This is a genomic window from Mycobacterium neumannii (assembly GCF_048452905.1).
In the GTDB taxonomy this organism is placed as follows: domain Bacteria; phylum Actinomycetota; class Actinomycetes; order Mycobacteriales; family Mycobacteriaceae; genus Mycobacterium; species Mycobacterium neumannii_B.
Map to the genome: position 1 here is coordinate 142746 of NZ_JBCGVF010000007.1, position 57069 is coordinate 199814.

Below are 57069 nucleotides of genomic sequence, written 5' to 3' on the forward strand. Positions count from 1 at the left end.
TCAGCCCTATCCTGTTCTCATCCACGCTCCCAAACACGAGACGTTCGACCTCGTCGCCCGCACCAACACCGACCCGAAGGGCATCGTGCGGGCGGTCGACGTCTACACGGTCCAGCCCTGGGGCCTCTACATGGCCCGTCCGACCCCGGGCCGGGCGCAGTTTCACTATCTGGAGTCCTGGCTGCTGCCCTCGCTGCGGCTGCGCGCGACGGTGTTCCACTTCAATGCGGGTCACGAGCTCGACCAGGACTATTACTTGGACGTGGGCCGCTACGCACCGGGCTCGGAGGTCTGGCACGCCGAAGACCATTACCTCGACCTGGCGGTTCGCACCGGCCGGGGCGTTGAACTGCACGACGTCGACGAACTGCTCACCGCGGTCCGGCACAACCTGCTGGCGCCCGAGACGGGAGAACAGGCCGTGCAGACCGCAGCCGCCGCAATCGACGGGCTGGCCAGGCACGACTACGACCTCAACCGGTGGCTTGGCGGTCTGGGCATGCCGCTCACCTGGCGCGACGAGTAGCCATGCCCGAACTACCCGACGTCGAGGGCTTCCGCAGGGAGCTGGCGCGAGAGCTCCCTGGGCGTCGCATCCGCCGCGTCGACGTGCGTGACGCGGGAGTGCTGCGCAACACCACCGCACGCTCGCTGGCCCGAAACCTGGCCGGCCGCAGCTTCGAACAGCCTCGTCGGCACGGTAAATGGCTGATCCTGCCGACCGATGGCCCCGCGCTGCTGGTGCACAGCGGTATGACCGGCAGGCCGTTCTACACGCTCGGCGACGACGACACCAGGCACGTCCGGCTGGTCATCGAGCTCGACCGCGGCGAGTTCCGGTACGCGGACCTGCGCAAGCTGCGCGGCGTGTGGCTCCTTGCCTCCGACGAGGAGATCGGCGAGGTGACCGGCAAGCAGGGGCCTGACGCCCTGTCCCTCGACCTGCGCTCGTTTCGCGAGGTCCTGCGGGGTCGGCGCGGACAGCTGAAACCGACGCTGATGGATCAGGCGGTGGTCGCGGGGCTGGGAAACCTGCTTGTCGACGAGATTCTCTGGCGCACGCGCCTGTCGCCGTCACTGCCCGTGCCGAGCCTGACCGCCGACGAAGTCAAAAGCCTCCACGAGGCGATGCGACGTGTGCTGGACACCGCGGTGCGCCACGGGCGGGTGCCCGACCTGCCGCGGTGGCTGACCGGCAACCGGGACGGGCCCGACCCGACGTGTCCCCGCTGCGGCACCCGGTTCGCGCGTGGCCGCATCGCGGGGAGGACATCGGTGTGGTGCCCGCGCTGCCAGCCGGCCCCCGGGTAACGAACCACCTGCACTGACCGATCTTGATTCTGATGGCTACCGCTACGAATTTGTCTGCCCAGGTACGGCCGGTATTCTCTCGTCGCATGTCCCCCACAACCCGCATCCGGACCGCTGGCGCAACGGCCGCGGCGATGCTCGTGGGCTCGGTTCTGTTCCCGGGTGGCGCCGCTGCCCAACCGAGCGCCGAGACCGAGGCGCAGCCTGCGCCGCCGGCGCCTGAAGTTCTGCACAACGTCATCTACCGAGCGCGTGCGGACGGCACCTCCCGCGGCGCGGTCGTCGCGTACAAGATGGACGACCAGAACGTCAACAGCGCGCAGCCCACGCTGCTACCCGGTCAGACGTTCGAGGTGAATGCGGTGCTGGCCGATCCCCAACTGGCCGGCATGGAAATCTCCATCGAATGGCCCTACGGCTCCAACCTGCACTGCGAGATCATCGTCGACGACCAGGTCGTGGCCAAGGCCGACCAGTTCATCGCGCCGCGCCTGCTGCGGCCCAAGGATGACCCGATGTACGGGGTGCTGCAATGCGGTGCCCCGCTGAACCTGCCGATCGACGGGGCCGCCACCGCACCGACGCCGGACGTCGGCGCACCGCCGTCTCCCGAGGCTTGACGCCTCACGGCCGCCACCCGGTGGTGTCGGCCCACTCCCACGCGCGCCGGTAGGCGTCGAGGAACCACGGTTCCTTCGCGTCGGCATAGGCGCCCGTGTGCAGGTGCCCCTCCTCGGCGACGCGCCGCTTCAACGCGAGGTAGTCGGCCTGGACGCCGGGGTTGGCACGCATCCAGTCCACGAACAGCAACGCGAACTGCTGGCCCGGCCATCCGTCGACGCGGATGTGAACGTTGGTCGGGCGCCCGGGGTCGGCCGAACAGTGAATGCGCTTGTGCCACAACGCGTCAACGTTCGAGTGGTCGAACTCGGGGACCGTGCTGCGGGCGTCCGGCTTGGCGACGTCCGCGGTGGCCTGTCCGCGCACGTAACCCGCGCCGGTCAGCGCATCGCCCAGCTCGTCGGCATCCGCGAGCGAGGCGACCGTCACCTGCACGTCGACCACATCCTTGGCGTCCATCCTCGGCACCGCCGTGGACCCGACGTGGTCGACGCGGACGGCGCGGTGCCCACATGCGGTGTTGAGCCGAGCCACGATGCGCCGCGCCTGATCTGGCCACGTCGGGTCGAATGGCACCAGGACCGGCTTGGAGTGTGCGGGCTGCTTTTCGTGCAGGTTGTGCGCGAACGGCAGGATTCGCTCGTGCCAGAGCGCGCGGGCCTGCTCGACCAGTTCACCCGCCGTGCCCGAGTTGTCGAGCCAGACGTCGGCGACGGCGCGGCGCTGCTCCTCGGTGGCCTGCGCGGCGATCCGCGCCCGGGCATCCTCTTCGGTGAAGCCGCGGTACTCGAGCAGGCGCTTCACCCGCACTTCCTCGTCGGCGTGGACGATGACCACCAAGGGAAACATCGGAGCCATACCGGATTCGACGAGCAGCGGGATGTCCTCGATGATCACGGCGTCGTCGGCTGCGGCCGCGATGAGCTCGGACCGGCGGTGAGCCACCAGCGGGTGCACGATCCCGTTGAGGGTTTGACGCTTCTGTTCGTCGCTGAACGCGATCGCTGCCAGCGCGGGGCGGTTCAAGGCGCCGTCGTCGTGCAGGATCTCCCTGCCGAACGCGTCGACGAGCTTGGCCAATCCTTCCGTCCCCGGTTCGACGACCTCGCGGGCTATCACGTCGCCGTCGACGACGATCCCTCCCAGATCACTGAACGTCGAAGATACGGTCGATTTTCCGGCGCCGATACCGCCGGACAGCCCAATGCGCAGCACCGCACCAGTCTGTCAGGGCCGCTCGACGACGAAGGCCCCGGCTCGGTGAGCCGGGGCCTTCGGTCGTTACGAGTTAGGCGTTGCCTGCGAGCTTCTCACGCAGCGCCGCGAGCTGGGCGTCGCTGGCCAGCGAGCCGCCTGCCGACTGCTCCTCGCCGCGTGAAGCGCCGTTGGACCTGGAACCGGACGCCTCGACAGCTTCTGCTTCAGCAGCGGCGAACTTCTCCATCTGCGCGGTGTGCATCTTGTGCCGGCGCTCGGCCTCGGCGTAGCGGGACTCCCACTCCTCACGCTGCTTCTCGAAACCCTCGAGCCATTCGTTGGTCTCGGAGTCGAAGCCCTCCGGGAAGATGTAGTTGCCCTGCTCGTCGTAGCTGTCGGCCATGCCGTACTTGCTCGGGTCGAACTCCTCGGTGTAATCCTCGTTGGCCTGCTTGAGGCTCAGCGAGATACGGCGACGCTCCAGGTCGATGTCGATGACCTTGACCATCGCGTCGTCGCCGACCTGCACCACCTGATCCGGGACCTCGACGTGGCGCTCGGACAACTCGGAGATGTGCACCAGGCCCTCGATGCCCTCCTCGACGCGGACGAACGCGCCGAACGGAACCAGCTTGGTGACCTTGCCCGGCACGATCTGGCCGATCGCATGGGTGCGGGCGAAGTGGCGCCACGGGTCTTCCTGAGTCGCCTTGAGCGACAACGAAACCCGCTCGCGGTCCATGTCGACGTCGAGCACCTCGACGGTGACCTCGTCGCCCACCTGAACCACCTCGGACGGGTGGTCGATGTGCTTCCAGGACAGCTCGGAAACGTGCACCAGGCCGTCGACGCCGCCGAGATCGACGAACGCACCGAAGTTGACGATGCTGCTGACGACGCCCTTGCGGATCGCGCCCTTCTGCAGCTGGTTGAGGAACTCGCTGCGGACCTCGGACTGGGTCTGCTCCAGCCACGCGCGGCGGCTCAGCACGACATTGTTGCGGTTCTTGTCGAGCTCGATGATCTTGGCCTCGATCTCCTTGCCGATGTACGGCTGCAGATCGCGGACGCGACGCATCTCGACCAGCGACGCGGGCAGGAAGCCACGGAGGCCGATGTCGAGGATCAGGCCGCCCTTGACGACCTCGATGACGGTGCCCTTGACGGCCTCGTCCTTCTCTTTGAGCTCTTCGATGGTGCCCCAGGCCCGCTCGTACTGAGCGCGCTTCTTGGACAGGATCAGACGGCCTTCTTTGTCCTCCTTGGTGAGGACCAGGGCTTCGACCTCATCGCCTACGGAAACGACCTCGTTCGGGTCGACGTCGTGCTTGATGGAAAGTTCTCGGGACGGGATGACGCCTTCGGTCTTGTAACCGATGTCGAGCAGGACTTCGTCCCGGTCAACCTTGACGATGGTTCCCTCGACGATGTCGCCATCGTTGAAGTACTTGATGGTCTTGTCGATGGCGGCGAGAAAGTCCTCGCTCGAGCCGATGTCGTTGACGGCTACTTGCGGCGAGGTGACGGAGGGACTTGGCATGTGGTGGGTTGCTCCGGACAGGTTTGATCGTAGGGACAGTTGTTATTGGTGTTACCCGCCGCAGAAGATGACGAAAACCACAGACAGGTACCCGTAGAGGTTACTCGACTGGGCACATGCTGGACAAACTCGGTCCCCACCGGCCGCTAGTCTGCTCTGGTGTCACATCCCGGCGCCCCGCATCAACCCTGGCTGCCTGCGCCACCGTTCCAACGCAAGGTCCGCAAGGTCGGTGCGCCGCTCGCGGTGCTCATTCTCCTCGCCACCGTGGTCGGGCTCATCATCATCGGGCTGACGGCGCTGAATCCCGTCGGGGCCGGGATCGGGCTGGTGCTGTCGAGCCTGGCCATGGTGGTCGTGGTCCTGGCCTATGTGTGGCTCGACCGCTTCGAGCCCGAACCGCCGCGGTTGTTGGCCTTCGCGTTCCTGTGGGGTGCCTCTGTCGCGGTGGTGTTGTCGGTGATCCTGGGCCTCTACCTCGAGTCGTTGATCGTGACGGGTGACTCCGACGGAGTCAGCGCGGTCTCGGTGGTGGTCATCGCCCCGGTCATCGAGGAAGCGGCCAAGGGCGCGTTCCTGTTGGTCATGATGACCGGCCGCCGCCGCCGCGAGCTGAACTCCCTGACCGACTGTCTGGTGTACGCGGGGTTGGTCGGCGCGGGATTCGCCTGGTTAGAGGACATCCTCTACATCGCCAGCGGCGAATCGCTCGGCGAATCGCTGCTGACAGCCGCGCTGCGACTGGTCATGGCACCGTTCGCGCATTCGCTGTTCACCACGTTCTTCGGGATCGGCGTCTACTTCGCCCTGCACCGCCGCGACGCCTCCGCTAAGGCCGGCGCCGTTCTGCTGGGTTACCTGGCGGCGGTATTCACCCACGCACTGTGGAACGGTTCGTCGCTGCTGGGCGTCGAGTGGTATCTCGGGGTTTACCTGTACTGGATGATGCCGCTGTTCGCGCTGGCGATCGTCCTGGGCGTGCAGAGTCGGCGTCGCGAGCAGGCGATCGTCGCCAGCAAGCTGCCGGGCATGGTGCAGGCCGGCCTGGTCACGCCGGCCGAGGCCAGCTGGCTGGGCTCGCTACGGCACCGCAAGCTGGCGCTCGCCCAGGCCGCCCGGCAGGGAGGGCGCCCCGCTCGCAACGCGGTCAAACGGTTCGCCGGCCAGGTCGTCGAGTTGGCGTTCGTGCGCGACCGCATCGACCGCGGGTTCAGCGATCCGCGCGTGCAGGCGATGCTGGTCGAGGAGACCTACGCGCTCTACGCCGCCCGCGCGGCTGCGCCGGTGCTGCAGCAGTTGGCGCCTTACGCCCGCTAGTGGGCTGCGGCGTCCCAGCTACGCCCGTAACCGACGCTGACCTCCAGCGGCACGTCAAGCGGGTAGGCGTTGCCCATCTGCTCGCGGACCAGCGCCTCGACCGCGTCGCGTTCACCGTCGGCGACCTCGAACAGCAGCTCGTCGTGCACCTGGAGCAGCATCCGCGATGTCAGCCCCGCCTCTTTGAGCGCCGTGTCGACATTGATCATCGCGACCTTGATGATGTCGGCGGCGCTGCCCTGGATCGGCGCGTTGAGCGCGGCACGCTCGGCGGCCTCGCGCACGTTGCGGTTGCTGCTGTCCAATTCCGGCAGATAGCGCCGCCTGCCGAACACCGTCGACGTGTAGCCGTCCTTGCGCGCCTGGTCCACCACGTTGCGCAGGTAGTCGCGCACCCCGCCGAAGCGGTCGAAGTACTGCTCCATCTGAACCTTGGCTTCTTCGGTGGAGATCTTGAGCTGGGCGGCCAGCCCGTAGGCGCTCAGCCCGTAGGCAAGCCCGTACGACATCGCCTTGACCCGGCGCCGCAGTTCGGCGGTGACCTCGTCGATCGGCACCGAGAACGCCCGTGATGCGACGAAGGAGTGGAGGTCCTCGCCGGTGTTGAAAGCTTCGATCAGGCCCTCGTCCTTGGACAGGTGGGCCATGATGCGCATCTCGATCTGGCTGTAGTCCGCGGTCATCAGCTCCGCATAACCCTTGCCCACCACGAAGGCGTCGCGGATTCGGCGGCCGGCGTCGGTGCGGATCGGGATGTTCTGCAGATTCGGCTCGGTCGACGACAACCGCCCGGTGGCCGCGATGGTTTGGTTGAAGGTGGTGTGAATACGGCCGTCAGACGCCACCGAATTGAGCAGCCCGTCGACGGTGACCTTCAACCGCGTCGCATCGCGGTGGGTCAGCAGATGTTGCAGGAACGGGTGGCCGGTCTTGTCGAACAGGGATTGCAGGGCGTCGGCGTCGGTGGTGTACCCGGTCTTCGTGCGCTTGGTCTTGGGCATCTCCAGCTCGTCGAACAACACCACCTGCAGCTGCTTCGGCGAGCCGAGGTTGATCTGCTTGCCGATCACCGCGTACGCCGCCTCGGCCGCGTCGCGGATGTGGTCGGCGAATTCGCTCTGCAGCTGCCCAAGTTGCTCGAGGTCCACCGCGATGCCCGCGGTCTCCATTTCGGCCAGCACCCGCTGCACCGGCAACTCCATGTTGTTGAGCAGCGCCAGCGAGTCGATGCGGGCGAGTTCCTCGTCGAGCGCGTCGGCCAGGTCCATCACCGCGCTGGCCCGCAGGATCACGGTCTGCACGGCCTGGTCATCGACGCCGTCATTGTCGTCGAGCAACGAAAGTTGTTGCTGTTCCGGGTTTTCGGCGCGCAGCTCGCGCTTCAGGTAACGCAGCGAGAGGTCGTCGAGCGTGAAACTGCGCTGCCCTGGCCGCACGAGGTACGCGGCGAGCGCGGTGTCCGACGTGACGCCCGCGAGCTTCCACCCGCGGCCCTCGATGTCGTGCATCGCCAGCTTGGCCTCGTGAAGCGCTTTCGGCGGGCCGGGGTCGGCGAGCCAGGAGGCAAGGGCAGCCTCGTCGTCCTCGGTCAGCGTGGCGGTGTCGATGTAGCGCCCGTCGCCGTCGGCGGCAACGATGCCCAACGCCGTCGCGTCCGCGTCGAACGCGAGATGCGTGCCGACGACGGCCAGGCCGAACCGCTTGCCCGAGCTGTGCTCGGCCAGCCACGCGGCCAGCTCTCCCGGTTCCAGCGCCCCGCCGCGGACGTCGAAGCCCTGGTCGACCTCGGGATCCGCCGAGGCCAGCGTGTCGAACAGCCGATCGCGCAGGACGCGGAACTCCAGGTCGTCGAACAGCCGGTGGATCTGGTCGCGGTCCCAGGGCTGCATGCGCAGGGTGTCAGGGGTCTGCGGCAGCGGGACGTCCCTGACCAGATCGGTCAGTTCCCGATTGAGCACGACGCTGGACAGGTTGGCCCGCAACGCGTCGCCGACCTTGCCTTTGACGGTGTCGACGTTGTCGACCAACGCCTGCAGTGAGCCGAACTCCGCGATCCACTTGGTCGCCGTCTTCTCACCGACGCCGGGGATGCCGGGCAGGTTGTCGCTGGGGTCGCCGCGCAGCGCCGCGAAGTCGGGGTACTGCTGGGGAGTCAAGCCGTACTTGTCCAGCACCGCCTCCGGCGTGAACCGGGTGAGCTCGCTGACGCCCTTGCGGGGGTACAGCACCGTGACGTCATCGCTGACCAACTGCAGCGAGTCGCGGTCGCCGGAGACCACCAGGACCCGATAACCGCCCTGCTCGGCCTGCGTGGCCAGTGTGGCGATGATGTCGTCGGCCTCGAAGCCCGGTTCGGCGAGCACGGTGATGCCCAGCGCGCCGAGCACCTCCTTGGTGATGTCGATCTGGCCGCGGAACTCATCGGGCGTCGACGAGCGGCCGGCCTTGTACTCGGGGTACTTGTCCACGCGAAACGTCTGGCGCGACACGTCGAACGCGGCGGCGATGTGGCTGGGCTGCTCGTCGCGCAGCAGGTTGATCAACATGGCGGTGAAGCCGTACACCGCGTTGGTGGTGAGCCCGCCCTGTGTCTTGAAGTTCTCGGCGGGCAGTGCGTAGAACGCCCGGTATGCCAGCGAATTGCCGTCGAGCAACATCAATGTCGGCTTCTGGTCCGTCGGCTGGGACGCCGTCTTCTTCTTGCCGGTGGCGGTGGTGGCAGGGCTCACGGCCCTAACTCTAGGCACCGCCGCCGACATCGAGGCCACCGCCGCGGCGACCGACGTGGCCCGTGGATGTGCGGTTTCATCCGCGACTCGCCGGCGCGGTCGGATGAATTGGCACGCTCACGGCGGACAGACCCCACGTCCCACTGAACTGGAACACGTTTCAGTTCTGCCGCTCCACTCGGTACTCTGAGCGGGTGTCAGCTTCCACTCAGCCCGCGATCGACGGTTGGTTCGCCACCGACGGGTCCGGAGAGCCCTATCTGATCGGCGGCAAGTGCCACAAATGCGGCACGTATGTGTTCCCGCCCCGCGCCAACAACTGTCCCAACCCCGCGTGCGACGGTGACGAACTGGCGCAGGTGCCGCTGTCTCGGCGCGGAACTCTGTGGAGCTACACCGAGAACCGTTACGCTCCCCCACCGCCGTACCCGGCGCCGGATCCCTTCGAGCCCTTCGCCGTTGCCGCAGTGCAGCTCGCCGACGAGGGCCTGATCGTGCTGGGCAAGGTCGTCGAGGGTACCTTGGCCGCCGACCTGAAGGTCGGTATGGAGATGGAGCTGACCACGATGCCGTTGTTCGTCGACGACGAAGGTGTCGAACGTGTCGTCTACGCATGGAGGCCTGCGTCATGAGTCCCGAACCGCTGTACATCCTCGGCGCAGGCATGCACCCGTGGGGCAAATGGGGGCGCGACTTCACCGAGTATGGCGTCGTCGCCGCGCGGGCCGCGCTGGCCGAGGCGGGCCTGGACTGGCGGCAGATTCAGCTCGTCGCGGGAGCGGACACGATCCGCAACGGCTACCCCGGATTCGTGGCCGGCTCGACGTTCGCGCAGAAGCTGGGCTGGAACGGTGTGCCCGTGTCGTCGAGTTACGCCGCGTGCGCCAGCGGTTCTCAGGCGCTGCAGAGTGCCCGCGCCCACATCCTCGCCGGATTCTGCGATGTGGCGCTCGTGATCGGCGCCGACACCACCCCGAAGGGCTTCTTCGCCCCGGTCGGCGGTGAGCGCAAGAACGACCCCGACTGGCAGCGCTTCCACCTGATCGGCGCCACCAACACCGTCTACTTCGCCCTGCTGGCGCGCCGGCGCATGGACCTCTACGGAGCCACGCTGGAGGATTTCGCCGCGGTGAAGGTGAAGAACGCCAAGCACGGGTTGGACAACCCGAACGCGCGCTACCGCAAGGAAGCCACGATCGACGATGTGCTCGCCAGCCCGGTGGTCTCCGATCCCCTACGGCTGCTTGACATCTGCGCGACATCGGACGGCGCAGCCGCGCTGGTGGTGTCGAGCAAGTCGTTCGCCGAAAAGCATCTGGGCTCCGTCGACGGGGTTCCGTCGGTGCGAGCCGTCAGCACGGTGACACCGCAGTACCCGCAGCATCTGCCCGAATTGCCGGACATCGCAACGGATTCCACGGCAGTGGTGGATGCGCCCGAGCGGGTGTTCAAGGACCAGATCCTCGACGCCGCCTACGCCGAAGCCGGCATCGGGCCGGAGGACTTGAGCCTCGCCGAGGTGTATGACCTGTCCACCGCGCTCGAACTCGACTGGTACGAGCACCTGGGCCTGTGCCCGAGGGGCGAGGCCGAGCAGTTGCTGCGCAGCGGTGCGACGGCGATCGGCGGGAAGATCCCGGTCAACCCATCCGGCGGCCTGGCGTGCTTCGGCGAAGCCATTCCGGCACAGGCCATTGCGCAGGTGTGCGAGTTGACCTGGCAACTGAAGGGGCAGGCGACCGGCCGCCAGGTCGAAGGCGCGACGGTCGGCGTCACCGCCAACCAGGGCCTGTTCGGACACGGCTCGTCCGTGATTGTTGCTCGCTAGGCAGTTCGAACCGTACGGCCCCTCCTACTGGGGCGCCATGGCCGTGTTCGTGGTCGGCGCCGTCGGGCTGGTGTGGGCTGGTCGCCGGCAGACGGACGCCCAGGCGCAGCGGTGGGGCCGTACGCTCGGCGGGCTGACCGCGCTGATCTACGGTGCGATCCTGATCTACAACTTGGTGCCTCCGACCCTCGCGGGTTCGGTGCCGCTTCAGCTCACCGACCTGGCGACCGTCGTCGCGGCCTACGCGCTGTGGTCCCAGCGGCAGTGGGCGTATGCCTTCACCTACTACTGGGGTCTGGTGCTGAGCGTGCAGGCGTTGATCTCACCGGTGTTGCGGGGCCCGGACTTTCCGCACTACCGCTTCCTCGCGTTCTATGCGATCCACCTGCTCGTGGTGTGGGCGGCGATCTATCTGACGTGGGGCCGCGGCATGCGGCCCGACTGGCGCGACTACCGGCTGGCGGTGGCGGTCACCAGCGGGTGGGCGGTGGTGACCGTCGTGTTCAACAGGATCGCCGACACCAATTACGGCTTCACGAACTACAAACCGGAGACCGCTTCGGTGTTGGACGTCCTCGGGCCGTGGCCGGTCTACATCGTGAGCACCGCGGCGCTGGTCTTCGCCGTGTGGGCGTTGATGACATGGCCCTGGGTGCGGCGGCGATGATCGTCGTCGTCCGGGTCAAGCCCGGCAGCGCGAAAGGCCCGCTGGTGGAGGTCGGCGACGCCGGCGAGCTGACGGTCTACGTGCGGGAGCGAGCCGTCGAGGGCAAGGCCACCAAGGCCGTCACCAAACTGCTCGCCGAGCACCTGGGCGTCGCGCCAAGCCGGCTCAAGCTGGTATCGGGCGCCGCGTCGCGGATCAAGCGCTTCGAGGTCAGCTGATCAGGCGACACCGAGGTAGGCGGCGCGAATGCTGTCGTCGTTCAACAGCTCCCGGGCATCCCCGGTGCGCGTGACCTCACCGGTCTCGAGGATGTAGGCGCGGTCGGACCGGCTCAGCGCCTGCTGCGCGTTCTGCTCCACCAGCAGCACCGTGGTGCCCTGTGCGTTGATATCCGCGATGATCCTGAAGATCTGCGAGATCACCATCGGCGCCAGGCCCATGGACGGCTCGTCGAGCAGCAACACCCGCGGCCTGGCCATCAGCGCGCGGCCGATCGCGAGCATCTGCTGCTCGCCACCCGACAGCGTGCCGCCGACCTGGCTGCGGCGTTCCGCCAACCGAGGGAACGTCTCCAGGATCCAGTCCAGCCGTTGCCTGTGCTCGGAGCGGGAGGAGAATTTACGGCCGTAACAACCCATTTCGAGGTTTTCCACGACCGTCATCCCCGGGAACACCCCACGCCCCTCTGGCGCCTGCACCAACCCCTGGATCACGCGTTGATGGGCCTTGACCTTGCTGATGTCCTGACCCTCGAACCATATCGAACCCGACGTCACGGGCAGCAGCCCCGAGATCGCACGCATGGTGGTCGTCTTACCGGCGCCGTTTGAGCCGAGCAGCGTGACGAGCTCACCCTCGTGGACCCTCAGCGAAATACCGTGCAGTGCACGGATTCTGCCGTACTGCACGACGATGTCGCGTAACTCGAGGATGACGGGCCGTTCGGAGGCCTGCTCACTCGGCCCTTCATTCAAGGCTGTCATCGGGCACCCCCAGATAGGCTGCGATGACCTTCGGGTCCTCGCGGATGTCGGAAGGCAGGCCGTCGGCGATCTTGCGCCCGAACTCCAGCACCACGATGCGATCGGTCACGCCCATCACCAGCCTCATATCGTGTTCGATCAGCAGCACCGTGTAGCCGTCGTCGCGGATCTTCTGGATCAGTTCGATCAAGGCGGCCTTCTCGCGCGGGTTGAACCCTGCGGCCGGTTCGTCCAGACACAGCAGTTTCGGTTCGGTGGCCAGCGCCCGCGCGATCTCCAGCCGGCGCTGATCGCCGTACGACAGGTTCTTCGCCTTCTCCTCGCCGCGGTGCGCGATCCCGACGAAATGCAGCAGCGCCGCGGACCTCTCGATGGCCGACCGCTCCTCGCGGCGGTGGCGCGGGGAGCGGACCAGCGCGCCCGGCACCGAGGTGAAGTGCCTGGCGTCGGTGCCGACCATGACGTTCTCCAGAGCCGTCATCTCGCCCCACAACCGGATGTTCTGGAAGGTGCGGGCGATACCGCGGCGGGTGATCTGGTGGCGTTTGATCCGGCCCAGCGGCGCGCCGTCGAACGTGACGGTGCCCGACGTGGGTCGGTACACGCCCGTGATCGCGTTGAAGCACGTGGTCTTGCCTGCGCCGTTCGGCCCGATCATGCCGAGAATCTCACCGCGGCGGATGTCGAACGACACCGAGTCCAGGGCCGTCAGCCCGCCGAACTTCATCGTGAGATCGGTTGTCCGCAAAAGGACTTCACCCTCGGCGGCCTCGATCTCGCGGTGCACACCCGCCAGCTCTTCGATGGTCATCGCGCAGATTCCTTCTCCGGCGAGCGAAGCAGGTCGCGGGCGGCCTTGCCGTAGGCCAGCAACTGCGCTCGCGCGGGGAACAGCCCCTGTGGACGGAAGATCATCAACACCACCAGCGCCAGCCCGAAGAACAGATACTTCAGGTCACCGAGGTTGATGCCGAGGAGCTCCACCCCCAGCAGTCGGTTCGGCAGGTAGACGATGATGAACGCGCCGACCACCACGCCGAGCTTGTTGCCCTGCCCGCCGAGTACCACGGCGCACAGGAACAGCATCGAGTTGATGATGTTGAACGTCGGCGGGGCCACGAACTGCACCTGACCGGCGTACAGCGCGCCCGACAGCCCGCCGATCGCCGCGCCGATGACGAAGGCCCACAGCTTGAACCGGAACGTGTTGACGCCCATCACTTCCGCGGCGTCCTCGTCCTCGCGGACCGCGATCCAGGCGCGTCCCACGCGGCTGCGTTCGAGGTTGCCCACCAGCATCAGGATGCCGATCATCAGCACGATGCCCAGCCAGAACCACCAGGTCCCGTAGTTGGCGTCGCCCGCGGAGTTGCCGCTCGAGAAGACGCCGTCGGGCACGCGTTCGCTCGCCCCCACCCGCGGATAGGCGACCTCGTTCAGGCCGCGCGGCCCGTTGGTCACCTCCGAGAGGTTGTCGGCCATCAGGCGAATGATCTCGCCGAAGCCCAGCGTGACGATCGCCAAATAGTCGCCGCGCAACCTCAGCGTCGGCGTCCCCAGGATCAGACCCGTCAGCGCGGTGATCGCCATCGCCAGCGGTACACACGCGAGCCACGCCCAGTCCTCGTTGAACCATCCCGTGGCGCCCATCTTGTTCCACGGACTGTTCGGACTGGTCAGCAGCGCAACGGTATACGCGCCCACGGCGTAGAACCCGACGTAGCCGAGGTCGAGCAGACCGGCCTGGCCGACGACGACGTTGAGGCCGATCGCGATGATCGCGACCATCGCGAACTGCGCCATGGTGCCGCCGAAGCTGATGTTCGGCGTGTTCAGGAACGGTGGCGGAAACAGCGGCAGCAGCGCGAGCAGGCCGAAGGCGATCAGCCCGAAGCCCCACTTCTGCGCGCGGGAAAGGCCGTCCCACCAACGACGCAGTGCGTCGCCGGGTGCCAAGACCTTCTCGCTGGCCCTCATGCTCGCGCCTTCCCGAGGCTTTCGCCGAGTATTCCCGTCGGCCTGAAGAACAGAACGAGAACCAGCAGCACGAAGGCGACGACGTCACGCCACTGGGTCCCGAACACGGCCTGCCCGTAGTTCTCCATGATGCCGAGCAGCAGGCCGCCCAGCAGGGCGCCGCGCAGGTTGCCGATGCCGCCCAGGACCGCGGCCGAGAACGCCTTGATGCCGAGTAGGAAGCCGCCGGAGTAGATGATGCCCTGCGGCACCTTCAGCGTGTACAGCAGCGCGGCCGCCCCGGCCAGCAGGCCGCCGATCAGGAACGTCGTCATGATGATGCGTTCGCGCGAGACGCCCATCAGGGTCGCGGTATCCGGGTCCTGGGCCACCGCCCGAATCCCGCGGCCGAACCTGGTTCGGTTGATGGTCAGATCGGTCATCAGGGCGAGAATCAGCGCCGCACCGACGATGATCAGCGTGATGTTGGAGACCGCCGAACCGAACACCGTGAACTGGGTTTCGGGTGCGACGAGCCGGATCGGTTGTTGCGCATTGGATCCGCCGTACCCGTCGATGATCTTGGGCAGGATGAAGTGTACGAATTCCTGTAGCACGAACGACATGCCGATCGCGGTGATGAGAAACGACAGTCGGTCGGCCTTGCGTCGTCGCAGCGGTCGGTAGGCCACCGCCTCCAGGCCGACCGCGGTGGCGCCGGACACCGCCATCGCGAACAGCATGGCGATACCGAGATATAGCACCGTCAGGGCGATACCCCTGTTGTAGGTGTTACCGCTCGGTGTGAAACCCAGGATCATGTCGAGGCAGAAGTACGCGCCGAACATGCCGAACATGAACACTTCCGAATGCGCGAAGTTGATCAGCTTCAGCACGCCGTAGACCAACGTGTAGCCGACGGCCACCAGCGCGTAGATGGCCCCCCACGACAGTCCGTCGATCGTCAACTGCCAGAAGCCGTCTCGCAACCCGTCGAGGTTGAAGCTGATGTTGGCGGCCAAGCAGGTGTACTGGTCGACGCACTCGGGTGGGATCCCGGTCATCCGGTGGCGGCTCCTCGCGGGAACGGGCCTCTAGCGAAAACGCGTCCGAGCCTTTCGGTCTCGGACGCGTTCGCCTCAGCGGCTATTGAACTTTGTAAATCCAGATCAAGCTGGTGGTCAGCTCGCCGTTCGGAGTCCACTGGTACTGCCGGGCCACACCGCGACCGTCGTAATTGCGGACGAAGTCGAGCAGCGCGGGCCGGGTGACGGCACCCGAGTCGATGCCCTTCAGCAGGATGGTGCCCAGGTCGTAGCCCTCGCTGCTGTAGGTGCCCGGTTCCTGGTTGAACTTCTTGTTGTACTCGTCGGCGAAGCCGCCGGTGGCCGGGCCGCACGGGCAGGACAGCACGGCGTCCTTGGCCGCGTCGCCGGCCTGCTTGACGAACTCGGGATCCTTGGTGCCGTCGGCGCTGGCGAACGTTCCCTCGTACCCGCCGTCCCGCAGCTGCTGCACGAACGGCGCCGCTTCGGCGTAGTAACCGCTGAAGAACACCGAGTCCGGGGTGGCGCCCTTGATCTGGGTCACGGCCGCCGAGAAGTCCTTGTCGCCCTTCTTGACCGAGATGTTGCAGGACGAGTCGGCCACCGAGCCGAGCGTCTCGCGAACGGTCTGCGCCAGGCCCAGGCCGTAGTCCGTGCTGTCGTCGACGACGCAGACCTTCTTGTGGCCGAGGGTGTTCTTCAGATAGTTGGCGACCGACGGACCCTGCACGCCGTCGTTGCCCAGACCGCGGAAGAAGGTCCGCCAGCCCTTGTCGGACAGCGTCACGTTGGTGGCCGAGGCCGTGGCGGCCACGAGGCCGGCCTGATTGAAGACGTCGCCGGTGGCCATGGTCTCACCGGAGAACGCGGGACCGATCAGACCGATGGTGGAGGCGTCGTTGATGATCTGCGGTGCGATCTGGGTGGCCTTCTGCGGATCGCCCTCGGTGTCGAAGGTCTTCAACTGGACCTGGCAGCCCGGGTTCGCGGCGTTGTGCTTATCCACGGCCAGCTGGATGCCGTTCTTGATGTTGATGCCCAGTGCCGCGTCGGGACCGTTGAGCGCCCCGGCCATCGCCAGCGACACCGGCGGGCACTGCGCGTTGCCGTCACCAGCGGGGTCGGCAGGCGCGGCGCTCTCATCGGCCTTGACCTCGGCGCCGTTCTCATCGATCTGTACCTGTTCGACGATCTTCAGATCGGTCTGTGCCTCACCACCCTCGGTCGGCTCGGCCTGTTGGCAGCCGGCTATGCCGAGCACGACCAGACCAGCGCTGCTGATAGCAAATGCTTTCCGTGCCATGCGACCGCGCACGCTTCACCTCCGGGTCGTTGTGTTAGTCAGCTCCAGCGCCTCAGCCCGGCGGGCGGGGGCGGCGACGTTCCGGGAAGACCATAGCCAACGCTCGGCGCTGGTGCTTGGTGTTGAACGACGCGTCGCGGCCGTCGCTGTCAAACCGCGCCATCGGAAACGCAGTTTTTACGGGGTGGCGGAGTCGGGGGTTAGCTCGGCTCCGACGCGTCGCTCGACGTGTCGAGGGTTTCGAGGACCACTTCGGCGACGCGTTTCATGGTGGTGCGCCGGTCCATCGCGGCGCGTTGAATCCACTTGAACGCCTCGGGCTCGGTCATCCCCTGTTTGGCCTGCAGCAAACCTTTGGCCCGTTCGACGAGCTTGCGCGTCTCCAGCCGGTCGGACAGCGTGGCCACTTCCTGCTCCAGCGCGGCGATCTCGCCGAAGCGGCTCACCGCGACCTCGATGGCCGGGATGAGGTCGGTGACGGTGAAGGGTTTGACCAGGTAGGCCATGGCACCGGCATCCCTGGCGCGTTCGACCAGTTCTCGTTGGCTGAACGCGGTCAGGATGACGATCGGCGCAATGCGCTTGCTGGCGATCTCGGCCGCCGCGTCGATGCCGTCGCGGCGGGGCATCTTGACGTCCATGATCACGAGGTCGGGCTTGAGGCTCTCGGCGAGATCGACGGCCTCCTGGCCGTCGCCGGCCTCGCCGACGATCTCGTAGCCCTCTTCGCGGAGCATCTCGGCCAAGTCCATCCGGATGAGCGCTTCGTCCTCGGCGACGAGCACACGGCGGGCCTTCACGGCCTCAGGTGGTGCCCCAGCAGCGGTTGCCATGGAAGCCATTGTGGCGGTAGCAGTGCCGTTCAGCGAGTTCGGGGCATCATCTAAGGTGGTAAGCCGCGCAACAGAGCCGTACAACGACTACAGCCCTCGTAGCCCAATTGGCAGAGGCACACGACTCAAAATCGTGACAGTGTGAGTTCGAGTCTCACCGAGGGCACCGAGAATCAGCAGGTCGATCCCGTTCGGCGTTACGCTCTAGTCGTGGAGATGAGGCTGCGGCCGGTCTGCGTGCCCGACGTGGCGCTGGAGAACCGGACGCCCGCCCGGGTTCGGCACCAAGCGGAAAGGTCCGTGCGACGCCGCCGGGTGCTCGACGTCACCGCAATGATCAGTGCGGCGATCAGCGCCTTCTTCGGTTTCCAGGGTCTGCTCGTCGGTGTCGAGGTGTGGTGGATCCCGGTCCTCAGCCTCGTCAGTGCCGTGGCGTTCGCGACGATTCCGCTGCTGTGCCGGTTCGGCGAACTCGTCGCACCGCTGGTGTTCTTCACAGTCGCGTACGTGACCATCGCGATCCAGTGCATACAGCTGGGCACGGGGTCGGGGCTGCAGTTCTACTTCGTCGCCGCGGCCGCGATCGTGGTGGTCATTCTCGGGATCGACCACATCGTGCTGGCTTCCGTACTGGCGGCGTTGGGCGCGGTGACGGTGGTGGCGCTGGAGTACCTCGTCCCCGAAAACACCGGCATTCAACCGGATTGGGCCCGCACGACCTCGTTCATCCTTACCGTGGCCACCGCGTGGATCCTCGTGGTCGCCACCCTGTGGTTCGCGCTGCGGGAGCTCCGCCGGGCGCGGTTGGCGATGGAGGCCGAATACGAACGCTCCGAACGTCTGCTGGCCAACATCCTGCCCGCGACCATCGCCGAGCGGCTCAAGGACCCGACCCGCACGGTCATCGCCGACAGGTACGACGACGCGTCGATCCTGTTCGCCGACATCGCCGGGTACACCGAGCGGGCCAGCGACACCAATCCCTGTGATCTGGTGCGCTTCCTTGACCGGCTCTACACGGATCTGGACGCACTCGTCGACCGTCACGGGTTGGAGAAGGTCAAAACCAGCGGCGACTCGTACATGGTGGTCAGCGGTGTGCCGCATCCCCGGCCGGATCACCTCGAAGCACTGGCGTGCCTGGCGCTCGACATGGCCGACGCCGTCGCCGACCTGCGTGACCCGCGCGGACGCAAGGTGCCGTTGCGGATCGGCCTGGCCGCGGGACCGGTCGTAGCCGGGGTCGTCGGGGCCCGCAAGTTCTTCTACGACGTGTGGGGCGACGCGGTCAACGTCGCATCCCGGATGGAGACCACCGACGTCGAGGGGCGCATCCAGGTGCCCCAGGACGTCTACGAACGCCTGCGCAGCACCTTCGTGCTGGAGCCTCGTGGCGAAGTCGAGGTCAAAGGCAAGGGCGTCATGACGACGTGGTACCTCGTCGGACGCCGCGACGACGCGGCCGTGCGCGACGCGGTCGAACTCGAACCGCTCAGTCGTCGACCTCAGTCGGTTTGAGCCGCTCGGCCAGCGAGGCCAGCCGCCACAAAGTCTCCCGGTTACGGGGGAAGACGGCAATGTCGGACAGCTTGCTCGGCATAACCGCTGCGAGTCCGCTCACCGGGACCTCCGTCATCTCCACCCGGCATCCGTCGGGAATGTCGTGCAGCCGCAGAGTGATTCGTGCGCCTCCAAAAGGCCGGCCCTTGGCGTGCAGCACCAACTCCTCGGGCGGCGCGCTCTTCTCCACCACGGTGACGTCGTTGAGCAACAACGGCCAGACGCCTATCGAATGGCGAATCTCGGATCCGGGTGCCGGCCAGTTCGGGTCGACAGCGCGCATCCGGCTGTTGCCGACCACCCATTGTGAGTACGTCCATCCGTCGGCCATGACGTCCCAGACCTGCTGACGGGAAGCGTGAATATCGCGAGTCACAGTCACGGCGGGAGATATACCCCGTTCGCTGCGAATCGACTCACCCCCGCGACTGTGCCGTTGCATACGCAAAACGCCGCGACCGGCGTAGTAAAACGCACGGTCGCGGCGTGGTTGGTCGCGGCGTCGGCAGTCCCTCTAGACCTTGCGGTTCTCGGACTTGATCAGCCAGGCCAGCTTCTCGAGACCCTCGATCAGCTGATGGAGGATGTCGGCGGAGGTCGGGTCCTCGGCGTCCACCGCGTCGTGAACCTGACGCATGGTGTCGACCGCGGCGTATACCCGACCCGTGATCAAGTCGACCGCGTCCTGCGTGCTTACCGCGTAGGCGGGGAACTGTGGCAGCGAGGTGCTGGCGGTGACCGTATCCGACCGGCCATCGGGCCAGGCCTCCATCGCACGCATCCGCTCGGCGATGGTGTCGCTGCCCTCACGGGCGAAGTCGACGAGTTCGTCGAGTTGTAGATGGAGGTCGCGGAAGTTGGTGCCGACGATGTTCCAGTGCGCCTGCTTGCCCTGAAGATTCAGCTCGATCAGATCGACCAGAACCCGCTGCAGGCTGTCGCTGAGTTCCGGCGAGGCCTCGAATGCCTGGATGTCTGCTTCTGAACGACGTGTTGTTGTGGTCATGATCGGTACAACGCCTCCTTTTCTAGACTGATTCCAGTTTAACACAAGTCCTGGTCAGAGGCCATTTTGTTGGTCCTGCTTGTCCAGGAGACGGGCATATCCGGCGCCCATGCCCAACAGCACCAGACCGACGACGATGAACACCACGACCCGGAAGATGCCGTCGAGGGTGCCCAGGTCGAACAGGAACAGCTTCGCCACCGCCGCGGCCACCAGCGCCAGTCCCCCCGCAATCGGAACCGGGCGGTCGGTTCGGGTCAACCGCGCCGCGTAGCCGAACAACGCGGCGGCCAGACCGATCCAGCAGATGGTCGCCGCCATGTGACCGGCGTAGAAGCCGCTGTCGGTGCCGCCGACCAACACGCCGGCCGTGACGGCGAACGTGGTGACCGCATATCCGGCTACCGCGGCCGCGACCGCCCACAAGGCCGAGTTCCTGCGGTCGAACGCCCATACGATCGTCACCGACCACGCGATCAGCAGGACGCTCGCGATCAGCGTCGACGCCGCCACCCCGCCGCTGGTCGACGTCCCCCGCATCAGAGTGTCCGGCGGAGCCCAGTTCACGTAGTAGACGGCACCCACGACCGCGAAGCCGATCGAGATCGCCTTGGCCATGACGTGTTGGCGCCCTGCCGTCGCGACCACCAGCGCCATCGCCAACAGGACCGGCCCCGCGATCGGGCCGTCGAACGCGACGACCACCGCGATCAGCGCCGACAGTGCGGAGAGCACCGTCCAGATGCGTCGCACCGCGCCGTCCACACCCGGCAGCCGGTCGCTGATGAGCACGATGGCAAGCAGTGCGGCCGCCAGTGCGGCCGCCATCAGCGCCGCGACGATGCGGTCGACGGCCAGCGCGACCGACAGCACAGGCAGCAAACCCGCCCCCGTCAGCACAGCCATCGCCGACTTGTTGGCCGTACCCGGCAGCAGGATCAGCGCGCCGGCGATCGCGAGCAGCGCCCCGATGCCGCACGCACCGACCAGCCACGGATCGCGGCCGTCGTCGAAATACACGCCGATGAGCGCCGCCAGCAGCGGCAGCGTGCCCGCCGCGATGCGGGCGGCGTGCAGCCAGAGCCAATCCTTGCCGATCTGCACGGGCAGCGAGGCCGCGGACAGCGCGAGCATGAACGCCACGAGCAGCAGCGTCACACCACCGACCACGATCGGCGCCAGCACCAACAACGGCACCAGTACGAGCAGCCCCAGCTGCTCGGAGTTCCAGCGCCGGGCCAGCGTGAGCCCGCCGCCGCCGATCAACGCGGCGAGTACCAGTCCGGCGGGCGGGGCCACCCAGTCATAGATCGTTGTCAACGCGATGACGTCCATGTACGCCGCGGCGATACCGGTCGCCGCCAAGGCGACGGCACCGGTGCGGCCGCCGGGCCTGCGATACAGCCACCAGCCTGCGCCCACAAGTCCACCGGCCAGCACCGCCCCGGCCGCGACGCGGATCTCCGGCCTCAACAGGCCCGCCTGCGCGGCCAGCACGAGGAGAAACACCACCCCGATCAGTGTCACCGCGACACCTGCGACCGCCAGCAGCTTGCCGATCCAGCCTTCGTCCCGGGACGAAGGCGCAGCCGCAGGCGTCGGTGATGGCGCAGCCGGCTGAGGGGAAGACGCTCTGGGCGCAGCGTGATACGTCGGATAATCCGGCGGCGCCGTGTAGGCATGCGGCTGGTGTTGCCGCTCGTGTTGCGGTGACGACGTCAGCTGCCGGTCGAGCTCGGTCAAGTCCGACGACACCCTCGCCAGGTACGCGGAGATCGCGGCGACATCAGCGGACAGGCGGGCGACGACGGCACGCTGTGGTTCGGTCATGCAGCCATCGTCACAGCGCGACGGCCTCCCCGGATGAGTAGGACTACTCGTCCAACCCGTGTTCGATCGCATATCTCGCCAACTCGACGCGATTGGCGACCTGCAGCTTGCGGAACGTGGCCTGCACGTGGTTCTCGACGGTGCGGTGGCTCAGCGACAACCGCGCCGCGATCTGTTTGGCGGTCAACCCTTTGGCGACGTAGCGAAGGATCTCGGTCTCCCGCTCGGTCAAGCTCGGCGTCTCCGGCCCGCCGCGATTCTGGGCGATCCGCCGATACTCGCCGAGCACCAGGCCTGCCAGGCCGGGGGTGAAGACGGCCCTGCCCTCGGCGGTCGCGCGCACCGCATCCCCGAGTTCCTGCTTCGACGCGCTCTTCACCAGATACCCGGTCGCCCCGGCCTTCACCGCCTCGAGCACGTCCTCACGTTCGTCGGATGCCGACAGCACAAGGATTTTCGACGACGGCGATACGGCGAGCACTTCCGCGGTCGCCTGCGCGCCGTCACCGTCGGCGAGCCGCATGTCCATCACCACGACATCGGGCTGGACCGCCGCGGCGCGGCGCCGCGCAGCGCCGACGCCGTCGGCCGTGGCGACCACGGTGAAACCGTCCTCTTCGAGGTCGCGGGCCACCGCGTCGCGCCAGATGGGATGGTCGTCGACGACCATCACCGTCGGGGTAGCGTCAGTTCCCATTCCGTCCCGCTCTCCGGCGCTGTGGTCAGCTTGGCGCTGCCACCGAGCCAGTCCATCCGTCCGACAATCGATTTCGCGACACCGATGCGGCCCTCGCGCATCGCCTCCTCGAGCCGCCCTTCGGGAATCCCGGTGCCGTCGTCACGGATACTCACCGTGATCGTGTCGCCGAGGTCTTCGAGCAGCACATAGGCATGAGCGTCCGGCCCGGCGTGCGCGACCACATTGTCGAGCGCGTTGACAACCGCGGCGGACAACTCGGTGGCCACGACGGCGTCGAGCAGTACGGGTTCGGCGGGCAGGCTGACCGATACGCGGTCGGACGCTCGCTGCCGCAACAACGCGCCGACGTCTCTCATCGTCCCGACGCGCGGTTCGGCGTCAGCGGAGCTGACCAACCGCCTCAGCGCGCGCTCCTGCTCGCCCGCGAGTTCAGCGAGTTCGGCTGTGGCTCCCCCGATTTCGCGGCCGCGACGCGAGACCAGCGCGAGCACCTGGATGGCACCGTCGTGCACCTCCCGCGACAACCTCTCGCGCTCCTGGTGGGCCGCGGCCAGCCGGGTCGCCTGCTCCAGCTCGGAATGGGCCCGTCGGGCAGTCTGCGCGGCCATCCCCACCGCCAGGCCGACGGCGAGTTCGATCACGATCGTCGCGTTGCGGCCGAGGTCGTAGTTGATGAAGCCCTTGACGACGGTGCTGGCCACCATCACGAGCACGCCGGTGAACATGCCCGCGATCGGCCCCGCGACGATCGCTGCCGAGATGGTCGCGTTGGTCGCCCACAACGTCGTCGGCCACGACTGGTTGTCGAACGCCCACTGCGACGAGGCGACCACCTCGGTCGACAGGATCAACGCCACGACCACCACGACCTCGACCAGCACGAACGCCGGGCGTCGGCCGAACCCCTGCAGATAGGCGACGGCGCACAGCGCACTGAACCCCAGCAACACCGCGAACAACGCCCACGCCACGCCCGGGCGGTCCAGGTCAGGGTTCACCGACACCTGGAATCCGAGCGCGTAGAGGCAACTCAGCAATCGGAACACCTGGGCCGCCCGCCACAGCGGGGTGGCCGGATCCGGGGCGTTGGCCGACATCTGTCTACAGCACCTTGGACAGAAACGCCTTCGTGCGTTCGTGCTTCGGGTTGGCCAGCACGTCGCGCGGCGGTCCGCCCTCCACAACCACGCCGCCGTCCATGAACACCAGATGGTTGGCTACCTCGCGGGCGAACCCCATTTCGTGTGTCACTACCACCATCGTCATACCCTCGGCGGCAAGCTTTTTCATCACTTCGAGCACCTCACCCACAAGCTCGGGGTCCAGCGCCGACGTGGGCTCGTCGAACAGCATCAGCTTGGGGCTCATCGCCAGAGCGCGGGCGATCGCGACGCGTTGCTGCTGTCCTCCTGACAGCTGGGCGGGATAGGCGTCGGTCTTGGCGGTCAGCCCCACCTGGTCGAGCAGGTCTCGGGCGCGCGCCACCGCCTCGTCCTTCTTGACGCGCTTGACGTGAATGGGCGCCTCGATGATGTTCTCCAGCACGGTGCGGTGGGGAAACAGGTTGAAGTGCTGGAAGACCATGCCGATGTCACGGCGCTGCCGGGCCGCTTCGCGCGGGGGCATCTCGTGAATCTTGTTACCCCGCTGCCGGTATCCGATGAGCTCTCCGTCCACGTACAGGCGCCCGGCGTTGACCTGTTCGAGGTGGTTGATGCACCGCAGGAACGTGGACTTGCCCGAACCGGACGGCCCCACCATGCACAGCACTTCGCCGCGCCCGATCTCGAGTGTGACGCCTTTGAGAACCTGCAACGCACCGAAGTTCTTACAGACGGCCTCGGCTTTGACCATCGGTGTCACGGGTGCGCCTCCCCCAAGGTCTGCGCCTCGGCCAGCGCCTCGAGTTGTTTGGTGGTCAGCTTGCGCGACGCACCACGCGAGTAGTAGCGCTCCAGGTAGTACTGGCCGACCATCAGCACGCTGGTGATCGCCAAGTACCACGTCGCGGCGACCAGCAGCAGCGGAACGGGTTCGAAGATGCGCGCGGCGATCTCCCGCGATGTGATGCCGTACAGGTCCAGCGTGAACGGGACCGCGGTCACCAGCGACGTGGTCTTCAGCATGCTGATCACCTCGTTGCCGGTCGGTGGGATGATCACCCGCATCGCCTGCGGGAGCACGGTGCGCCGCATCGTCATCCCCCACGACATGCCCAGCGCCGTCGAGGCCTCGGTCTGACCTTCGGGCACGGAACTGATTCCGGCGCGGATGATCTCGGCCATGTACGCGGCCTCGTTCAGTGCCAGTCCGAGGATCGCCAGCAGGAAGGGGATCGACAGCGACTGCAGGTCCACCTCAAGCAGCGACGGCCCGAACGGCACCCCGAGCCGAAGGTTCTGGTAGATCGTGGGCAGCAACCCCCAGAACACCAGCTGCACATACACGGGGGTCCCGCGGAAGATCCACAGGTACACCCACGCAACGGCTTTCAGCACCGGGTTCGGTGAAAGGCGCATCACCGCGAGCAACACGCCCAACACGATCGCGAGCACCATCGAATAGACGGTCAGCTGCAACGTGTTGAGCACCCCGACCGTCAGCACCCGTTCGTTGAACAGGTACTTCCAGTACGTCGACCAGCGGTAGGAATCGTTGGTCGCCGCGCCGTAGAGGAACAGGGCGACGAGTATGACGATGACGCCCGCCGCCACCCACCGCCACGGATGGCGCAGCGGAACCGCATCGATGGCGGCAGGGGCCTCGGGTGACGACGTGTCGACATCGCTCATGGATACGTCCTTACGAGACGGCGCCGTTGATGACCGGCTTGTCGATCATCCCGTTCTCGACGCCCCAATTGGCGGCGATCTCCTTGTAGGTGCCGGTTTCGATCAGATGCTCGAGCGCCTTCTGCAACGACTGCGCGAGGGCCGATCCCTTCTGCACGGGCCAGCCGTACGGTGCCGAATCGAAGATCTCACCGGCGGCCTCGAGCTTGCCGTTGGTCTCCTTGATCGCATACGAGGTCACCGGTGAGTCGGCCGACATCGCGTCGGTCTGGCCGAGCACCACCGCGTTGGTGGCGGCGTCCTGCCCGTCGAACCTGACGATCTCGATCGGCGGCTGGCCCGCGTCGGTGCACGCCCTGCTCTTCGCAGGCAGCTCGTCGGTGTCCTGATAGGTGGTGGCCTGCACCGCCACCTTCTTGCCGCACGCATTGTTGGGGTCGATCGGCGCCTCCGGTCGCTGAGCCCACAGAGTCCCGGCGTTGAAGTAAGTGACGAAGTCGACTGACTCCTCGCGTTCCTTGGTGTCGGTAAACGACGACATCCCGACGTCGAAGGTGCCTCCCTGGATCGACGGGATGATCCTGGCGAAGTCCGCCTCGCGGTATTCGGGCGTCAATCCGAGCGTGGCCGCGATCGCGTTCATCAGGTCGACGTCGAAGCCCACGATCTTGCCGCTGGGATCCTTGAACTCGTTGGGTTTATAGGGGATGTTGACACCGACGATCAGCTCTCCGCTCGACTTGATGTCCTCTGGAACGGTATTGGCGATCTCGTCGACCTTCGCTGCGGGCGCCGTCGGGGATGCAGTGGTGGCATCCCCACCGCCGCCTCCCTCGCCACTGGCGCATCCGGACATCGCCAGGGCGCCGGCCGCGGCGAATACGACTGCGAAATGCCAGAATCCACCTCGACGGTTGTGACACTCACCTAACACGGATGCCCTACTTTCTGCGTCGTGGGATGGGTGCGCAGCACCGGTAACGGAACAGTAGTGGAGACGCCACGCTGCGGCAGGGGAACCCAACGGCGCATACGAGAGACCCCACCACTGACAGTCGAACTGATATCGAAATGCGACGATCATTGACGTTTCGCTGTGCCACACTGCGGCCATGACTAGCACCGCGCCGCCCGACCTGCTGCGGCATCTGTGGAAAACGACCCTGGTCTCCGGACTTCTCGCGCTGATCCTCGGCGTCCTCATCTGGGCGTGGCCGGGCAAGACGATCGTGGTCGCGGCGATCTTCTTCGGGGTGTACCTGCTGATCGCCGGTATCGCCCAAGTGATCTTCGCGTTCAGCCTGCACGTCTCCGCCGGGAGCAGGGTGTTGCTGTTCATCTCCGGCGCCGCGGCGCTGATCCTTGCGGTTTTGTGCTTCCGTAGCCTGCAGGAGTCGATTCTGCTGCTGGCGATATGGATCGGCATCGGCTTCATCTTCCGCGGTGTCGCGACCGCGGTCTCGGCGATCAGCGACCCGACGCTTCCCGGGCGGGCCTGGGAGATCTTCGTCGGCGTGATCAGCCTGATCGCGGGCGTGGTGATGCTCGCTCTGCCGTTCGAGTCGCTCGCGATTCTGACGGTCGTGGCCGGCATCTCGCTGGTCGTGATCGGCATCTTCGAGATCGTGGCCGCGTTCGGGATCCGCAAGGCATCCAAGGACCACAACAACGCCGGATCGGCCGCTCCACCTGCGTCGGAAGAGTCGGTGAGCTAACCCACACTGACGTCTACTACACCCTGTCGTAGGCTGGTGCCACAGCCACGGAAGAGGGTGAGATGGACGCACTCGATGTGTCGCGGTGGCAGTTCGGCATCACGACCGTCTACCACTTCATCTTCGTCCCGCTGACCATCGGGCTGGCGCCGCTGATCGCTGCCATGCAGACCGCGTGGCTGGTCACCGGGGACTCGTCCTGGTACCGCCTCACCCGCTTCTTCGGCAAGCTGTTCCTGATCAACTTCGCGCTAGGCGTGGCCACCGGCATCGTCCAGGAATTTCAGTTCGGCATGAACTGGAGCGAGTACTCACGGTTCGTTGGCGACGTTTTCGGCGCACCACTGGCGATGGAGGGGCTGGCCGCCTTCTTCTTCGAGTCGACGTTCCTCGGCCTGTGGATCTTCGGGTGGACCCGGCTCCCCCGCCTCGTGCACCTCGCGTGTATCTGGGTGGTGGCCATCGCGGTGAACCTGTCGGCGTTCTTCATCATCGCCGCCAACTCATGGATGCAGCATCCCGTCGGCGCCCGGCTGAACCCGGACACCGGTCGCGCGGAGTTGACCAGCATCGTCGCGCTGTTCACCAACAACACCGCGATCGCCGCGTTCGCGCATGCGGTGTTCGGGGCGTTTCTGACCGCCGGGATGTTCGTCGCAGGCGTGTGCGTGTGGTGGATGATCCGCGCGCGAGACGACAAGCGTTCCGAAACGCTGACGATGTACCGGCCGGCGGCGATCATGGGCTGCCTGGTCGTCCTGGCGTCGACGCTCGGCCTCGTCGTCACCGGCGATGTCCAGGGCAAGCTGATGTTCGAACAACAGCCGATGAAGATGGCGTCGGCAGAATCTTTGTGCCACACCGCAACCGATCCCGACTTCTCCATCCTGACCGTCGGCACCCACAACAACTGTGACAGCGTCACGCATCTCATCGAGGTGCCGTACGTGCTGTCGTTTCTAGCCAAAGGCGAATTCGAGGGCGTTCACCTCGAGGGTGTCAAGGATCTTCAGGACCAGTACGTCGAGAAGTTCGGACCGGGCGACTACCGGCCTAACCTGTTCGTCACGTACTGGTCGTTTCGCGCCATGATCGGATTCCTTGCCGTCCCAGTGCTGTTCGCTTTGACCGTGCTGTGGCTGACGCGTCGCCGCCGGATTCCGCAGTCGCACCGGCTGTCCCGCTTCGCCCTCGTAGCGCTTCCCGCGCCGTTCCTGGCCAACAGTGCCGGATGGATCTTCACCGAGATGGGCCGGCAACCGTGGGTGGTCGTGCCCAATCCGACCGGGGATCCGATGATTCGGTTGACGGTCGCCGACGGGGTCTCCGGGCATCCGGTCGGCATGGTGGTCCTCTCCCTGGTGGCCTTCACGCTGGTGTATGCGGCGCTGGCGGTCATCTGGTTCTGGCTCATCCGCCGCTACACGATCGAAGGTCCGCTGGAACACGACTCCGAGCCCGCCGCGCCGCTGCCGCCCGGTAGCGACGAGGTAGCGCCGTTGTCGTTCGCGTACTGAGAGGAGTGGTGGCAATGGCGCTTGCCGAACTGTGGTTCGTGGTGATGGCCGGTCTGTTCCTCGGCTTCTTCGTCCTGGAAGGCTTCGATTTCGGCGTCGGCATGCTGATGGGCATGCTCGGCCGCAAGGGCGGCGGTGACCCCGAGCGGTCACGTCGCGCTGTGCTCAACACCATCGGACCCGTCTGGGACGGCAACGAGGTCTGGCTGATCACCGCCGGCGGCGCGATGTTCGCCGCCTTCCCCGACTGGTACGCGACGATGTTCTCAGGTCTGTACCTACCGCTGCTGGCGATTCTTCTGTCGATGATCCTGCGCGTCGTGGCGATCGAATGGCGCGGCAAGATCGACGATAACGACTGGCGACGGTGGGCCGACATCGGGATCGCCGTCGGATCGTGGGTGCCGGCCGTGCTGTGGGGTGTCGCCTTCGCGGCGCTGGTACGCGGGCTTCCCGTCGACGCCGACAAGCAGCTACGCACCTCGATCGGCGACCTGATCAACGGCTACACGCTGCTCGGCGGCCTGGCCACCGCCGGACTGTTCCTGTTCCACGGCGCGGTGTTCGTGGCGTTGAAAACCGAGGGCGCCGTGCGCGAGGACGCATTGCGATTCGCCGGCCGGCTGGCACTGCCCGTGACCGCGGTACTGGTGTCGTTCGGGCTGTGGACGCAGCTGGAGTACGGCAGGAACTGGACAAGGCTCGTGCTTCTCGTCGCGGTTATGGCACAGCTGGCGGCGACCGTTCGCGTGTGGCGCGGTGTGGGCGAAGGCTGGGCTTTCGCGTACACGACCCTGACCGTCGCAGCGGTCGTGGTTCTGCTGTTCGGCGTGCTCTACCCGAACCTGATGCCGTCGACGATCGATCCCGCCTACAGCCTGACGATCGACAACGCCGCCTCCAGCCCGTACACGTTGACGATCATGAGCTGGGCGGCGCTGATCTTCGCACCGCTGGTGCTGGTGTATCAGGGATGGACGTATTGGGTTTTCCGCCAACGTATCTCGGCTGATCGGATCCCCGATCCCGCAGGTTTGACGCGGCGGCGGACATGAACCTGTGGCGGACCTCGCCTGCAATGCGTCGCTACCTGGTCGCATCGGTGCTGTGCGGGGTGCTCATCACCGGCGCGACCATTGGCGCGGCGGTCGTGCTCGCCGATGTCGTGGCAGGTGTGATCTCCGACCCCACCACGCGCCACCTCCGCCACTGGGCCGGCCCCCTCGCACTTCTGGTGGGGCTGTGGGTGATCCGCACCGTCGCACACTGGCTCCAGAGCAGGCTGGCGTCGACGGGCGCGACGCAGGTGATCGCCGATCTGTCCGCTCAGGTGCTCCGCGCGGTCACCGCGCTGCCACCGCGACTTCTCGCCGCCGAACGCGACACGGCAGCCGCGTTGATCACTCGCGGCCTCGACGGTCTACGACCGTTCCTCACGGCATATCTGCCGGCGGTATTCCTCGCGGGCATCCTCACCCCGGCTGCGGTGCTGGTGATCGCCGCGGTCGACTGGCGCTCGGCGCTCATCGTCCTGATTGCGCTGCCGCTCATCCCGATGTTCATGGTGTTGATCGGGCTGCTGACCAAGGAACGCTCGGAGGCCGCCTTGTCGGCGATGAGCACATTGCAGTCACGGATGCTCGACCTGGTGGCGGGAATACCGACGTTGCGGGCGTTGGGGCGACTCGAAGGCTCTGTCGGGCGCATCACCGAACTGGCTGCGGCGCATCGCCGTTCGACGATGTCCACCCTGCGGATGGCGTTTCTGTCGGCGTTGGTCCTCGAACTGCTGGCCACGTTGGGCGTCGCGCTCGTCGCCGTCGGCATCGGGTTGCGGCTGGTGTTCGGCGAGATGACACTGACCGCGGGCCTCACCGCGCTGCTGCTGGCACCGGAGGTGTTCTGGCCGCTTCGGCGCGTCGGCGTGGAGTTTCACGCCGCCCAGGACGGCAAGACGGCGGCCGATGCGGCACTCCGGCTCCTCGACAAGCTGCCCAGCCCACCGGCGGGAACCCGCACGGTCCCGGCGGACGGGGCCACCATCCACCTCGGAGCCCTCGACGAGGATGTAGAGCCGGGCCGGGTGACGGTGCTGACCGGTCCCAACGGTGTCGGTAAGTCGACGCTGCTTCACACGATCCTCGGCCTGCATCCTGGCGAGGTTTCGATCGGCGGGATCGATGTCGACGACCTCGACCTGCCGTCATGGTGGCACCAGGTCTCCTGGTTACCGCATCGTCCGGTGCTGGTGCCCGGCAGCGTCCGCGACAACCTCGAGCTGTTCGGACCGATCGCGGACCTCGAAGCAGCTTGCCGCTCAGCAGGTTTCGACGAAGTTCTCGCAACGCTCCCCCAGGGCCTGGAGACCGTGCTCGGTCGCGACGGTACGGGCCTGTCGCTCGGCCAGCGCCAGCGGCTGGGGCTGGCCCGGGCGCTGGGCTCGACCGCGCCGGTGCTGTTGCTCGACGAGCCGACGTCGCATCTCGATGCGGCGATGGAAGCCCGTGCGCTCGACGCGATCGTCGCGCGGGCCCGCGCCGGCGCCACGGTGCTGGTCGTCGGTCACCGGGATCCGGTGCGCGCGATCGGCGACCGGGTGCTCGTCATGAGGGAGTTCGTCGATGCGTGAACTGTTGAGAGCTCGGCGGGGGCGACTGTCGCTCGCGGTGGTGCTCGGTGTCCTGTCGCTGGGAAGCGCGCTGGCGCTGGCCGCGATTTCGGCTTGGTTGATCACGAGGGCGTGGCAGATGCCGCCGGTGCTGCACCTGACGGTCGCGGTCGTCGCGGTACGCGCGCTCGGCATCTCTCGCGGTGTGCTGGGGTACTGCCAGCGGCTGGCGTCACACGACACCGCGCTGCGCTGCGCGGCGGACACCCGCGAGGCCCTGTACCGCCGCCTGGCCGAAGCGCCTGCCGACACCGCGATGCGAATGCCCAGCGGTGAACTGGTTTCCCGGATCGGCGCGTCGGTCGACGATCTGGCCGACGTCGTGGTGCGGGCGGTGCTACCGATTGCGGTGGCCGCCGTACTCGGGCTGGCCGCCGTCGTCGGCATCGGCCTCATCTCCCTCGAGGCGGCCGTCCTCCTGGCGCTGTGTCTGCTGATCGCGGGCGTCGTCGCGCCCGTGATGGCCGCCCGCGCCGCCGAGGCGACGGAAGATGCGGCCACGCAACATCATTCGGGACGTGATGTGGCGGTGATGCACGCCCTCGACCATGCTCCGGAGCTTCGGGTCTGCGGACGCCTCGACGCGGTCCTCGCCGAAGCCGAGCGTCATCACCGCGACTGGGGGCAAGCCACGGACATGGCGGCGGCACCCGCCGCGGTGGCGACCGCGGCTTCGACCGCGGCGATCGGCGCCAGCGTGTTCGGCGCCGTGATCGCCGCGATCGCGATCGCCGACTCGGTCGCACCGACGACACTCGCGATCCTGATGCTGTTACCGCTGTCGGCGTTCGAGGCGAGCGCCGCATTGCCCGCGGCCGGGGTGCAGTTGACCAGATGGCGTATCGCGGCGCGCCGCCTCGCCGAGATCACCGAGCCGATCGACTCGCCGCGCGAGCGGCCGACCGTTCCCGCGGTCTCTGTGGGGCCCGGCGACCGCCTCGCGATCGTGGGCCCGAGCGGATCGGGCAAGACCACGCTGTTGCTGTCCATGGCCGACAGCGACCCGACCGCAGTCTTTCTCGCCGAAGACGCCCACCTGTTCGCCACCACAGTGCGCGACAACATGTTGGTGACGCGCGGTGATGCCAGCGACGACGAGATTCGAGCCGCGTTACAGCGAGTGGGTCTGCGCGACTGGCTCGACGCGTTGCCGGACGGGCTGTCCACGGTGCTGACCGGCGGGGCGGCCGCCGTATCTGCCGGGCAGCGTCGGCGGCTGTTATTGGCGCGCGCTCTTCTCACCACGGCCGCGACGGTGTTGCTCGACGAACCCACCGAGCATCTCGACGCCGCCGATGCCAACCGGATTCTGATCGACCTGCTCACGCCGGGTGCGCTGTTCGCTGCCGACCGCGCGGTCGTCGTGGCCACACATCATCTGCCCGAGCACCTTGAGTGTCCTACCGTCATCCTCGCTGGTCGCGGAGTAACCTCCTCGGCATGAGCGAGCCGGAAAACCCCGAGACGCCACCGCAAACGCCACCCCAAACACCACCGCCCCCATCGCAGTCGCCGCCACCGCAGCCTCCGTCACAGCCGCAGTACGGCGCCTATCCGGGCGGTTATCCCCCGCCTCCGCCGCAGGGTTACGCCTATCCACCGCCGGCGAGCGCACCCAAGAACGGCATCGGCATCGCGGCCCTGGTGGTCGCGATCATCGCGCTGCTGTCGGTCTTCGGCGGCGTCGTCCTCGGTGTCGTCGCCGTGATTCTCGGCTTCATCGGCTGGGGCAGGGCCAAGCGCGGTGAGGCCACCAACGGCGGTATCGCAATCGCCGGCATCGTGCTCGGGTTCTTGAGCATCATCGAAGCCATCGTCGTCATCTGGCTGGCCGTCTGGGGTTTCAACGAGGTGGGCGGCAGCGACTACATCGACTGCATATCTCGCGCGGGCAACGACCAGGACGCTGTGCAGCAGTGCGCTGAGGAGTTCCAACACCGTGTCGAGGACCAGTTCGACGTGACGATCACGCCGACGCCGTAGTCAGCGCGGCGGGAAATACTTGACGATCCCCTCCTGCACCACGGTGGCGACCGGCTGACCGGACCGATCGAAGAAATGGCCGGTTCCCAGACCGCGGGAGTCGGCGGCCACGGGTGAGGCCGTCGAGTACAGCAACCATTGGTCGAAGTGCACGGGCCGGTGAAACCACACCGAGTGGTTGGTGGTGACCGCGAAGATCCGGTCGTAACCCCATGACAAGCCGTGCGTGGTGATAATCGAGTCGAGCACGGTGGTGTCCGACGAATAGACGAGCGCGGCGGCGTGCAGCACCGGGTCGTCGGGCATCTGGCCGAGCGCCCTCATCCACACGCGGTTGTGCGCCAGCTTCTCGCCTTTGTGGCGCATCACCCAGCTCGGATCGTTGGTGTAGCGCCAGTCGATGGGGCGCAACGCATTGACGAAATGCGGGACGACTTCCTCGTAGCCGCGCAGCAGGTCGTCCACCGGCGGCACAGACTCCGGATCGGGCAGGTCAGGTGGCGCGATCGCGTGCTCCAGGCTGCGACCGCCGGCCAGGAAGGACACCATCGCCGTAGTCAGCAGTTGGCCGTCTTGCACGACGTCGACGCGGCGGTTGGCGAACCTGCGTTCGTCACGGAGCCGCACCACGTGGAACTCGAGATCCTTCTCCGGATCCCCGCCCGCGATGAAGTGGGCCGACAACGCACTGGGCGGTGTGGGGTACTTCAAGCTGCGGCCGGCGGCCACAAACGACTGGGCCATCATCTGCCCGCCGAAGGTCCGCACGGGGTTCTTGCTGGGATGCGAGCCGACGTAGATGTCGTCGGCGATCTGGTGGAGGTGAAGTACCGCGAGCAGTTCGTCGAAATCCGCCACCGACACTCACGGCCTCCTTGATCGTCGCTGCCTAGACGTCGTCCTCCCCGATCCGGTGCACGTGGATCAGATTGGTGGAGCCTACTGTGCCGGGCGGAATGCCGGCGATGACGACCACCAGGTCCCCTCGCTTGTAGCGACCGAGCTCGAGCAGCGACTTGTCGACCTGGCGGATCATTCCGTCGGTGGTCTGGATGTGCGGGACGATGAACGTCTCGGTGCCCCAACTCAGCGCGAGCTGGCTGCGCACCTCCGGCAGCGACGTGAACGCCAGCAGCGGCAGCGGCGTGTGCAGCCGCGCGAGCCTGCGCACCGTGTCACCCGACTGGGTGTAGGCGACCAGCGCCTTCGCATCGAGGCGCTCGCCGATGTCGCGGGCGGCATAGGAGATGACACCGCGCTTGGTCCGGGGCACGTGCGTGAGCGGCGGTGCGGCCACCGAATTCTCCTCGACCGCCTTGATGATGCGCGCCATCGTCCTGACCGTTTCGAGCGGGTACTTGCCGACGGAGGTCTCACCGGAGAGCATCACCGCGTCGGTGCCGTCGAGGATCGCGTTGGCGACATCGGACGCTTCGGCCCGGGTGGGCCGCGAGTTCTCGATCATCGACTCCAGCATCTGGGTCGCGACGATGACCGGTTTCGCGTTCTCCCTTGCCATTTGGATCGCACGCTTCTGCACCAGCGGGACTTCCTCGAGCGGCAACTCCACGCCGAGGTCACCGCGGGCGACCATGATCGCGTCGAATGCCAGTACCACTGCCTCGAGATTGTCGATGGCTTCGGGCTTCTCGAGCTTGGCGATGACGGGCACTCGGCGACCCACCCGATCCATCACCTCGTGCACGAGTTCGATGTCGGCCGGCGACCGGACGAACGACAGCGCGACGAAGTCCACGCCGAGGCGCAGAGCGAATTCGAGGTCGTCGATGTCCTTTTCCGACAGCGCCGGTGCCGAGACGTTCATCCCGGGTAGCGACATGCCCTTGTTGTTGCTGACCGGACCGCCCTCGGTGACGGTGCAGACGAGGTCGTTGCCCTCGATGCTCTCGACGACGAGGCCGACGTTGCCGTCGTCGACCAGGACCCGGTCACCCGGTGTGGCGTCCTCGGCCAGGCGCTTGTAGGTGGTCGACACGCGATCGGACGTTCCCTCGACGTCGTCGACGGTGATGCGCACCGTCTCACCGGCGGCCCAGAAGGTGGGGCCGTCCTTGAAGCGGCCGAGCCGGATCTTGGGGCCCTGCAGGTCGGCGAGAATGCCGACCGCGCGGCCGGTGGCGTCCGACGCGGACCGGACCCGCTTGTAGTTGGCTTCGTGATCGGGATAGTCGCCGTGGCTGAAGTTGAGTCGCGCAACATCCATTCCCGCTGTGACCAGCGCACGGACGGCGTCATCGGTCGCGGTGGCCGGACCGAGGGTGCAGACGATCTTTCCGCGTCTATTCACGACACTCGAGCATAGTCGTTATCGATTCAGACGACGGCCAGCGGAAGAGCACCCGGGATCACCGGGGCAGGCAGATCCGACTCCCCCATCAGGAACGTGTCGACCGCGTGCGCGGCGCTACGGCCCTCGGCGATCGCCCAGACGATCAGCGAGGCGCCGCGATGGGCGTCCCCGCAGACGAACACGCCCGGGGCGTCGGTCTGCCAGTCCGAGCCGCACGGCAGTGCGCCGCGCCGGTTCAGCGTCAGGCCCAGTTCATCGAGGAGCGGCATGTGTTCGACGCCGTCGAAACCGATGGCCAACAATGCCAGCTCGCAGGGAATTTCCATCGGTTCGCCGACCGGGGTGATGGTGCGACGGCCGTTTGGGTCACGCTCTACCTTGACCTCGGCGATCTCCAGGGCGCGGAGGTTCCCGCTGTCGTCGCCGACGAATCGCTGGACGGCGACCTCGTAGCGCCGGTGGCCACCCTCGGCGTGGGCCGGTGAGAGTCGGGTCCGCAATACGAGCGGCCAAGTGGGCCACGGTGTGCGCGAGTCGTCGCGCGTTTCGGGCGGTTCGGGGTTGTAGTCGAGCTGGGTCACCGACAGTGCGCCCTGCCGATGCGCGGTGCCGAGGCAGTCGGCGCCGGTGTCACCGCCACCGATGATCACGACGTGCTTGCCGGTCGCGCTGATCGTGCTGGGCCCGTCGCCCTCGCATTCGTTGTTCGCGGGCACGAGGTGCTCCATCGCCAGGTGGACACCGTTGAGATCGCGTCCCTCGACTTCGTAGTCGCGCGCACGCAGCGCACCGACGGCCAGCACGACGGCGTCGTATTGCGCGCGGAGCTGCTCGACGGAGACGTCGACGCCGACCTCGGTCTCGGTGACGAATCGCGTTCCTTCCGCGCGCATCTGAGCCAGCCGCTGATCCAGCGTCGCCTTCTGGAGTTTGTATTCGGGGATGCCGTAGCGCATCAGCCCACCGATGCGGTCGTCCCGCTCGTAGACCGTCACCTCGTGACCGGCGCGGGTGAGCTGTTGTGCCGCGGCCAATCCCGCGGGGCCGGAGCCGACGATCGCGACGCGCTTACCGGAAGCGATCGCAGCGGGTTGCGGTTGCACCGCGCCCGAGTGCCATGCGTGGTCGGCGATGGTCTGCTCGATGCGCTTGATCGTGACGCTGCCGCCGGTCTGCTCCTCAGAGATCGACAGCACGCACGCCGCCTCGCACGGTGCTGGGCACAACCGGCCGGTGAACTCCGGGAAGTTGTTGGTGGCGTGCAGGCGGTCGCTGGCCGCGTCCCATCTGCCGCGGCGCACGAGATCATTCCATTCCGGAATCAGGTTGCCCAGCGGACAGCCCGCGGTTCCGGAGTGGCAGAACGGAATTCCGCAGTCCATGCACCGCCGGGCCTGCTGGGACACCTCGGCGGCGCGCCGGTTCGGGTCTTGTTGCTCGTAGACTTCGCGCCAGTCACCCACGCGTTCGTCGACCGGACGTTTGGCGGCCTCGACCTTCGGAACCTTGAGGAATCCGGTGGGATCAGCCACGGCTGGCCTCCATGATCGCGGTGTCGACGTCGCGCCCTTCGCGCTGGGCGGTGAGAGTGGCCTGCAGGACGCGCTGGTAGTCGCGGGGCATGATTTTGGTGAACTGGGTGCTGCGCCTTGGCCAGTCCGATAGCAGCGAGGTCGCCAGGCTGCTGCCGGTGTACTGGGCGTGCCGGGAGATCACGTCGCGCAGCCAGGCGAGATCTTCCGGGTCGAGGCGCTGCAACTCCACCATCTCGGTGTTGACCCGCCGCGGGTCCAGGCCGAGGACGAAGGCGATGCCCCCGGACATGCCCGCGGCCATGTTGCGCCCGGTCTTGCCGAGCACCACGACGCGGCCACCGGTCATGTACTCACACGCGTGGTCGCCGACACCCTCGACGACCGTCAGCGCGCCCGAGTTTCGGGCGGCGAAGCGTTCGCCTGCGCGGCCGCGCAGGTACACCTCTCCGGACGTCGCGCCGAACAGCAGCGTGTTGCCGGCGATCACGTTGTCCTCGGCCAGGAACAGCACGTCGTCGGGCGGCCGCACCACGATCCGGCCGCCGGACAAGCCTTTTCCGACGTAGTCGTTGGCGTCGCCGACGAGTTCCAGGGTGATGCCCGGTGGCAGGAACGCACCGAGCGACTGGCCCGCCGAGCCGGTCAGGGTGATGTGAATGGTGCCGTCGGGCAGCCCCTGCGCGCCGTAGCGCCGGGTCACCTCGGCGCCCAGCAGTGTGCCGACGGTGCGGTTGACGTTACGGATGGGCAGTTCGAGTCGGACGGTATGGGCGTCCTCGAGTGCGCCCTCGGCGAGCTGGATCAGCGTCTGGTCGAGCGCCTGGTCCAGTGCGTGGTATTGGTCGCGAACCTTGCGGCGAGGCGCGGGTTGGCCGGTGTGCCCGTCGGCTGGCACGGCGAAGATCGGCGAGAGGTCCAAGCCCTGAGTCTTCCAATGCTGGACACCCTTGTCGGTGTCGAGCAGCTCGGCGTGCCCGATCGCCTCGTCGAGGGTCCGGAATCCGAGCTCCGCCAGATACTTACGGATGTCTTCGGCGATGAAGCGGAAGAAGTTCTCGACGAACTCGGGCTTGCCGGTGAACCGGGCGCGCAGTTCGGGGTTCTGCGTGGCGACGCCGACCGGGCAGGTGTCGAGGTGGCAGACCCGCATCATGATGCAGCCCGACACGATGAGCGGGGCGGTGGCGAAGCCGTACTCCTCGGCGCCGAGCAGAGCGGCGACGACGACATCGCGCGCGGTGCGCATTCCCCCGTCACACTGAACGGTGATCCGGTCGCGTAACCCGTTGAGCATCAACGTCTGCTGAGTCTCGGCGAGCCCGATCTCCCACGGCACGCCGGCATGCTTGAGACTCGTCAGGGGTGCCGCCCCGGTGCCGCCGTCGTAACCCGAGATCAGCACGACATCGGCGTGGGCCTTGGACACGCCTGCGGCGACGGTTCCGACGCCGACGCTGCTGACGAGCTTGACGTGGATGCGCGCCTGGTCGTTCGCGTTCTTGAGGTCGTGGATCAGCTGCGCGAGATCCTCGATGGAGTAGATGTCGTGGTGCGGCGGCGGCGAGATGAGGCCGACCCCGGGGGTGGAGTGTCGCGTCTTGGCGATGTTGGGGTACACCTTGTAGCCCGGGAGTTGACCGCCTTCACCGGGTTTCGCCCCTTGGGCCATCTTGATCTGGATGTCCGTCGCATTCACCAGGTAGTCGCTGGTGACGCCGAAGCGGCCGGAGGCGACCTGTTTGACGGCGCTGCGGCGCTTGGGGTCGTAGAGCCTATCGGTGTCCTCGCCGCCCTCACCCGAGTTCGAACGGCCGCCGAGGTGGTTCATCGCGATCGCCATCGTCTCGTGGGCCTCGGCCGAGATGGAACCGTAGCTCATGGCGCCGGTGTTGAACCGCTTGAGGATCTCCTCGACGGGTTCCACCTCGTCGAGCGGTACCGACAGCCTGACCTTCTTGAACTCGAACAGGCCCCGCAGAGTTCCGCCTTCGCGGCCGAGGCGGTCCACCTCGTCGGAATACTGCTGGAAGATGTCGTGGCGCGCGGTGCGCGTCGAATGCTGCAGCAGGAAAACGACTTCGGGGGTGAACAGGTGCAGTTCGCCTTCCCGGCGGAATGCGTAGTCGCCGCCGACCTCGAGGCGTCGGTGGACACGCTCGGTCGGGTTTTCCGGGTAGGCCCGGCGGTGGCGTTGTTTGACCTCTTCGGCGATCACGTCGAGGCCGACACCGCCGAGCCGGCTTGGGGTGTCGGTGAAGTACTCGTCGATGACGTCTTTGTCGATGCCGACCGCCTCGAAGGCCTGCGCGGCCGTGTAGGAGGCGACGGTTGAGATGCCCATCTTGCTCATCACCTTCATGACACCTTTGCCGAGGGCCTTGCAGTAGTTGCGTACTGCGGCGGCGGGTTCGATGCCGGTCAGTTCCCCTTCGCGGACGAGGTCTTCGATCGATTCGAAGGCGAGGTACGGGTTGACCGCGGCCGCGCCGAAGCCGATGAGCGTCGCGATGTGATGCACCTCGCGGGCATCGCCGCTCTCGACGACCAGCGCGACGGTGGTGCGTTCCTTGGTGCGCACGAGGTGGTGGTGTACGGCTGAGATGGCTAGCAGCGACGGGATCGGCGCACGGGTGTGGTCGGAGTCCCGATCGGAGATAACAAGCATCCGTGCGCCTTTGGCGATCGCCTCGCAGGCCTTCACGCGGAGGTCATCGAGGGCCTCGGCGAGGCCTTCCCCGCCGCGCTCGACGTCGTAGAGGGCCTTCAATACGGTGGTGCGCAGCCCGGGGTGTTCACCGTCGTCGTTGATGTGGACGATCTTGTTGAGCTCGTCGTTGTCGAGAACCGGCCAGCGCAGCACGATCTGGCGACATGAGGCGGCGGACGGTTCGAGTAGGTTCTGCTCGGGACCCATGATGCGCGCCATCGAAGTGACGATCTCTTCGCGGATGGCATCCAGCGGCGGGTTGGTCACCTGCGCGAAGAGTTCGACGAAATAGTCGTAGAGCAATCGGGATCGTTGTGAGAGCGCCGCGGTTGGAGTGTCGGTGCCCATGGACCCGAGCGGCTCTGCCCCGGAGGCGGCCATCGGTGTGAGCAGGACGCGTAGATCCTCTTCGGTGTAGCCGAAGGCGATCTGGCGCTTGACGACGTTGTCGTGGTTGGGCTGAACACGGGTGCGGTCGGGCAGGGTGGCGATGTCGAGCAGGCCGGCGTGCAACCACTCGCCGTAGGACTCCTGCGCCGACAGATCCGCCTTGATCTCGTCGTCGGTGACGATGCGCCCAGCGGCGGTGTCGATTAGGAACATCTTGCCCGGTTGCAGGCGGCCCTTGGCGACGATCTGTGCCGACGGCACGTCGAGCACGCCGCTTTCGCTGGCGAGGATGACGCGGTCGTCGATCGTGCGCCACCACCGACCGGGGCGTAATCCGTTGCGGTCCAATACCGCACCGACCAGCGTGCCGTCGGTGAAGGTGACACAGGCCGGACCGTCCCACGGCTCCATCAAGGACGCATGGAACTGCCAGAAGGCGCGCTCGGCGTCGTCCATGGTGGTGCTGTTCTCCCAGGCCTCCGGGATCATCATCAGCACGGCGTGGTGCAGGCCGCGGCCGCCGAGGTGCAGCAGTTCGAGCACTTCGTCGAAGGAGGCCGAATCGGAAGCCTCCGCCGTGCAGATCGGGAACAGGCGGGACAGATCACCGGGGATGTTCGCGCTGGCGAGCATCGCCTCCCGCGCGCGCATGCGGTTGCGGTTGCCGCGAACGGTGTTGATCTCACCGTTGTGGGCGACGTAGCGGAAGGGGTGAGCCAAGGGCCACGACGGGAAGGTGTTCGTCGAGAACCGGCTGTGCACGATCGCGATGGCACTGCGGCAGCGCTCGTCGCGCAGATCTGAAAAGTATTGAGGTAGCTGCTTTGTGGTGAGCATCCCCTTGTATGCCATGGTGCGGCTGGACAGCGATGGGAAGTAGACGCCTTGGCGCTCGGCCCGTTTGCGGAGCGGATAGACGCGTCGGTCGAGTTCGATGCCGCCGACCTCGGTGGTCGAGGCGACGAACAGCTGCTCCATGTGCGGCATGCAACCCAGCGCGGTGGCACCGAGGTTCGCGCCGAGAGGCTCGATCGGCAAGATGCGCCAGCCGAGCACCTTCAGCCCTTCGTCATCGGCGATGGCTTCGACGCTTTCGCGGGCGGCGGAGCGGGCCGCGGGTTCCTGCGGCATGAAACAGATGCCTGCGGCGAAGGTATTGCTCCCGTCGAGTGCGGGGGCCGGAAGGTCGAAGTCGACGACCTCGCGCAGCAGCTCGACGGGCAGTTGGATGAGGATGCCGGCACCATCGCCGCTGTTGGTCTCGGCGCCCGCGGCGCCGCGGTGGTCGAGATGCTCGAGGGCGGTCAGCCCGTCGGCGACGATGGAGTGCGAGCGTCGGCCCTGGATGTCGACAACCATGGCGACACCACAGGAATCCGCTTCATTGGCGGGGTCGTAGAGACCTTGGGGTTCGGGGAATGCCGAAAAGAGCATTGAGGAGCACCTTCGCAGTCCGGAAGTGTTCATGTCCGGGACTGCACCGGCCCGCAGCCGATTGTAACAGCGCGGCTAAGCGCTCACCCGTCGAGAACGGTGGGGACCAGCGGGAATCCGGGAAGATTGCGTACCACCGTCCAGGTCAGGGCTGAGACCACAATCACGGCGATCATCGGGGTGTTCATCAACGGTTTGCTCTGACGCCATCGGACCAGAAGCCACGTCAGCAAGAGGGGAAGGCCGACGAGCAGATAGAGGTTGTCCACCGCGGCCGCAGCGAGATCACCGTGCAGCAGATCGTGCGTCATGCGCAGTCCGCCGCAGGCGGGGCAGTCCAGACCGGTGAGTGTCTTGAAGGGGCACGCCGGGAAGATGAAACCCGGGCGATGCGGATCGGCGATGCCGATGTAGGCCAGCGCGCCAGTCAGGACGGCGCCTGCACCGAGTGCGCCGTACAGCCGCTTGCGGCTCGTGCCGACGCTAGGTGCCATCGCGCAGCGGGCGCCCCTGAGGATCGCGGACTTTGTCGGTGAGCAGCATGATTGCGTCGATGATGCCCCAGATGATGGCGCCGATACCGCATGTGATCAGGCCGACGACCAACTGCGCTATACCCAGCCCGGTGTAGCCGAGGTAGATGCGGCCGATGCCGACCAGGCCGAAGAGGCCAAGCAGCTGAAGCAGCCCCGCGATGAGTTTGGACTTGTCGGAATAGGGTTCGCCCGTGATGGGGTGACGGCCGTAGGGCGCCAATGGATCGCCGTATGCCGACGGGTAACCCCCCGGCGGCGGCCCGTACTCGCTGCCTGGCGGGGGCGGATATTGCGGCTGGTAATTCGGCTCTTGCGGGGGCGTGCTGCCATGCTCACTACCACCGAACTGCGGCTCCGTCATGGCACCCAGCATGCCAGACAGGGGTGGTGCCAGTCAGTAAGAATTCTGTGCGCACTGGCCTCACGGCATTGCCCCGATGTTTGCGGAGGCTCGACGAAACCCGCGGTCGTAGCCGACAAGGGTCAAGAGATTGTCGCTCAATCTGATTCGCTGGAGCGACCGCGGAAGGACTTCGCAAGTGCCGATACCGCGCGTGTCAGAACGGTGGCGGTTGGTAGTTAGCGGCCAGCCAGGCTTGCCGCTGCCGTTCTTCTTCGGCAATCAGCTCGGCGCGCTGGCGACGTTCGGCTTTTATGCGATCGCGACGGTCGTCTTCGCGTGTCTGTTTGCGCCGGGGCATCATCAGGCTTCGAACGGCCGTGTCGGGCGCGGTATCGGCGGCAATCTCAAGCTCGCCCGCCGACTGCCCGAGTGCCGGAAACAGGCTTGCGCCATGGGGTTCGCTGCGCCACACGTGTCCTGTGGGCGCGACCAACTCGATTGTGCCGTCGGGGAGTTGTCGATCGGTCCAGCCACGTGGCCCACAGAAGAACGTCTTGATCAGATGATGAGTCCGGCAATAGTGCTTGGTGTTCGACGGATGCGTCGGACCTTGGGGCCAAGGAGTGGTGTGGTCAACGTCGGACTGGTGCACCGGTTTGTCGCAGCCCGGCCATCGGCAGGTCAGGTCTCGCCACTGCAGGAAGTCGCGCAGCGCCACGTTGGGCCGGTACCCGTTATCGGCTTTGGTGGGCACGGTCAACGGCTTCAATAGCGCGGTCTTGGCCGTCTTACGAATCGAGTCGGCGGGCAGCACCCCGAAGCCCTTTAGGTAACCGGGCTTGTCACTGCCTCCCTCGAGGGTGCCCTGCTCGGCAAGCACGTGGACGATGGCCGTCGTTGCGGCCGCGCGTTCTGCGGCTGCGGGGCAGTCGTCGAGCCCACATTCACAGGGCAGGGTCGATTCCCCGCGAGCCAGCGGTCCACATGCATCGGCGCGGCGTTGCTGCTGGGTTCGGGGATCGTTCTCGCACACCGTGGTGGCCAAGGCGTTCAGTCGGTTGTCCAGTGCCGCACCATCGGTCGCCCGCAGATTACCCCCGATCCAAGCCATCCCTGGACAGCCCGGCTCGACGTTGATGTGGCGATTGTCCTCGGCTCGGCGCGGGACCCGTACTGCTTCCGGATCGAAGCGTGCTACGAACACGTCCACGCGGTCAATCAGTTTGGGACCAGACAGTTTCATCCACTTCTCGGCCCTGGCAGCCAACGCCTCATCGAGTGCGGGCATGATGTCGGGCTCGACGTTCTCGGTGCGAGACATGATGGTGGCCACCACCCGGTAATCGATCCACCCGCGTCGAAACACTTCTGCTACCCGGGGAAGCCGTTCGCGCAACGTGTTCGCCGCATGTACTTGACTGAGCGCGCGGGCATGACTGATGTTCTGAACCGGCGATATTTCGGCCGCTACGACGACAGCGACATCGGTTAAGAACATCTTGGCTTCGATATGCTCAGTGACGCGCCGTGCGTAGAGTTCGGCGACGAGTGCCAACCGGCGCCCCATCGCCGCAGCCTCCTCGCGAGCCTCCTCACCCATAAGGGTGATTAGATCGCCGCTGGAAGCATCTTCGAACATGAGTTCGACACTACTCGAACCCACCGACAGGACAACACATTCGACGGTCGGGCTGTGGAGAACCCGGGGAAGGTCTAACCTCTGCGGCGGCGGCGCAGCCACTTACGCACTCGCCCGCCGTCCGAGTCCTCGGCTTTGTTTGCGAGCTCTTCGGCTGCGGCTTTAGCCTCGACGGCTGCCTCGTGCGCCTCAGGAGCGTCTACGAGCGCGTCCCTGGCCTCCTCGCCTTCGACCACGCCGACACTACTGACGTCGTCAGCATCGGTGTCGGCCGATTCTTCGCCCGCCGCAACATCTTCGGTCGCTTCCGTGGCGGCCGACTCCTCGGCTTCGGCGTCGCCCGCTTCGTCGGCCGCCCCAGCAGCTTCAGCCTCGGCCGCGTCCGCCAACTCCTCGGCGACAGTCTCACCCTCTACCGCCGACTCGTGTGCCTCAGGGGCGTCTGCCAGCGCGTCGCCGGCTTCCTCACCTTCGACCGCACCGACACCACCGATGTCAGCGGGTTCACCGGCATCAGACGCCTCGTCGGTCTCGGTCTCGGCTTCGGCCTCGTCCGTCCCTTCGTCGGCTTCGTCACCTTCAGCCTTGTCAGCCGCTTCAGCCTCAGCCTCGTCTGCCAACTCTTCGGCGACTGCCTCACCCTCTACCGCCGACTCGTGTGCCTCGGCAGCGTCCGCCAGCGCATCGCCGGCCTCCTCGCCCTCAACCGCACCGACACCACCTGCATCAGCGGCTTCACCGGCATCGACGGCTGCGTCGGCGTCAGCCTCCTCGGCCTCATCAGCAGCGTCCCCGTCAGCCCCGTCAGCCGCTTCAGCCTCGGCCTCGTCTGCCAACTCTTCGGCGACTGCCTCACCCTCTACCGCCGACTCGTGTGCCTCGGCAGCATCAGCGGCTTCACCGGCATCGACGGCTGCGTCGGCGTCAGCCTCCTCGGCCTCATCAGCAGCGTCCCCGTCAGCCCCGTCAGCCGCCGCTTCAGCCTCAGCCTCGTCTGCCAACTCTTCGGCGACTGCCTCACCCTCTACCGCCGACTCGTGTGCCTCGGCGGCGTCGGCCAACGCGTCGCTGGCCTCCTCACCCTCAACCGCGCCCATGCCGCCGGCGTCAGCGGCTTCACCGGCCTCGGCGAACTCCTCCGCCTCGAGAATCTCCTCCGCCGGTGCCCCGGCCAGATCCTCAGCCAGCGCCTCGGCCTCAGCGACCGACTCCGCCTCGACGGGCGCATCGGCTACCGCCGCGCTGCTTACGTCCGCAACTCCACTGGGCTCCTCCGCGACGTCCTTCCGCCCGCGCTTCGACCAGAACCGCAGCCTGCGCCGCGCCTTTGCCGGTGGCACCTCAGTCGTCTGTGCAGCCGCCTCGTCCGCCAGCTCCTCAGCCGCTGCCTCGCGCTCGACCGCAGATTCGTGGACCTCGGCGGCGTCGACCAGCGCGTCGCTGGCCTCCTCATCCTCCACCGCACCCACACCGCCGGCCTCGGCGAACTCCTCCGACTCGAGAATCTCCTCGGCAGGCGCCTCGTCCACCTCTTCGGCGAGAGCTTCGGCTTCAGCGACCGCCTCGATCGCAGTCTCGGGCTCTTCCGCCGACTCCTCGTCGCCCTCTGCTGCGAACTCCTCGGCCTCTTCCACGTCGTCCGCCGGCACACCTGCCACGTCCGCGCCGAGTTCCTCGGCCGACACGTCCTCGGCTGGGACCTCCTCGCCCTCCGGAACGTCTGCCGTGAGCGATTCGGCCTTCACCGCTTCCGAGGTTGCCTTAGATGTCTGGTCTTCGTCGACGGACGCAGCCTTGGCAGCCGCGACCACCCCTGTCCGTGAGGTCACCGCGGCCAGCTCCTCGGTCAGTTCCTCGACGGTCGTGCGTTCCGGCTGCGGCTCGCCACGCAAGCTTGCGGGATCCTCGCGGCCCTTCGGCGCGGTCATGATGTAGACGACTGCGCCGATGAACACGAACGTCGCCGTGAAGGAGTTGATCCGGACCCCCTCGATCAGCGTCGCATCGTCGGCCCTCAACAGCTCGATCCAGAACCGGCCCACGCAATAGCAAGCGACATACAACGCGAACAGACGGCCGTGACCGAATTTGAAACGGCGGTCGACGTAGATGAGAACCGCGAAAACCAGCAGATTCCACAGCAGTTCGTACAGAAAAGTGGGGTGGACGAGGTGAACCACTTCACCGGTCGACACGCCGTTGAGATTGTCGATCATGCCGGCTGAATTTCGGCGCTCGTAGATCTTCAGCGCCCATGGCAGCGTGGTTTCGGCGCCCCACAGCTCCTGGTTGAAGTAGTTGCCGAGGCGGCCGATCCCTTGCGCGAGAATGATTCCGGGCGCGATCGCGTCCCCGAACGCGGGCAGCGGAATGCCTCTGCGCCGGCATGCGATCCACGCGCCAACGGCGCCGAAAGCGACGGCTCCCCAGATTCCGAGACCACCGTCCCAGATTCGGAACACGCCGGCCAGCCCCGCACCGTTGTCCCCGAAGTAGCGCCACCAGTCGGTCGCCACGTGGTAGAGCCGGCCGCCGATCAAACCGAATGGCACGGCCCACAAGGCGATGTCGTAGATGACCCCGCGTTCGCCCCCGCGCGCTTCCCAGCGGCGGTCACCGATGATCAGCGCCGCCACGATGCCGACGATGATGCAGACCGCGTACGCCCGGATCGGCACAGGACCGAGCTGCCAGACGCCCTGAGCCGGGCTGGGGATGGCGGCCAAGACAGTCGTCGTCACGCAGTAACCCTTCGCCTGACGCCGTCGGCAAGTTCGGCTGTCAACGCTCCCACCGCCTCGACACCGTTCTGCAACGCCGACACCAACGCAGATCCCACGATCACTCCGTCGGCGTAGGCACCGATCTCGGCTGCCTGGGCCCCCGACCGGACACCTAGGCCCACGCCCACAGGGATATCCGAGACGGCCTTCACCCGGCGAACCAATTCAGGAGCGGCCGTCGACACCGCATCACGCGCACCGGTCACACCCATCGTCGATGCGGCGTAGACGAATCCGCGTGATGCCTGCACCGTCATCGTCAGCCGTTCCGGTGTCGATGACGGCGCCACCAAGAAGATTCGGTCCAAGTCGTAGGCCTCGGAGGCCGCGAGCCATTCGTCGGCTTCGTCGGGAATCAGATCGGGGGTGATCATCCCGAGACCGCCTGCCGACGCCAGATCTCGGGCGAATGCGTCGATACCCCACCGCAGCACGAGGTTCCAGTACGTCATCACCACGGCCCTGCCGCCGGCATTGGTGATCGCCTCGACTGCGGCCAGCGAGTCTCGCACTCGCACTCCCCCGCGCAGCGCTGCCTCGGTAGCCGCGGCGATCGTCGGGCCATCCATCCCGGGATCGGAGTACGCGACGCCGACCTCCACGAGGTCGCACCCGTTCTCGACCAGTGCCGTCATCGCCGAGATCGAGCCGGGCACATCGGGAAAGCCGGTCGGCAGGTAACCGATCAGTGCACTGCGCGCCTCGCTTCGGCACGTGTCGAACAACGGTGCCAGCCGACTCACGGCACACCGTCCAACAAGCCGAACCATTTCGCCGCGGTCTCGACGTCCTTGTCGCCACGTCCGGACAGATTCACCAGCACTATTGTCCCGGGCCCGAGCTCCCGTCCTAACTGCAAAGCACCCGCCAGTCCGTGCGCCGACTCGATCGCAGGAATGATCCCCTCCGTGCGACACAGCAAAGAGAACGCGTCCATCGCCTCGGTGTCGGTGATCGGCCGATACTCTGCGCGGCCGATGTCCTTGAGGAACGCGTGCTCCGGCCCGACACCCGGATAATCCAAACCCGCTGAAATAGAATGTGATTCGATGGTCTGACCGTCCTCGTCCTGCAGCAGATATGAGAACGAGCCCTGGAACGCACCCGGTGAACCCCCGGTGAAAGTCGCTGCGTGCCGCCCGGTTTCGACGCCGTCACCGGCGGCTTCATAACCCACGAGCCGCACGTTGGGGTCGTCGATGAACGCGTGGAAGATTCCGATCGCGTTCGACCCGCCGCCGACACAGGCCGTCACCGCATCGGGCAGTCGGCCCGCCTGCGCCTGGATCTGGGCGCGCGCCTCGAGCCCGATGACCCGCTGAAAGTCGCGCACCATCGTGGGGAACGGATGCGGTCCGGCGGCCGTGCCGAAGCAGTAGTAGGTGTTGTCGGCATTGGTCACCCAGTCGCGGAATGCCTCGTTGATCGCGTCCTTCAACGTCTTCGAGCCCGCCTCGACCGACACCACCGTCGCACCCAGAAGACGCATCCGCGCGACGTTCAACGCCTGGCGCGCCGTGTCGACGGCGCCCATGTAGATGACGCACTCCAGGCCGAGTAGCGCGCACGCCGTCGCGGTCGCCACACCGTGCTGCCCCGCGCCGGTCTCGGCGATCACCCGGGTCTTGCCCATCTGCCTGGCCAATAAGGCCTGGCCGAGGACATTGTTGATTTTGTGGGATCCGGTGTGGTTGAGGTCTTCTCGCTTCAGAAAGATCCGCGCACCGCCGGCGTGCTCGGACAACCGTTCGGCTTCGTACAACGGCGAAGGACGTCCGCTGTAGTGCTGCTGCAGCCGATCCAACTCGTCGAGGAAGGTCTGGTCTCCACGCGCCTTCTCGTAAGCCGTGGTGACCTCTTCGATGACGGCCATCAGCGCCTCGGCGACGAATCGTCCGCCGTAGACGCCGAAGTGGCCACGCTCGTCGGGGTCGTGAGCGGTTGGCTCGGCTACGGCCGCGCTGGAACGGGGCAGCTCAGGCCCGGCGAGATCGGCCACTTCTCAACGCGCTGGTTTCGGGCACGACGGATGGGTGCCTGCGGTGACCAGATCGGCGACGGCGCTGCGGGGGTCACCGCTGGTGACCAGACCCTCACCGACGAGCACCGCGTCGGCGCCCGCACCGGCGTACGCCAGCAGATCGGCGGTGCCGCGAACCCCGGACTCCGCGACGCGGATGACGTCGGTCGGCAATCCCGGAGCGATCCGCGCGAAGCAATCCCGGTCGACCTTCAACGTCTTGAGATCGCGTGCGTTCACGCCGATTACCGCGGCGCCGGCCGACAGCGCGCGGTCGGCCTCTTCCTCGGTGTGCACCTCGACCAGAGCGGTCATGCCCAGCGATTCCGTGCGCTCAAGCAACGACTCCAGCACCGGCTGCTCCAACGCCGCGACGATGAGCAACAGCATGTCCGCGCCGTGGGCGCGAGCCTCGTGGATCTGGTAGGGCCGAACGATAAAGTCTTTGCGCAACACCGGAATTGACACCGCCGCGCGCACCGCGTCCAGGTCCTCGAGCGATCCGTTGAAGCGACGCTGTTCGGTGAGCACGCTGATGATGCGCGCACCACCGCTTTCGTAGGCGCTCGCCAGTTCGGCGGGGTCACCGATGGGGGCCAGCTCGCCGCGGGACGGACTCGCGCGCTTCACCTCGGCGATCACCGCGATCCCCGGGGCGCGCAGCGCGGCCATCACGTCCAGCGGGGGCGGCGCGTCCTTGGCCTTGGCTTTGATGTCGGCGAGCGGGATGAGCGCCTCGCGGGCGGCGACGTCGGCTCGGACTCCCTCGATGATCGAGTCGAGTACCGTCGCCGAACTCATGAGTGCCGCTTCCCTTCCCCCGGAAACACCGAACGATCTTCAACCACGAAGGGTAGCCGCCACCACAACACCGCCGATCACCGGCCCTTGTTGTCCGGATTCGTCGCATCCCGCGTCGGATCGGAACCCGCGTCGAGGGCGTCCCAGATCGCGCGTTCGGACATCTCGCCAGCGGGTTCGTCGGGTTGCGGGGCACGTCGCGAGTACCGGGCCGCGCCGGAGCGCTCGCTGGCCGCAGACCGCATCAACAGCACCGCGCAGGCCAGTGCGACCGCCGCGGCGACCACAGTGATCGCGGAACCCACGTAGTGCCGCTGCGTACCGACCAGGTCCGCAACGGGCGCCTGCGCGATGTGCGATGCGCGTACTGCCACATCCCGGATGACCCACAGGCTGATGGCCAGATACGCGGTTCCGGCGCTGGCCGCGGCGACGAGCAGAGCCAGCAGCCGCAGCGGCCAACCCCGCACCGCCAAGGCGGCGACGGCCGCGGCGAGCAGGAGCACCGCCAGCGGGATCAGAGCGGTCGACCAGGTGCTGCCGGACAGGGCGACCGTCTTCGGCTCGCCGAGGCCGTCGAACGAGGTCACCTCGACCCAGGTCATCCGCGACGCCACCCACAGGCCCGCCGCCGCGAGCACGAGACCGAGCTGGGCGACCCTGATCATGGCTCGGTCAGCGTCTCGGCGGCAGCGATGGCATTGAGTACCGCGCGGGCCTTGTTGGCCGCCTCGGTGTACTCGTAGGGGCCGTTCGAATCTGCGACGACGCCACCGCCTGCCTGCACGTACGCCGTGCCGTCGCGCATCAGGGCGGTGCGGATGGCGATCGCGAAGTCGGCGTTGCCCGCGAAGTCGAGATACCCCAGCACCCCGCCGTAGAGGCCGCGACGCGTCTTCTCGACCTCCTCGATCAGCTCCATCGCCCGGACCTTCGGGGCACCGGAAAGTGTGCCTGCCGGGAAACACGCGGTCACCGCGTCGAGTGCGGTTTTGCCGTCGGCCAGCAGGCCCGTCACCGTCGACACCAGGTGCATGACGTGGCTGTAGCGTTCGATGTGGCTGTAGTCCTCGACGCGTACGGTGCCGGGCCGGCAGACCCGGCCCAGATCGTTGCGGCCCAGATCGACGAGCATCAGATGCTCGGCGCGCTCCTTCTCGTCGGCCTGCAGCTCCTTTTCGAGCAGCAGGTCCTCTTCCTCGGTCGCGCCGCGCCAGCGCGTACCGGCGATCGGATGTGTGGTCGCCCGTCCGTCCTTGACGGTCACCAACGCTTCGGGGCTCGAGCCGACGACCGAGAAGTCCGGTCCGCCTACGGCATTCGGCACGTTGAGCAGATACATGTACGGGCTCGGGTTTGTCACTCGCAGCATCCGGTACACATCCAGCGGATCGGCCTCGGTCTCCATCTCGAACCGTTGCGACGGCACCACCTGGAACGCCTCGCCGGCCTCGATGTCGCGCACCAGTTTCTCGACGATGGCCTCGTACTCTTCGAGCGTGCGCTGAGCCCGGTGCACCGGCTCGGGTCGACTGAAAGTCGCGACCGCCGACGGCAGGTGCTCACCGAGCGCGGCGGTCATCACGTCGAGGCGGGCCACCGCGTCGTCGTAGGCCCAGTCCACCCGCTCGTCGGTGCCGTTCCAGTTGACCGCGTTGGCGATCAGCGTGATGGTGCCCTCGTGGTGGTCGACCGCCGCGATGTCGGTGGCCAACAACAGCAGCATGTCCGGAAGGCCGAGATCGTCGACGGCCAGCGAGGGAAGCTTTTCCAGGCGCCGGACCATGTCGTAGGCGAAGAAGCCCACGAGCCCGCTCGACAGCGGCGGCAAGCCCGGCACCGGTTCGGTCTTGAGAAGCTCCAGCGTCGCGCGCAGCGCCTGCAGCGGGTCGCCGCCCTGCGGCGCGTCCTGCGGCGTCGTGCCCAACCACACGGCCTCTCCGTCACGGACCGTGAGCGCCGACGGCGCACCGGCGCCGATGAACGACCAGCGCGACCACGAACGGCCGTTCTCCGCCGATTCCAGCAGGAACGTTCCCGGCCGGTTGGCGGCCAGTTTGCGGTACGCCGACAGCGGGGTCTCGCTGTCGGCGAGGACCTTGCGGGTCACCGGCACCACGCGATGTTCAGCGGCCAGCGCGCGGAAGTCCTCCCGCGAGGTGGTGATCGCGAGGTCGGCCGTGGTCTGCACGGGTCAAGTGTCCCAGACGCGCCCCAGTGCCGACGACGACGCGGGCGTGAGCGGGCGGGTCAGCATGATCGGCGACTGCGCCATGAACCGCGGTGTCCTGCCTCGATGCTCGTCGGCGGCGTGCACGGTGAACGGGTGCAGCACGTACATGTCGCCGGCCTCACCTGTGGCGTACGCCACGGGACGAGCCGCGCTCGCTTCGTCGACGAGCCGGCCCATCTCGGCGAGTGCGACGGGTTCGGGACCGAGCACCTTGGCCACGTCGCGGTGCGAGCCCGCCCTGATCCGCGTCGGTGCGTCATCCGGGCCCACATCGGACAGCACGGTGAGCAACAGCACGGTCTGCGGTCGTCCGGTGACCACCCATGCCCCGTCGGATTGGGGCGTGTTCGCGTCGATGTGCCATCCGCGGTCGTCGTCGGCCGGAGATACCGGGAAACGCACGGGGATGTTGCCCAGCGCGCCGCGCGGCGACCAACCGCCGGGACCGCAGATGCGATCCAACGCCGCAGCCAGTTTCGGGCTCGCCATCAGTTCGCCGAACGCTCCCGCGCCCGTCATGTCGCTGGCCCAGTAGACGGGCTTGAGCCACTTCTCGGGCTCGTCAGGCGACAAACCGAGCTGCTGCCACAGCGCCGTTCGCGCCGCATCCGCGACGACGCGCGGAGCGGCCGCGTCGATCTTCAGATAGCCGTCGGTACAGAAGGCGTCGAGATCCACCATCGAGGCGAGGTTCTCACGGTAACCGCGTCCCGCACCAACGATTTTCGGTGCCCGAAACCGACGCAATGGTCGATCCGACTGCCAGAAACCAGCCAAAACGTCGGTCTGGTTCGCGCGGCGCGGTCGCTCGATCACTTCGCGGCGTAGCGTTACCACCGTGAAAAAGGGTGACCGAGTTGCCGAGTTCGAATCGCCGGACCAGACGGGCACGGTGCGAAGCCTCAGCGAGTTGCTCGCCGACGGCCCGATCGTGTTGTTCTTCTATCCTGCCGCGATGACACCGGGGTGCACCAAGGAGGCCTGCCACTTCCGCGATCTGGCCGGGGAGTTCGCCGCCGTCGGTGCCAAGCGTGTCGGAATCAGCACCGACGCGGTCGACAAGCAGGCGAAGTTCGCCGACAAGGAGCGGTTCGACTATCCGCTGCTGTCCGATGCCGACGGCGCCGTCGCAACGCAATTCGGCGTGAAGCGGGGTCTTCTCGGCAAGTTCATGCCTGTCAAGCGGACCACCTTTGTGATCGATACCGACCGCACGATCCTGGCCGTGATCGCATCGGAGATCAGCATGGACAGCCACGCCGACAAGGCTCTCGAGGTGCTGCGCCAGCGCCAGTCGGCATGACACCGGTTCTCGTCGTCAGCTGTCCTCCGGTACGAGCAACACATCCGCGTCGAAGCAAGTGTGATCGCCCGTGTGGCAGGCGCCGCCGACCTGATCGACCTCGAGCAGCACCGTGTCGCCGTCGCAGTCGAGCCGCACCGAATGGACGTATTGGGTGTGCCCCGACGTCTCGCCCTTCACCCAGTGCTGTTGTCGAGAGCGTGAATAGTAAGTCCCGCGGCGGGTTTCCAGTGTGCGGGCCAGCGCGAGGTCATCCATCCACGCCACCATCAGCACCTGCCCGGTACCGCGCTCCTGGACGACGGCGGTGATCAATCCGTTGGCGTCGCGCTTGAGTCGCGACGCGATGTCTGCATCGAGCGTCATCGCACGGTTATCCCTTCGGCCGCCATCGCCGCTTTCACCTCTGCGATGGTGAGCTCTCGGAAGTGGAACACGCTGGCGGCCAGCACCGCATCCGCCCCCGAGGCGATGGCGGGTGCGAAATGCTCGGGTGCCCCCGCACCGCCGCTGGCAATCACCGGCACGTTGACGGCCCCGCGAACCGCCTCGATCATCGGCAGATCGAAACCGGCCTTCGTGCCGTCGAAGTCCATCGAGTTCAGCAGGATCTCCCCCACACCGAGTTCGGCGCCCCGCGTTGCCCATTCGACGGCATCGAACCCGGTCCCCCGGCGCCCGCCGTGAGTGGTGACCTCCCACCCCGACGGCGTCGACTCCTGGTCCTGCGGCACCGTGCGGGCGTCGACCGACAACACGATGCACTGTGAACCGAACTGCCGCGACAATTCGGCGAGGAGTTCGGGACGAGCGATGGCCGCGGTGTTGACCGCGACCTTGTCCGCACCCGCGCGCAGCAGCACGTCCACGTCGGCCACCGACCGCACCCCGCCGCCGACCGTCAACGGGATGAACACCTGCTCGGCGGTGCGTTTGACCACCTCGAGCATGGTCGCCCGCCCAGAGGAAGACGCCGTCACGTCGAGGAAGGTCAGTTCGTCGGCGCCCTCGGCGTCGTAAGCCGCCGCCAACTCCACGGGATCGCCTGCGTCACGCAGATTTGCGAAGTTGACGCCTTTGACCACGCGGCCATCGTCGACATCCAGGCACGGGATGACCCGCACGGCCAGATCCTTGCCGTCCATCAGAAGTCCTTGGGATCGCCGACCGAACGAAGCAGATCGAGCAGTTCTTCGTGCACACCGGGTCCCCCGGCGAGCGCCGACGGGCAGTCCACCGTCCACTCGTTGCCCGCCAGGTCGGTCACGACACCACCCACCGCGCGGATCAACGCCACTCCCGCGGCGTGGTCCCACACGTGGCCACCGAAACTGATTGCGCCGCCGAGGATTGCGGCTGCCGTATAGGCCAGGTCGATGCCGGTGGCCCCGTGCATGCGCATGCGTGAGCACTTGCGGCTGAGGCTCTCGATGACCGCGAGTCGGTAGCGTCCCGGCACCCTGCCGCGGGAGTCGACGCTGAACGTGCTGACCCCGACCATCGAGTCGGAAAGCGCTGCCCGGTTCAGCATCGGCAACTCGACGCCGTTGCTGCGCAGAGGCCCTCCGACCACGGCGGTGAACCGCTCCCTGGTGAAGGGAACCCACGTGAGTCCGGCCACCGGCTCTCCATCACGCACCAGGCCCAGCAGGATCGCCGCCATCGGCGAACCGGCGGCGTAGTTGAAGGTGCCGTCGATCGGATCGAGCACCCACACCAGCGGCGACTTGAGATCTGCGCCGCCGAATTCCTCGCCATGCACCTCGATCCCGGTTCTAGCGGTCAACGCCTCGACGACCTGTCGTTCGATGGCCAGGTCCACCTCGGTGGCGAAGTCGTCGCCCTTCTTCTGCACCGCGGAATCAGCGCGGTGGCCGTCGATGAACGGGACGGCTGCATCATCGAGGATCTGCGCGGCCTCGGCGACCAGGGCGTCGAGGTCGGCCGCATCGAGGGCCATTACCGCTCCACCGCGGCCAGGGCCTCAGGCAGGGTGAATCGACCGGCGTACAACGCTTTTCCGACGATCGCCCCTTCGACTCCTCGGTCGGTCAGCGTGGCGATCGCCTGCAGGTCGTCGAGGCTCGACACACCCCCGGACGCGATCACCGGCGCGTCGGTGCGGTCGGTAACCTGCGACAGCAGTTCGAGGTTGGGCCCCTTGAGCGTACCGTCCTTGGTGACGTCGGTGACGACGTAGCGTGGGATTCCTTGGCGGTCAAGACGATCTAATGTTTCCCAGAGGTCTCCGCCGTCGGTCTCCCATCCGCGGCCGCGGAGACGGTGGTCACCGTCCACGATCTTCACGTCGAGGCCGACCGCGACCTTCTCGCCGTGTTCGGCGACGACCTTCGCGCACCACTGCGGGTTCTCCAACGCCGCGGTGCCGAGGTTCACGCGGGCACAGCCGGTTGCGAGCGCCGCCGACAGTGACTCGTCGTCGCGGATGCCACCGGACAACTCGACCGCCACGTCGAGCTTGCCGACCACCTCGGCCAGCAGTTCTCGGTTGTTTCCCCGGCCGAACGCGGCGTCGAGATCGACGAGGTGAATCCACTCCGCGCCGTCACGCTGCCACGTCAGCGCGGCCTCCAGCGCGGAGCCGTATTCGGTCTCACTGCCGGCCTGGCCCTGCACCAGGCGCACAGCGCGGCCCGCGACCACATCGACGGCGGGCAGAAGAATCAAACGTTTCGGCACCGTGGTGGTCTCCTCTTCGCGCGAGCGCTCATCGGTGGTCAACCTAATGCCTTCACCCAGTTGGCGAGTAATGCGGCACCGGCGTCGCCGCTCTTCTCGGGGTGGAACTGCGTGGCAGAGAGCGGCCCGTCCTCGACGGCGGCCAGGAACGGCACGTGGTGCGTGGCCCATGTCAGTTTCGCGGCCGGTTCGCCCTCCCACTGTTGGGCGGCGTACGAGTGCACGAAATAGAGGCGGGTGTCCGCCTCCATTCCGGCGAACAATGTGCTGGCCTCGGGGGCGTCGACCACGTTCCAGCCCATGTGCGGGATCACCGGCGCGTCGAGTCGCACCACCGCACCGGGCCATTGGGCGCAGCCGGTGGTCTCGACCCCGAACTCCACGCCGCGGGAGAACAGAATCTGCATACCGACACAGACGCCGAGCACGGGACGCCCGGCCGCCACCCGGTCGGCGATAAGCTTTGGACCGTCGATCTTTCGCAGGCCGGCCATGCATGCCTCGAAGGCTCCGACGCCGGGAACCATGAGGCCGTCGGCGTTCATCGCGGCGTCGGCGTCGGATGTCACCGTGACGTCGGCACCGACGCGCTCCAAGGCGCGTTGAGCGGACCGGAGGTTGCCTGAACCGTAATCCAGGATCACGACTTTCGTTGTCACAGCGTGCCTTTCGTCGACGGCACACCGGTAACCCGCGGGTCGTACTCGACCGCTTGGCGCAGCGCCCGCGCGACGGCCTTGTACTGCGCCTCGGTGATGTGGTGGGGGTCGCGTCCGTAGATCGTGCGCACGTGCAGCGCAATGCGCGCATTCGTCGCCACCGACTCGAACACGTGCCGGTTCACCACGGTGTGGTACGGCGCCGAGGAACCGGCGATCGTGAAGTGCAGCATGTGATCCGGTTCTCCGGTGTGCACGCAGTACGCCCGGCCCGATACATCGACGGCGGCGTGCGCGAGGGTCTCGTCCATCGGGATCCACGCGTCACCAAAGCGGCGGATACCCTTCTTGTCGCCCAGTGCCTGCCCGAGTGCCTGCCCAAGCACGATCGCGGTGTCCTCGATGGTGTGGTGGCCTTCGATCTCGACGTCACCCTTGGCCTGCACGGTCAGGTCGAAACTCGCGTGACTGCCGAGTGCGGTCAGCATGTGGTCGAAGAACGGCACACCGGTGTCGACGTGCACCTGCCCAGTGCCGTCCAGGTTCAGTTCGACGACGATGTCGGACTCTTTG

Annotated in this window: 53 protein-coding genes and 1 tRNA gene (1 of these 54 cut by a window edge); 17 read left to right on the plus strand and 37 right to left on the minus strand. The window is 66.8% G+C overall.

Going from position 1 to position 57069, the window contains the following annotated elements:
- The first annotated feature begins 19 nt into the window (after positions 1-19).
- From AAHH99_RS20975 to AAHH99_RS20985, 3 genes are all read left to right on the plus strand, one after another.
- On the plus strand, positions 20-526 hold the full coding sequence (locus AAHH99_RS20975) for a DUF402 domain-containing protein (RefSeq protein ID WP_418770722.1): 507 nt from the start codon (positions 20-22) through the stop codon (positions 524-526).
- Between the two features lie 2 nt (positions 527-528).
- On the plus strand, positions 529-1311 hold the full coding sequence (locus AAHH99_RS20980) for an Fpg/Nei family DNA glycosylase (protein ID WP_418770425.1): 783 nt from the start codon (positions 529-531) through the stop codon (positions 1309-1311).
- 86 nt (positions 1312-1397) lie between these two features.
- Entirely contained in the window at positions 1398-1931 is a 534-nt protein-coding gene (locus AAHH99_RS20985; RefSeq protein WP_418770426.1) for a hypothetical protein, read from the plus strand.
- A gap of 4 nt (positions 1932-1935) precedes the next feature.
- On the opposite strand, the gene coaE is transcribed toward AAHH99_RS20985, so the two are convergent.
- Both coaE and rpsA read right to left on the minus strand, forming a co-directional pair.
- Positions 1936-3147 (minus strand): dephospho-CoA kinase, encoded by a 1212-nt coding sequence (gene coaE, locus AAHH99_RS20990; protein ID WP_418770427.1) that lies wholly within the window; start codon positions 3145-3147, stop codon positions 1936-1938.
- Between the two features lie 73 nt (positions 3148-3220).
- Positions 3221-4669 carry a 30S ribosomal protein S1 gene (gene rpsA, locus AAHH99_RS20995; RefSeq protein WP_066850194.1) on the minus strand — a complete coding sequence of 483 codons (1449 nt, stop codon included), beginning with the start codon at positions 4667-4669 and terminating at the stop codon, positions 3221-3223.
- Between the two features lie 156 nt (positions 4670-4825).
- Between rpsA and AAHH99_RS21000 the strand changes: the two genes are divergently transcribed.
- Positions 4826-5986 carry a PrsW family intramembrane metalloprotease gene (locus tag AAHH99_RS21000; protein ID WP_418770723.1) on the plus strand — a complete coding sequence of 387 codons (1161 nt, stop codon included), beginning with the start codon at positions 4826-4828 and terminating at the stop codon, positions 5984-5986.
- On the opposite strand, the gene polA is transcribed toward AAHH99_RS21000, so the two are convergent.
- On the minus strand, positions 5983-8643 hold the full coding sequence (polA, locus tag AAHH99_RS21005) for a DNA polymerase I (protein WP_418770724.1): 2661 nt from the start codon (positions 8641-8643) through the stop codon (positions 5983-5985). The genes AAHH99_RS21000 and polA overlap by 4 nt on opposite strands.
- Positions 8644-8909: 266 nt before the next feature.
- Here polA and AAHH99_RS21010 point away from each other — a divergent pair, with 266 nt between their 5' ends.
- From AAHH99_RS21010 to AAHH99_RS21025, 4 genes are read left to right on the plus strand one after another with little or no spacing between them, the layout of a single operon-like run.
- Complete coding sequence (locus tag AAHH99_RS21010; protein ID WP_418770428.1) at positions 8910-9347, plus strand: Zn-ribbon domain-containing OB-fold protein; 438 nt, start codon at positions 8910-8912, stop codon at positions 9345-9347.
- On the plus strand, positions 9344-10543 hold the full coding sequence (locus AAHH99_RS21015) for a lipid-transfer protein (RefSeq protein ID WP_418770429.1): 1200 nt from the start codon (positions 9344-9346) through the stop codon (positions 10541-10543). The genes AAHH99_RS21010 and AAHH99_RS21015 overlap by 4 nt, the downstream gene beginning before the upstream one ends.
- Before the next feature lie 37 nt (positions 10544-10580).
- A complete protein-coding gene (locus tag AAHH99_RS21020; protein WP_418770430.1) occupies positions 10581-11210 on the plus strand; it encodes a TIGR02206 family membrane protein in 630 nt (209 codons plus the stop codon).
- Entirely contained in the window at positions 11207-11428 is a 222-nt protein-coding gene (locus AAHH99_RS21025; RefSeq protein ID WP_418770725.1) for a DUF167 domain-containing protein, read from the plus strand. Before AAHH99_RS21020 ends, AAHH99_RS21025 begins: the two co-directional genes overlap by 4 nt.
- On the opposite strand, the gene AAHH99_RS21030 is transcribed toward AAHH99_RS21025, so the two are convergent.
- From AAHH99_RS21030 to AAHH99_RS21055, 6 genes are all read right to left on the minus strand, one after another.
- Positions 11429-12193 (minus strand): ABC transporter ATP-binding protein, encoded by a 765-nt coding sequence (locus AAHH99_RS21030; protein WP_418770431.1) that lies wholly within the window; start codon positions 12191-12193, stop codon positions 11429-11431.
- A complete protein-coding gene (locus AAHH99_RS21035; RefSeq protein ID WP_418770432.1) occupies positions 12177-13004 on the minus strand; it encodes an ABC transporter ATP-binding protein in 828 nt (275 codons plus the stop codon). Before AAHH99_RS21035 ends, AAHH99_RS21030 begins: the two co-directional genes overlap by 17 nt.
- Positions 13001-14170, minus strand: a complete 1170-nt coding sequence (locus tag AAHH99_RS21040; protein WP_418770433.1) for a branched-chain amino acid ABC transporter permease — start codon at positions 14168-14170, stop codon at positions 13001-13003. Before AAHH99_RS21040 ends, AAHH99_RS21035 begins: the two co-directional genes overlap by 4 nt.
- Positions 14167-15213, minus strand: a complete 1047-nt coding sequence (locus tag AAHH99_RS21045; protein WP_418770434.1) for a branched-chain amino acid ABC transporter permease — start codon at positions 15211-15213, stop codon at positions 14167-14169. The genes AAHH99_RS21040 and AAHH99_RS21045 overlap by 4 nt, the downstream gene beginning before the upstream one ends.
- 82 nt (positions 15214-15295) lie before the next feature.
- On the minus strand, positions 15296-16510 hold the full coding sequence (locus tag AAHH99_RS21050) for a branched-chain amino acid ABC transporter substrate-binding protein (protein WP_418770435.1): 1215 nt from the start codon (positions 16508-16510) through the stop codon (positions 15296-15298).
- A 188-nt stretch (positions 16511-16698) separates the two neighbouring features.
- Positions 16699-17331, minus strand: a complete 633-nt coding sequence (locus AAHH99_RS21055; protein ID WP_418770436.1) for an ANTAR domain-containing response regulator — start codon at positions 17329-17331, stop codon at positions 16699-16701.
- 92 nt (positions 17332-17423) lie between these two features.
- On the opposite strand from AAHH99_RS21055, the gene AAHH99_RS21060 reads away from it, so the two are divergent.
- Positions 17424-17497: transfer RNA gene (locus AAHH99_RS21060), tRNA-Leu, on the plus strand.
- Between the two features lie 50 nt (positions 17498-17547).
- Positions 17548-18849 carry an adenylate/guanylate cyclase domain-containing protein gene (locus tag AAHH99_RS21065; protein WP_418770726.1) on the plus strand — a complete coding sequence of 434 codons (1302 nt, stop codon included), beginning with the start codon at positions 17548-17550 and terminating at the stop codon, positions 18847-18849.
- Here AAHH99_RS21065 and AAHH99_RS21070 read toward each other — a convergent pair.
- From AAHH99_RS21070 to AAHH99_RS21105, 8 genes are all read right to left on the minus strand, one after another.
- Entirely contained in the window at positions 18824-19273 is a 450-nt protein-coding gene (locus tag AAHH99_RS21070) for an SRPBCC family protein (RefSeq protein ID WP_418770437.1), read from the minus strand. The two genes, AAHH99_RS21065 and AAHH99_RS21070, sit on opposite strands and share 26 nt — an antisense overlap.
- 132 nt (positions 19274-19405) lie before the next feature.
- Positions 19406-19897 (minus strand): Dps family protein, encoded by a 492-nt coding sequence (locus AAHH99_RS21075; protein WP_418770438.1) that lies wholly within the window; start codon positions 19895-19897, stop codon positions 19406-19408.
- 54 nt (positions 19898-19951) lie between these two features.
- Entirely contained in the window at positions 19952-21727 is a 1776-nt protein-coding gene (locus AAHH99_RS21080) for a DUF2339 domain-containing protein (protein WP_418770439.1), read from the minus strand.
- A 43-nt stretch (positions 21728-21770) separates the two neighbouring features.
- Positions 21771-22424 carry a response regulator gene (locus tag AAHH99_RS21085; RefSeq protein WP_064395588.1) on the minus strand — a complete coding sequence of 218 codons (654 nt, stop codon included), beginning with the start codon at positions 22422-22424 and terminating at the stop codon, positions 21771-21773.
- Entirely contained in the window at positions 22397-23524 is a 1128-nt protein-coding gene (gene macS / locus AAHH99_RS21090; RefSeq protein WP_418770440.1) for a MacS family sensor histidine kinase, read from the minus strand. The genes AAHH99_RS21085 and macS overlap by 28 nt, the downstream gene beginning before the upstream one ends.
- A 4-nt stretch (positions 23525-23528) precedes the next feature.
- Entirely contained in the window at positions 23529-24281 is a 753-nt protein-coding gene (locus AAHH99_RS21095) for an amino acid ABC transporter ATP-binding protein (RefSeq protein WP_418770727.1), read from the minus strand.
- A gap of 5 nt (positions 24282-24286) precedes the next feature.
- Entirely contained in the window at positions 24287-25219 is a 933-nt protein-coding gene (locus tag AAHH99_RS21100; protein WP_418770441.1) for an amino acid ABC transporter permease, read from the minus strand.
- A gap of 10 nt (positions 25220-25229) precedes the next feature.
- Complete coding sequence (locus AAHH99_RS21105; protein ID WP_418770728.1) at positions 25230-26075, minus strand: ABC transporter substrate-binding protein; 846 nt, start codon at positions 26073-26075, stop codon at positions 25230-25232.
- A gap of 256 nt (positions 26076-26331) precedes the next feature.
- On the opposite strand from AAHH99_RS21105, the gene AAHH99_RS21110 reads away from it, so the two are divergent.
- The 6 genes from AAHH99_RS21110 (at position 26332) to AAHH99_RS21135 (ending at position 33102) form a co-directional block, all read left to right on the plus strand.
- On the plus strand, positions 26332-26934 hold the full coding sequence (locus AAHH99_RS21110) for an HdeD family acid-resistance protein (protein ID WP_418770442.1): 603 nt from the start codon (positions 26332-26334) through the stop codon (positions 26932-26934).
- A gap of 62 nt (positions 26935-26996) precedes the next feature.
- Positions 26997-28451 carry a cytochrome ubiquinol oxidase subunit I gene (locus tag AAHH99_RS21115; RefSeq protein ID WP_418770443.1) on the plus strand — a complete coding sequence of 485 codons (1455 nt, stop codon included), beginning with the start codon at positions 26997-26999 and terminating at the stop codon, positions 28449-28451.
- Positions 28452-28465: 14 nt separating this feature from the next.
- Positions 28466-29506: a cytochrome d ubiquinol oxidase subunit II gene (gene cydB / locus AAHH99_RS21120; protein WP_418770444.1), complete on the plus strand. Its 1041-nt coding sequence runs from the start codon at positions 28466-28468 to the stop codon at positions 29504-29506.
- A 23-nt stretch (positions 29507-29529) separates the two neighbouring features.
- On the plus strand, positions 29530-31080 hold the full coding sequence (cydD, locus tag AAHH99_RS21125; RefSeq protein ID WP_418770729.1) for a thiol reductant ABC exporter subunit CydD: 1551 nt from the start codon (positions 29530-29532) through the stop codon (positions 31078-31080).
- Positions 31073-32563, plus strand: a complete 1491-nt coding sequence (locus AAHH99_RS21130) for an ATP-binding cassette domain-containing protein (protein ID WP_418770445.1) — start codon at positions 31073-31075, stop codon at positions 32561-32563. The genes cydD and AAHH99_RS21130 overlap by 8 nt, the downstream gene beginning before the upstream one ends.
- Positions 32560-33102 carry a DUF4190 domain-containing protein gene (locus AAHH99_RS21135; protein WP_418770446.1) on the plus strand — a complete coding sequence of 181 codons (543 nt, stop codon included), beginning with the start codon at positions 32560-32562 and terminating at the stop codon, positions 33100-33102. Before AAHH99_RS21130 ends, AAHH99_RS21135 begins: the two co-directional genes overlap by 4 nt.
- Here AAHH99_RS21135 and AAHH99_RS21140 read toward each other — a convergent pair whose 3' ends face one another.
- The 14 genes from AAHH99_RS21140 to AAHH99_RS21205 all read right to left on the minus strand — a co-directional run bounded on the left by AAHH99_RS21140 (position 33103) and on the right by AAHH99_RS21205 (position 52515).
- Entirely contained in the window at positions 33103-33966 is an 864-nt protein-coding gene (locus AAHH99_RS21140; protein ID WP_418770447.1) for an acyl-CoA thioesterase II, read from the minus strand.
- Positions 33967-33991: 25 nt separating this feature from the next.
- Positions 33992-35410, minus strand: a complete 1419-nt coding sequence (gene pyk / locus AAHH99_RS21145) for a pyruvate kinase (RefSeq protein ID WP_418770448.1) — start codon at positions 35408-35410, stop codon at positions 33992-33994.
- Between the two features lie 26 nt (positions 35411-35436).
- Positions 35437-36945 carry a glutamate synthase subunit beta gene (locus AAHH99_RS21150; protein ID WP_418770449.1) on the minus strand — a complete coding sequence of 503 codons (1509 nt, stop codon included), beginning with the start codon at positions 36943-36945 and terminating at the stop codon, positions 35437-35439.
- Positions 36938-41479 carry a glutamate synthase large subunit gene (gene gltB, locus AAHH99_RS21155; protein WP_418770450.1) on the minus strand — a complete coding sequence of 1514 codons (4542 nt, stop codon included), beginning with the start codon at positions 41477-41479 and terminating at the stop codon, positions 36938-36940. The genes AAHH99_RS21150 and gltB overlap by 8 nt, the downstream gene beginning before the upstream one ends.
- 83 nt (positions 41480-41562) lie before the next feature.
- Positions 41563-41973 carry a DUF2752 domain-containing protein gene (locus tag AAHH99_RS21160; protein WP_418770451.1) on the minus strand — a complete coding sequence of 137 codons (411 nt, stop codon included), beginning with the start codon at positions 41971-41973 and terminating at the stop codon, positions 41563-41565.
- On the minus strand, positions 41963-42376 hold the full coding sequence (locus AAHH99_RS21165; RefSeq protein ID WP_418770452.1) for an NINE protein: 414 nt from the start codon (positions 42374-42376) through the stop codon (positions 41963-41965). Before AAHH99_RS21165 ends, AAHH99_RS21160 begins: the two co-directional genes overlap by 11 nt.
- Positions 42377-42572: 196 nt before the next feature.
- On the minus strand, positions 42573-43997 hold the full coding sequence (locus AAHH99_RS21170; protein ID WP_418770730.1) for an HNH endonuclease signature motif containing protein: 1425 nt from the start codon (positions 43995-43997) through the stop codon (positions 42573-42575).
- A gap of 74 nt (positions 43998-44071) precedes the next feature.
- On the minus strand, positions 44072-46738 hold the full coding sequence (lgt, locus tag AAHH99_RS21175) for a prolipoprotein diacylglyceryl transferase (protein ID WP_418770453.1): 2667 nt from the start codon (positions 46736-46738) through the stop codon (positions 44072-44074).
- Positions 46735-47523 carry a tryptophan synthase subunit alpha gene (gene trpA / locus AAHH99_RS21180; protein ID WP_418770454.1) on the minus strand — a complete coding sequence of 263 codons (789 nt, stop codon included), beginning with the start codon at positions 47521-47523 and terminating at the stop codon, positions 46735-46737. The genes lgt and trpA overlap by 4 nt, the downstream gene beginning before the upstream one ends.
- Entirely contained in the window at positions 47520-48779 is a 1260-nt protein-coding gene (trpB, locus tag AAHH99_RS21185) for a tryptophan synthase subunit beta (protein WP_418770455.1), read from the minus strand. The genes trpA and trpB overlap by 4 nt, the downstream gene beginning before the upstream one ends.
- A 3-nt stretch (positions 48780-48782) precedes the next feature.
- Positions 48783-49601: an indole-3-glycerol phosphate synthase TrpC gene (trpC, locus tag AAHH99_RS21190; RefSeq protein WP_064395570.1), complete on the minus strand. Its 819-nt coding sequence runs from the start codon at positions 49599-49601 to the stop codon at positions 48783-48785.
- Between the two features lie 77 nt (positions 49602-49678).
- Positions 49679-50269 (minus strand): TIGR02234 family membrane protein, encoded by a 591-nt coding sequence (locus AAHH99_RS21195; RefSeq protein ID WP_418770456.1) that lies wholly within the window; start codon positions 50267-50269, stop codon positions 49679-49681.
- Complete coding sequence (locus tag AAHH99_RS21200; RefSeq protein ID WP_418770457.1) at positions 50266-51792, minus strand: anthranilate synthase component I; 1527 nt, start codon at positions 51790-51792, stop codon at positions 50266-50268. The genes AAHH99_RS21195 and AAHH99_RS21200 overlap by 4 nt, the downstream gene beginning before the upstream one ends.
- 3 nt (positions 51793-51795) lie before the next feature.
- Complete coding sequence (locus AAHH99_RS21205; protein WP_418770458.1) at positions 51796-52515, minus strand: phytanoyl-CoA dioxygenase family protein; 720 nt, start codon at positions 52513-52515, stop codon at positions 51796-51798.
- Positions 52516-52672: 157 nt separating this feature from the next.
- On the opposite strand from AAHH99_RS21205, the gene AAHH99_RS21210 reads away from it, so the two are divergent.
- Complete coding sequence (locus AAHH99_RS21210) at positions 52673-53137, plus strand: peroxiredoxin (protein WP_418770459.1); 465 nt, start codon at positions 52673-52675, stop codon at positions 53135-53137.
- Between the two features lie 15 nt (positions 53138-53152).
- Here AAHH99_RS21210 and hisI read toward each other — a convergent pair whose 3' ends face one another.
- The 6 genes in view from hisI to hisB are tightly spaced (at most 50 nt apart) and all read right to left on the minus strand, a layout consistent with a single transcriptional unit that may run on beyond the window.
- Positions 53153-53503, minus strand: coding sequence for a phosphoribosyl-AMP cyclohydrolase (gene hisI / locus AAHH99_RS21215; protein WP_418770460.1), 351 nt, complete (start codon positions 53501-53503; stop codon positions 53153-53155).
- Positions 53500-54282, minus strand: coding sequence for an imidazole glycerol phosphate synthase subunit HisF (hisF, locus tag AAHH99_RS21220; RefSeq protein ID WP_094294280.1), 783 nt, complete (start codon positions 54280-54282; stop codon positions 53500-53502). Before hisF ends, hisI begins: the two co-directional genes overlap by 4 nt.
- Positions 54282-55097, minus strand: a complete 816-nt coding sequence (locus AAHH99_RS21225; RefSeq protein ID WP_418770461.1) for an inositol monophosphatase family protein — start codon at positions 55095-55097, stop codon at positions 54282-54284. Before AAHH99_RS21225 ends, hisF begins: the two co-directional genes overlap by 1 nt.
- Positions 55097-55825, minus strand: a complete 729-nt coding sequence (priA, locus tag AAHH99_RS21230) for a bifunctional 1-(5-phosphoribosyl)-5-((5-phosphoribosylamino)methylideneamino)imidazole-4-carboxamide isomerase/phosphoribosylanthranilate isomerase PriA (RefSeq protein WP_418770731.1) — start codon at positions 55823-55825, stop codon at positions 55097-55099. The genes AAHH99_RS21225 and priA overlap by 1 nt, the downstream gene beginning before the upstream one ends.
- A gap of 50 nt (positions 55826-55875) precedes the next feature.
- The gene (hisH, locus tag AAHH99_RS21235; protein WP_418770462.1) at positions 55876-56496 is read right to left on the minus strand and encodes an imidazole glycerol phosphate synthase subunit HisH; all 621 of its coding nucleotides are present in this window, start codon (positions 56494-56496) and stop codon (positions 55876-55878) included.
- Positions 56493-57069: the 3' portion of an imidazoleglycerol-phosphate dehydratase HisB gene (hisB, locus tag AAHH99_RS21240; RefSeq protein ID WP_418770732.1), read on the minus strand. It continues 56 nt past the right edge of the window; the window shows 577 of its 633 coding nt (coding positions 57-633); the start codon falls outside the window, past its right edge — the gene reads right to left on this strand; its stop codon occupies positions 56493-56495. The genes hisH and hisB overlap by 4 nt, the downstream gene beginning before the upstream one ends.

What these genes read in the sequence shown, in the direction of transcription:
- AAHH99_RS20980 (WP_418770425.1), top strand. Translation starts at nt 529, where the DNA reads ATGCCCGAACTACCCGACGTCGAGGGCTTCCGCAGGGAGCTGGCGCGA.
- AAHH99_RS20985 (WP_418770426.1), top strand. Translation starts at nt 1,398, where the DNA reads ATGTCCCCCACAACCCGCATCCGGACCGCTGGCGCAACGGCCGCGGCG.
- rpsA (WP_066850194.1), bottom strand. Translation starts at nt 4,669, where the DNA reads ATGCCAAGTCCCTCCGTCACCTCGCCGCAAGTAGCCGTCAACGACATC.
- polA (WP_418770724.1), bottom strand. Translation starts at nt 8,643, where the DNA reads ATGTTGCTCGACGGCAATTCGCTGGCATACCGGGCGTTCTACGCACTG.
- AAHH99_RS21015 (WP_418770429.1), top strand. Translation starts at nt 9,344, where the DNA reads ATGAGTCCCGAACCGCTGTACATCCTCGGCGCAGGCATGCACCCGTGG.
- AAHH99_RS21020 (WP_418770430.1), top strand. Translation starts at nt 10,581, where the DNA reads ATGGCCGTGTTCGTGGTCGGCGCCGTCGGGCTGGTGTGGGCTGGTCGC.
- AAHH99_RS21025 (WP_418770725.1), top strand. Translation starts at nt 11,207, where the DNA reads ATGATCGTCGTCGTCCGGGTCAAGCCCGGCAGCGCGAAAGGCCCGCTG.
- AAHH99_RS21030 (WP_418770431.1), bottom strand. Translation starts at nt 12,193, where the DNA reads ATGACAGCCTTGAATGAAGGGCCGAGTGAGCAGGCCTCCGAACGGCCC.
- AAHH99_RS21035 (WP_418770432.1), bottom strand. Translation starts at nt 13,004, where the DNA reads ATGACCATCGAAGAGCTGGCGGGTGTGCACCGCGAGATCGAGGCCGCC.
- AAHH99_RS21040 (WP_418770433.1), bottom strand. Translation starts at nt 14,170, where the DNA reads ATGAGGGCCAGCGAGAAGGTCTTGGCACCCGGCGACGCACTGCGTCGT.
- AAHH99_RS21045 (WP_418770434.1), bottom strand. Translation starts at nt 15,213, where the DNA reads ATGACCGGGATCCCACCCGAGTGCGTCGACCAGTACACCTGCTTGGCC.
- AAHH99_RS21055 (WP_418770436.1), bottom strand. Translation starts at nt 17,331, where the DNA reads ATGGCAACCGCTGCTGGGGCACCACCTGAGGCCGTGAAGGCCCGCCGT.
- AAHH99_RS21065 (WP_418770726.1), top strand. Translation starts at nt 17,548, where the DNA reads ATGAGGCTGCGGCCGGTCTGCGTGCCCGACGTGGCGCTGGAGAACCGG.
- AAHH99_RS21075 (WP_418770438.1), bottom strand. Translation starts at nt 19,897, where the DNA reads ATGACCACAACAACACGTCGTTCAGAAGCAGACATCCAGGCATTCGAG.
- AAHH99_RS21080 (WP_418770439.1), bottom strand. Translation starts at nt 21,727, where the DNA reads ATGACCGAACCACAGCGTGCCGTCGTCGCCCGCCTGTCCGCTGATGTC.
- AAHH99_RS21085 (WP_064395588.1), bottom strand. Translation starts at nt 22,424, where the DNA reads ATGGGAACTGACGCTACCCCGACGGTGATGGTCGTCGACGACCATCCC.
- macS (WP_418770440.1), bottom strand. Translation starts at nt 23,524, where the DNA reads ATGTCGGCCAACGCCCCGGATCCGGCCACCCCGCTGTGGCGGGCGGCC.
- AAHH99_RS21095 (WP_418770727.1), bottom strand. Translation starts at nt 24,281, where the DNA reads ATGGTCAAAGCCGAGGCCGTCTGTAAGAACTTCGGTGCGTTGCAGGTT.
- AAHH99_RS21100 (WP_418770441.1), bottom strand. Translation starts at nt 25,219, where the DNA reads ATGAGCGATGTCGACACGTCGTCACCCGAGGCCCCTGCCGCCATCGAT.
- AAHH99_RS21105 (WP_418770728.1), bottom strand. Translation starts at nt 26,075, where the DNA reads ATGTCCGGATGCGCCAGTGGCGAGGGAGGCGGCGGTGGGGATGCCACC.
- AAHH99_RS21110 (WP_418770442.1), top strand. Translation starts at nt 26,332, where the DNA reads ATGACTAGCACCGCGCCGCCCGACCTGCTGCGGCATCTGTGGAAAACG.
- AAHH99_RS21115 (WP_418770443.1), top strand. Translation starts at nt 26,997, where the DNA reads ATGGACGCACTCGATGTGTCGCGGTGGCAGTTCGGCATCACGACCGTC.
- cydB (WP_418770444.1), top strand. Translation starts at nt 28,466, where the DNA reads ATGGCGCTTGCCGAACTGTGGTTCGTGGTGATGGCCGGTCTGTTCCTC.
- cydD (WP_418770729.1), top strand. Translation starts at nt 29,530, where the DNA reads ATGCGTCGCTACCTGGTCGCATCGGTGCTGTGCGGGGTGCTCATCACC.
- AAHH99_RS21130 (WP_418770445.1), top strand. Translation starts at nt 31,073, where the DNA reads ATGCGTGAACTGTTGAGAGCTCGGCGGGGGCGACTGTCGCTCGCGGTG.
- AAHH99_RS21135 (WP_418770446.1), top strand. Translation starts at nt 32,560, where the DNA reads ATGAGCGAGCCGGAAAACCCCGAGACGCCACCGCAAACGCCACCCCAA.
- gltB (WP_418770450.1), bottom strand. Translation starts at nt 41,479, where the DNA reads ATGCTCTTTTCGGCATTCCCCGAACCCCAAGGTCTCTACGACCCCGCC.
- AAHH99_RS21160 (WP_418770451.1), bottom strand. Translation starts at nt 41,973, where the DNA reads ATGGCACCTAGCGTCGGCACGAGCCGCAAGCGGCTGTACGGCGCACTC.
- AAHH99_RS21165 (WP_418770452.1), bottom strand. Translation starts at nt 42,376, where the DNA reads ATGACGGAGCCGCAGTTCGGTGGTAGTGAGCATGGCAGCACGCCCCCG.
- AAHH99_RS21170 (WP_418770730.1), bottom strand. Translation starts at nt 43,997, where the DNA reads ATGTTCGAAGATGCTTCCAGCGGCGATCTAATCACCCTTATGGGTGAG.
- trpC (WP_064395570.1), bottom strand. Translation starts at nt 49,601, where the DNA reads ATGAGTTCGGCGACGGTACTCGACTCGATCATCGAGGGAGTCCGAGCC.
- AAHH99_RS21195 (WP_418770456.1), bottom strand. Translation starts at nt 50,269, where the DNA reads ATGATCAGGGTCGCCCAGCTCGGTCTCGTGCTCGCGGCGGCGGGCCTG.
- AAHH99_RS21205 (WP_418770458.1), bottom strand. Translation starts at nt 52,515, where the DNA reads ATGGTGGATCTCGACGCCTTCTGTACCGACGGCTATCTGAAGATCGAC.
- hisI (WP_418770460.1), bottom strand. Translation starts at nt 53,503, where the DNA reads ATGACGCTCGATGCAGACATCGCGTCGCGACTCAAGCGCGACGCCAAC.
- hisF (WP_094294280.1), bottom strand. Translation starts at nt 54,282, where the DNA reads ATGGACGGCAAGGATCTGGCCGTGCGGGTCATCCCGTGCCTGGATGTC.
- AAHH99_RS21225 (WP_418770461.1), bottom strand. Translation starts at nt 55,097, where the DNA reads ATGGCCCTCGATGCGGCCGACCTCGACGCCCTGGTCGCCGAGGCCGCG.